Below are 56432 nucleotides of genomic sequence, written 5' to 3'. Positions count from 1 at the left end.
TCCAGGTCGCCAGCAATTCCAATATCGAATTCGGCAATACGACGACCGGCATCGACTATGCGCATGCATATTATCCGAAGACCGGCAGCGCCTGGTTCAATCCCGGCTATAGCGACCTCGCCAATCCGACGATCGGAGACTATGGCTTTACCGCCATCATGCATGAGCTGGGCCATACGCTCGGCCTCAATCACATGGGCGATTATAACGGCAACGACAATTCCGGACCGTCAAGCTATCAGGACAGCACGGTGTACTCGATCATGTCCTATTATGGCCCCGACCACTATGCTGGGCAGGGACAGGTCATGTGGGCCGATTGGCAGGTCGGTGGCATCGTCTATTCGCCGGACACGCCGATGCTCAATGACGTCATGGCCATCCAAGCGATCTATGGCGCCGACACCACGACGCGAACCGGCGACACCATCTACGGCTTCAACAGCAATATCACCGGCGAAGAAGCCCAGATTTATGACTTCTCGATCAACAAAGACCCGATCCTGACGATCTATGATGCCGGTGGCAATGACACGCTCGATCTCAGCGGCTATGCGACGGATAGCACTATTTCGCTCGTCGCCGGCAGTTTCACCCATTGCAACGCCATGACCTACAATATCTCGATCGCCTATACCGCAACGATCGAAAATGCGGTCGGCGGCGCGGGCAACGACAGCATTACCGGCAATCAAGTCGCCAACCGGCTGACCGGCAATGACGGCACGGACACGCTGACGGGCGCGGGAGGCTCTGATGTCCTCGTGGGCGGCAAAGGCAATGACACGCTCGATGGCGGTGAAGCTGTCGACACTGCCGTCTTCTCAGGCGCCTTCGCCAACTACACGATCCACCACAATGATGACGGTTCCTACACCGTGACCGACAATGTCGGCACGGACGGCCAGGACACGTTGCACAATGTCGAGCGCCTGCAGTTCAGCGACGGACTCTACACGCTGGGTAACAGCGCGCCCACGCTCGACCATGCGATCGCCGACCGCAATGCGACGGCCAACCAAGCCTTCGGCTTCGACTTCTCGGCCAACACTTTCAGCGATCCGGACGGAGATGCCCTCACCTATTCCGCCAGCCTGGCCGATGGCTCGGATCTTCCGGATTGGTTGCAATTCAATCCCGCGACGCGCAGGTTTACCGGCACACCGGGCACAGACGATGTCGGCACGGTTTCGATCAAGGTCCTCGCGAGCGATGGCACCCATACGGTGTCTGATGTCTTCGACCTCAGTATCGCCAGCGGCGACACCACGAACCAGTCACCCATTGCAGTCGCCGACTCTGCCGAAACGTCCGAAAGCAAGAGCGTGCTGGTGGATGCACTTGCCAATGATTCTGATCCGGATGGCGATAGTCTCACCCTGATCCAAGTCTCTGTCGCCAATGGCGACGGCACTGCCACGATCGAGGACGGCAAGGTCCGTTTCGCCTATACCGGCGTGCATCTCGCTGCCGGAGAAAGCCGGGAGATCACGCTGGATTATCTGGTGAGCGACGGCACGGCGCAAAGCACCGGCCACATCCAGGTTACCGTCAACGGTGAAGCCAACACCGTGCAGGGCACCGCGGCTGCCGACAACCTGGTGGGCACCGCCGCCGCTGACCTGATCGACGGCGAGGCTGGTCGTGACTCGATCCGTGGCCGGGCTGGAGCCGATACGATCGACGGCGGCACGGGTCGCGATCACCTCTGGGGCCAGGCCGGCGCCGACGTTTTCAGCTTCGGAACGGGCAATGGGCGCGACGACATCATGGACTTTTCTCTGCGCCAGGGAGACCGTATCGATTTGTCGCAGGTCAGCGGCATCACCGGGTTCCAGGATCTCGTGCAGCATCATCTCTACGACTCCAACGGCAGCGCCTATATCGTCATTGATGGCAAGGACGACATCCTGATCCGCAATGTCGATCCCAACCACCTGACCGAGGCCAATTTTATTTTCTGAGGTCGTTTGATCTCAATCTCGGTTCTCGCACGGTCGCAGCCTTGCGCGGTTTTTTCTCGCGCGAGAAACTTAGCTATTGATCTAAGTGTTTTCTCACTCTATAGTTAGCCATATGGATAACTATGGTGCCAATCTCGATTCCGTCTTTCACGCGCTTGCCGACCCGACACGCCGGGCCGTCATTCAGCGGCTCGGCGCGGGTGCGGCGACGGTGAGCGAACTGGCGGAACCTTTCGACATGGCTTTGCCGTCGTTCATGAAACATATCGGGGTGCTCGAAACATCCGGATTGATCCTGTCCAAAAAGATCGGCCGCGTCCGGACCTGCACGCTCGAACAGAAGCGGCTGGCAGCGGCCGAACGCTGGTTCAACGAACAGCACGCGCTCTGGAAGAGCCGATATCAGAATCTCGACAACCTCCTCGAAACATTGACTGGAACAGATAATGAAAGCTGATCTGCAATTCGACTTTCTCCCGAACCCGGAAACGAGCGTCCTCACCGTAAAGCGTGAATTTGCCGGAAAACGGCAGCTCGTCTGGGATTGCCATACGAAGAGCGAATTGCTCGACCGGTGGTTCGCGCCGAAGCCGTTGACGACGAAAACCAAGCACATGGATTTCCGCGAGGGCGGATATTGGCTCTATGCGATGGTCGAGCCGGGTGGGCAGGAATATTGGGGACGGTTGGATTACCAGGCGATCCGCCCTATCGATAATTACCAGGCGCTCGACGGATTTTCCGACGAGACGGGTGCATTGAACCCCAATCTGCCGAGGGCGCGTTGGGATGTGACCTTCACGGATGCACCGGTCGGCACGCTGGTCACCACGATCGTTGCCTATAATTCGCCAGAGGACCTGCAGAAGGTGATCGACATGGGCATGAAGGAAGGCCTGACCTCCACCCTCGAACGCCTGGATGAATTGCTGCTGGTGCTTAACCCGCAGGCCTGATTGGTGCTCATCCCGCGACTTCGAGGCCGGCACTGTCCGGCCTCATCGACATCATCAATGTCAATGCAAGCCGGTTTGAATGCGGCTGCCTACCACCCCTCCTCCAGCACCTTCGCCAGCATGTCGGCGAAGAAATCGGCGCTTTCGCGTGTCAGACACATGGGCGGCTTGATCTTCAGTACGTTGAGGTGATCGCCGGTCGGCTGCATGATCACACCGAGGTCGAGCAGGCGGTTACAGATCGCCTCGGTTTCCTGCGTCGCCGGCTCCAGCGTGGTCCGATCGCGGACGAATTCAAGGCCGAGATAGAGGCCCATGCCGTGCACCGCGCCGACCAGCGAAAAACGCTGGCCGAGCGCTTCGAGGCGGCCTTTGAGATAGTCGCCGACTTTGCGGGCATTTTCCTGCAGGCCTTCTTCCATGATGGCGTCGAGCACGGTCAGGCCGACGACACAGCTCACCGGGCTACCGCCGGCAGAGGAGAAGAAATAGCCTTCTCGCTCCAGCGAGTCGGCGATGGCGCGGCTGGTGATGACAGCGCCGAGCGGGTGACCGTTGCCCATGCCCTTGGCGATGGTGATGATGTCGGGCACCACGCCCTGCTCGTCGAAACCCCAGAAATAATGGCCGAGCCGGCCATAACCGACCTGCACCTCGTCAGCGATGGCTACACCGCCGCGGTCGCGTACCAGGCGGTAAACTTCCTTGAGATAGCCTTTCGGCAACGGGATGCCGCCGGAATTGCCATAAACACTTTCCGCTATGAAGCCGGCTAACTTCTCGCCTTTCGCGTCAATCTTGTTCAGCGCCGCCTCGACGTCGGCGATATAAGCGGCGGCCGAATCCGGTCCGCGATGCGGGCCGCGATAGGTATTGGGCGACGTGACCGGATGAACCCAAGCCGGCCGCGTGGTCCGCGCCTGCGGGTTATCGGCGATCGAGGTCGAAACCGCGTCGCTTGCCACGGTCCAGCCGTGATAGGCCTCGAGCAGGCTGACGGTATTGCGGGCGCCCGAATGCGCCCAGGCGAGGCGAAGCGCCAAATCATTGGCTTCGGAGCCGGAATTGACCAGGAAGACGGTGTTCAGCCCTTGCGGCGCCAAGTCCGCAAGGCGCTTGGAGAATTCGGCGATGCCGGCATAGTGGAAGCGCGAATTGGTGTTGAGCAGACTCCATTGCCGGCCGACTGCCGCCGCGAGCTTTTCGTGACCATGGCCGAGGATCGCGACATTATTGACCATGTCGAGATAGGTACGGCCGTTCATGGCATACATTTGCTGGCGCCAGCCGCGCTCGATCTGCGGTGGATTCTTGTAATAGTTCTTCTGCGGCCGGGCGAAATACGCCTGGCGGGTTTCGAGCAGCGTGTCGCTGTCGAGCGGTAGCGCATCGAAATCGGCGCCGAAAAGCGCTGATGGCGAAGGGCAGATCGCCGACCAGGCGCGCGCATGGTGCGGAGCGGCGAAGCGCGGCGGCGTCAGGCTCTTGTTGCGGCAGAATTGCACCTTGAGCACGCCACCGACCGCCACCGTGCCGATATCGGCGCCGGCATCGAGCATGTGGCCATCGTCGCCGGCTATGTCGATGCCGTCGATTACAAGCGAAAGCTCCCTGCCATCGATCCTGAGCCGATTGCCCTCGCCCTGCGCCACGCCGGCGAAGGGCGCGAACAGCATCACGCCTTCGGGCAGGCGCGCCTCGATATGCAATGCATAGCTGGTCGGCGCCGTCGCCGAATGATGCAAGGTGCGTGACAGGCGATATTCGCCATAGCGGGTGATGGCGCAGCCGGTGCGCCGGGCCGCTTCCTGCAGGAGCGTGGCATCGATGTCCGGCTCCAGCCAGTTGCCGCTCTGGAAATGCGGACCGAGCGGATCGAGGCGCACGATCTCGAACAGCGTGGGGACGATCTCCGGGATCAGCCGCTGCATTGCCGGCAGCGGCTTGTTTTCCGCCATGCCGAGCGCATCGAGTATGGCGGCCTGCATGACGACCATCGGCAAGGAAGTCGCGACGTCGAAGATCATCCGCTCATGGGCGATGTTGCCCGCGGCATAGTCATTGTCCGGTTCCAGGGCGACCTGATATTCGCCCGAACCCACCAGCACGCCGGCGCGCTCGACGATCAGCGGCCACAGCGCCTTTGCCTCGGCAATGGTCAGCGGATGAACGGCATGGAAAGCGCGAACCGCCGGCAGGATATAGAAAGCGTCGCCATCGGAATGATGCAGCAAGGCGGCGCAGCAGACCGCGAGATCGGCCACCAGCCAGCCTTGCATCAGATCGCCGAAATCGATGACGCCGACGGGGATCGGATTGCCCTTGGCATCCGCCAGAGCCACGACATTGTCGTCGGTAATGTCCTGATGGATCGGCTGCAGCCGCAACTCGTCGCGCAGCGGCGCCACAATCCGCTCCGCTTCTTCCATTGCCGCCATGACCCGAGCGGCCACCATCCCATCCGGAACGGCGGCAAGGAGCTTGTCGGCAATTGGCAGCGCCTGCCGCAAATCCCACTGGATCTGGCGGTCGAGGCCCGGATGGCTGAAGCCATGCAATCCCCGCGCCATGCGGCCGCAGATATCGCCGAGCGCTGCCACCGTGACTTCGGGCAGGAATTTTCGCTTCGTCAGCGGCTCGCCATCGAGATAGTCGAGAAGCCTGACCTGGCAAGGCTGGCCGGCAATGTCGAGGCTGAGGATTTCAGTACCTGTCTTTGCTGCACGGACTTGCGGCACCAGCGGAGCACCCTTGGTGCCGGCGAGATGCTGCATTGCGGCGTTCTGCGCATCCAATTCCGTTCGGTCGTAGGCGGCGTGGCAGATCTTCAGCACATAGCAGCGTTCGCCTGTATCGATGCGGAAATTGCGGTCCTGGTTGCTGCCGAGCTCGAGGATCGTGCCGCTCAAGCCGTATTGGTCGCGAAGAATGGTCTCGGCATCGGCGATTGTCGCTTCCGGTCTCGGCAAATCTGCGCGGCCCACAGCGCTCGTTTCCAGCATGACACGATTTCCCCATGTTTCCCCGGTGAAATTCATAGTCCGTGGCGGTGTGGAGAGCAACCTCTCTGCTGCGGGTGCGAAGGCCGGCTTGCAAGCCGGGCGCACTGGCAATAAATTTACGAAATGCGCGGTAGTTTCGCGCTTGGGCAGCCCAGTCAGAAAGTTCATGGAAGCAAAGCCTCGGCGCAGACTTGGTATCCTGATCTTCTGCTTCGTCTTTCTGGCGGTTGCGGGCGCTATCGGCGCGACCGTATTGCTGGCCAACAATGGCCGCCACCTGCATACGCTGATGCGCTCCCTGGGCATCAAAATCGTGCAGCCGCAGCCGGATTCAATCCCGGAGCCGCCGCGCGTCGTCGACAAATTCCGCGGTCATCGGCTGAAGGACATTCCCGTTGAGCTCGACGCCTATCTCTTCCAGCATGTCGTGAACGGCCGTGAGAGTACGCTGCTGCGCAACATGCGGCGCAATGGCGAGACACTTTGCGGGCTCTTCGACCGGCTGGGTTTCAAAATGTCGAGTTGGCAACCGGGCAGCTTCGCCAAGACCCTCAACGAATGCTATAGTGAAGTCGACATGCCGAACAGTGCCGACCCGAACAGCCCGTCCTCCTTCTTCCTGATGATCAAGGGCGAGCAGGACGGGACACTGGTGTCGGCGCGGGTGAAATTCATCTTCAACGATGCAGCAAGCCGCACCAAACTGACCGAAATGACCGCGCGGGTGCTCGAGGAATTCGCCAAGGCGACGGCCTGGGGCGAGATCGAGGCGGAGAAGAACAAGCTGATCGCACTGAAGCCCTTCACCAGCGATTTCAATGGCGTCAACATCCGCTTCTCGCCGGAATTCGGTGGCGTCGGCCGTTACAATCTGATCTTCAGCCGCGCGGGCAAGCTCACGCCGGCCGAAAAGCGCACACAGAACTATTTCGACCGGTCGTCCTTCTTTCCGCTGACGCCGGAATTTGGCGGCCCGGCGATCAAGGACGAGCCGAAGCCGGTTCCGGCCGCCGCAGACACGGATGCGGATACCGAGCAGAAACCCAATTGAGCCTGGGCATCATCCGTGCATCCTGGCGCCCTTGCTGACCTTGTCGGCAATTTTCTTCGGCGCACGGAAGGCGATGCCGACGAGCCTGGCGTCCTCGGGCGCGAACTGGCCGAAGACCTCGCGATTGGCCGCGTCGTGGCCGGTGGCGAACATTTCTTCGACATAGGCCGAAGCGGTGATCTCCTGCTCCAGGCAGCGGCGCTGGGCATTGGCGAGCACCGATTGATCGCCGGTCAGAACCACGACCGGCTGGATGCTCATCGGATTGTAGAGATGGCCGGCGCGGTCGCGATAGGGCTCGCCGATCAATCGCGGGTTCTCAGCGATAATGCCGCTCATCAGGAAAGCGGTTACGTTCAGCTCTTGCCAGGCCTGCAGGTTGTCCCGCAAAATGACGACGATCTTGGTATCGAACACAAATGCACCTATTTCAAATCGATGAACGATCCCAGAACTAGACAAGAGGGCGAGACCGGTCTTGAACGTTTGTGCAAGGCGTCGGAACGCGAGCACATCGTGCATGACGCGTCGCTGCCCGGTTTCGAGCGGATGGAGGCGGAATTCGAAGGTGCTGCCTTCGCACCGCACCGGCACGACACCTATGCGTTGGGGATCACGCTCAAGGGTGTGCAGACGTTTCAGTACCGCGGCGAACGGCGCGTCAGCCTGCCGGGCAATGCCATCATCCTGCATCCCGACGAAGTGCATGACGGCGGCGCCGGCAATGAGGAAGGGCTGAAATACCGCATGCTCTATCTGGAACCCTCGCTGCTGGCACCGGCGCTGATGCAATCCGGCCAGCCCCTGCCCTTCATCGGCAATCCTGTCGTGGATCATCCGCCCCTGACCCGGTTGCTGCTGTCGGTGCTGTCGAGCATGGGCGACCGGCTCGACGCGATGGAGATGGATGGTTTTCTGGCGCTCGCGGCCCCGATCCTGTCGGAACTTTCGACCGGAATGACGAAGCCTGCGGGCACGCTGCCGATCCGGGAGATGCAGCGCGTGCGGGATTTCCTTGCCGCGCATTGGGACGAGAACATTTCCTCAGTGCGCCTCGAAAACATTGCCGGTCTGGATCGCTTCGCACTTGCCCGGCATTTCCGTTCGCTTTACGGCACCACGCCGCACAGGTTCCTGGTAATGCGGCGGCTGGCGGCGGCACGCGAGAAGATTTCGGCCGGGTCGACGCTTGCCGATGTTGCGGCCGATACCGGCTTCGCCGACCAGGCGCATTTCAGCCGCCATTTCAAGAAGGCGTTCGGCCTGACACCGGGGCGCTGGGCGGAACTGGCGCGGGCCAGGCAATAGCGCGGGCGCCGTTGCAATCTCCCCTTCCCTTTCCGGCGAAAACCGCATAAGAACCCGCTGCATGACACATTCGCGGCTTTGGATCATATCCCGAATTATCAGCCCGGCCTTTGCTGCCTGATCGGCTCAGAGCAAAGGTCCGGGCCTTCTGGCGTTTTTCGCCATACGAAGCCGAAAATCCCGATTTCCAAAAATCATTGCGTGTCGTCTGAACACGCTTCATCCACGGTATGACCATGAACGACGCTGCCGAGAAGAACGACTATTCCTCAACCCTCTACCTGCCGCAAACCGATTTCCCCATGCGTGCCGGCCTGCCGCAGAAGGAGCYGGAGCTGGTTCAGCGCTGGCAGAAAATGGACCTCTACAAGAAGCTGCGCGCCTCGGCCGCCGGCCGCGAGAAATTCGTGCTGCATGACGGCCCGCCCTACGCCAACGGCAATATCCATATCGGCCACGCGCTTAACAAGGTGCTGAAGGATGTCATCACCCGCTCCTTCCAGATGCGCGGCTATGATAGCAACTATGTGCCCGGCTGGGACTGTCACGGCCTGCCGATCGAATGGAAGATCGAGGAAGCCTACCGCGCCAAGGGCAAAAACAAGGACGAGGTGCCGGTCAACGAGTTCCGCCAGGAATGCCGCGAATTCGCGCAGAACTGGATCAATACCCAGTCCGCGGAATTCCGCCGGCTCGGTGTCGAAGGCGATTTCGAGCGTCCCTATACGACGATGAATTTCCACGCGGAAGCGCGGATCGCCGGCGAACTCCTGAAGATCGCCATGATGGGCCAGCTCTATCGCGGCTCCAAGCCGATCATGTGGTCGGTGGTGGAGCGTACGGCGCTCGCCGAAGCCGAGGTCGAATACCAGGAATATGAGAGCGACACGATCTGGGTGAAATTCCCGGTTATGGCCGGGCCGGACGGCTTTCTCGGCACGGCTATCGTCATCTGGACGACGACCCCCTGGACGATCCCCGGCAACCGGGCGGTCTCCTATTCGTCGCGTGTCGAATATGGCCTTTATGAAGTGACCGCCGCCGAGAATGAATTCGGGCCGCGGCCGGGTGAAAAGCTCATCTTCGCCAAGCGGCTGGCGGAAGATTGCGCAGCCAAGGCCAAGCTGACGTTGTCGCTGATCCGCGACGTCAGCGCGGCTGAGCTTGCGGCGATGACTTGTGCACATCCGTTCAGTGGCCTTGGCGGCGGCTATGAATTTGCCGTGCCGATGCTCGATGGCGACCATGTCACCGACGACGCCGGCACSGGTTTCGTGCACACTGCGCCAAGCCATGGCCGTGACGACTTCGAGATCTGGATGCATCATGCCCGTGAGCTGGACGCCCGTGGCATCCCGTCGAAAATCCCCTTCCCGGTCGGCGACGACGGTTTCTACACCGAGGATGCGCCCGGTTTCGGCCCCGATGCCGAAGGCGGGGCGGCACGCGTCATCGATGACAACGGCAAGAAGGGCGATGCCAACAAGCGGGTCATCGAGCAGCTGATCGCCCACAACGCCCTCTTCGCCCGCGGCCGCCTGAAGCATGAATATCCGCATTCCTGGCGCTCCAAAAAGCCGGTGATCTTTCGCAACACGCCGCAATGGTTTGTCTACATGGACAAGGATTTCGGCGACGGCACGACATTGCGTTCGCGCGCGCTCAAAGCCATCGACGACACCCGTTTCGTGCCTGCTGCCGGCCAGAACCGCCTGCGCGCCATGATCGAGCAGCGCCCGGACTGGGTGCTGTCGCGCCAGCGCGCCTGGGGCGTGCCGATCTGCGTCTTCGCCGACAAGGAAGGCAATGTGCTCAGGGATCCGGAGGTCAATGCCCGTATTCTTGAAGCTTTCGAGAAGGAAGGCGCCGACGCCTGGTTTGCCGAGGGCGCCAAGAGCCGCTTCCTCGGCAATGCGCATGACCACGAAAAGTGGATGATGGTGCGCGACATCCTCGATGTCTGGTTCGACTCGGGCTCGACGCATACGTTTACGCTCGAGGACCGTCCGGACCTGAAATGGCCGGCCGATGTCTATCTCGAAGGCTCCGACCAGCATCGCGGCTGGTTCCATTCGTCACTGCTCGAAAGCTGCGCCACGCGCGGCCGTGCGCCCTACAACGCCGTCATCACCCATGGCTTCACCATGGACGAGCATGGCCGCAAGATGTCGAAATCGCTCGGCAATACGGTCGTGCCGCAAGACGTGATGGCCCAGTCGGGCGCCGATATCCTTCGGCTATGGGTAATGAACACCGACTATTGGGAAGACCAGCGGCTCGGCAAGACGATCCTGCAGACCAATATCGACAACTACCGCAAGATCCGCAACACGATCCGCTGGATGCTCGGCACGCTCGCCCATGACGGCGGCGACGAGATCGCTTATAGTGAGTTGCCGGAACTCGAAAAGCTGATGCTGCATCGGCTGGCCGAACTCGACCAGGTGGTTCGCGAAGGCTATGACGAGTTCGACTTCAAGAAGATCGCCCGTGCATTGACCGATTTCGCCAATGTCGAACTGTCGGCCTTCTATTTCGATATCCGCAAGGATTCGCTCTATTGCGACGCGCCGTCGAGCCTGCGCCGCCGTTCGGCGCTTTACGTGGTGCGCAAGCTATTCGATTGCCTGGTGCTGTGGTTCGCACCGATGATGCCGTTCACCATGGAAGAGGCCTGGCTGTCGCGCGATCCCAAGGCGGAATCGGTGCATCTCGAACAGTTCCCGACAATTCCGGCGAACTGGAAGAACGAAGCTGTTGCCGAGAAGTGGCGGAAGATCAAGGCGATCCGTCGTGCGGTCACCGGCGCGCTCGAAATCGAACGTGCCGCCAAGCGCATCGGCTCGTCGCTCGAAGCAGCCCCCGTCGTCCACATCACCGACGCCACTTTGTTCGAGGCGCTGGAGGATGTGGATTTCGCCGAAATCTGCATCACCTCCGACATCACGGTGATGCTGGGCGAGGGTCCATCCGAGGCCTTCCGCGCCGACGACGTCGCCCATGTGGCCGTGGTGCCGGTGCTCGCAGAGGGCAAAAAGTGCGCCCGCTCCTGGCGGATCACCAGCGATGTCGGCTCCGATCCGGACCATCCCGACGTGTCGGCCCGTGATGCCGCGGCACTGCGGGAACTGGCGAAACTCGCAGCCGCGTGAGCAGAATCTGGGAATAACCGCTGTCCAGAGCCATAAATCGGGCCTGAAAACGGCCCGATTGTTACGCCTCATAGGATTTATGATCCGCGGCGAATTGCGTTTTTTCCCCATCTCGGGTAAAAGGCTGCCTGAAAATGGCCGGATTTCTGCGGCAACCGCAGGATTGGGACATTAACTATTTCACGATTTGCCGGAAGGGCTTTGGCGGAATGAGCGAAAAGTATCGCGTGGCAGGCACAGTGATCGTGCTTTCGGCTCTGGCTCTGAGCGCGTCAAGCTGCATGGGCCCGAGATACGGTACGGACAAGACCGCCACGGCGCAGCTGGTGGACGACATTGGCGATGCCGCATCGCTCTCGCCGACGAAGAAGCCGGTGGCGCTCGCCTACCAGCCGCGCGGCGCGCTGGTGAAGCCGTCGGACGACACGCTGGTCGTGCCGGAAAAGAACATGGCGAGCAAGGACAATCCGCAATGGGTGGAGAGTCCCGAGGAAACCCGGACACGACTGAAAGCGGAAGCCGACGAGAATGCCAGCAACGGCAATTATCGCTCGCCGCTCTCGACCTCGGTGACTGAGGGCAAGGTGCTGTCACCCGAACAGCAGCGGACCGCCTTTCGCGAAGCGCGTAAGATTCAGCAGGGCCGTTATTCGGACCGCCGCCTGTTCATGAGCGACCCGCCGCTTGACTACCGCCAGGTCGAGCCGGACAAGCTGACCGACCTGGGCAGACCGGAGGCCGAGAAGGAAAAGGAGCGGCAGAAGCAGGCCGCAATTGCAGGCACCGGCGTCCATTGGTGGGAAGTCTGGAAGTGATGTTGCGCGGCCGCCGCAAGCTCGCGGCCGCATCCATCGCTTTCCTGTTGCCTGTCTATATCGGCGCGGCTCGCGCCGAGCCGCTTTCTCCGCGAAAATATATCATTCAGATGTCGAGCAGTCAGGTCGACAGCGGCTATGCGTATTATCTCGTGCCGCCGCTCGCCAAGGTCTTCGACGATGCCGGCTTCACCGCAATGCGCGGGCCGGGTGCCGACGTCGCGGTCAATATCCTCACCAATTCAGATGTCGGCCAGTGGATGAGCACCGCCAAGGGGCGGGAATGGCTCTATACCGTGAAGATTACTGTCGGCATCAGCCCCGAAAACTATGACATTCCCTATGAGGGCACGCCGCAATTCGGTGCGGAAATTTCGCTGATCACGCCGAACGGCGACCGCGAAGACGAGCTTGCCTGTCTGATCACTCTTGCCGCCAGGACCGCGATCGCCCAGTACCAGCCGAAAGGCCTCTACAAGAGGTCCGGGCAGGAATGCCTGCGCAAGCAATGACGACGCAGGCCACCGATATATTTGATGATTTTCTACTTTGGTGATGACCTGTTAACGGACTGTGCCTAGCGTGCGGCCATGTTCGGAATTAGCAAGAAAACGGCGATCAAGGCGAGCGTTGCCGCATTCGTGTCGATGGCGATTTCGCTTTCGGCGGCGCTGATTCTCGTGCCCATTCTTGGCGGTCATCCGGATGGTCCCGGCTTCTGGATGAGCGTCGTCTGTCCGCTGGCGATCGCCTGGCCGGCCAGTGCCTACCAATTCCATCAGAATGAAAACATGCGTGCCGCGCGCGATGCCATCGCCGTCATGCATGCGGAACTCGAGCGCCTGCACCTGGAACTGACCGCCGCGCATGAAGAACTCAGGCAAAAATCGCGCATCGATGCGCTCACCGGCGGGCTCAACCGCGAAACTTTCCTGGCGGAGTTGGAAAAACGCAGCGCGTCAGCCCAATCCTCGGCGCTGCTGATCGCCGACGCCGATCATTTCAAACGCATCAACGACACGTTCGGCCATCAATGCGGCGATGCCGCGTTGCGCGGTATCGGCAGCGCCATCGCCGCGACACTGCGTCCGAGGGATTTTTGGGGCCGCATCGGCGGCGAGGAATTCGCCATATTCCTGAGCGGCACCGACGCCGAAACGGCGCTGGCGATCGCCGATATGATCCGGCTCGCCACACTCGCCGTCGACCTCCAGGCGGATGGTGAAAAAGTACCGCTGAGCATCAGCATCGGCGGTGCCTTTGCCGCCTCCGGCTTCGAAAGCCGCACGCTGATCGCCAGCGCCGACCGCCGCCTCTATCGCGCCAAGCGCGCCGGACGCAACCGCATCGCCTTCGAAGACGATACCGAGGAAGAGGCGGCCTGACCGGGTTCAGTCGCGCCGGGTGCGGAAGAAATCCTTGAGGATTTCGCCTGCCTCGATCTCGGAAAAGCCGGAATAGACCTCAGGGGCATGATGGCAGGTCGGCGAAGCATAGAATTGGACGCCGCTTTCGACGGCGCCGCCCTTGGGATCGGAAGCGCCGTAATAGAGCCGGCGAATGCGGGCAAAGGAAATCGCCGCCGCGCACATGGTGCAAGGTTCGAGCGTCACGTAGAGATCGCAGTCCACAAGCCTTTCGCTGCCCAGCATCTTGGAGGCTTCGCGGATCACCTCGATCTCGGCATGCGCCGTGGTGTCGTTGGCTTGCCGGGTGCGATTTCCAGCGCGAGCGAGCACGGTTCCGTCACACACCACAACTGCGCCGACCGGCACTTCGCCGCGCTCGGCCGCGGCCCGCGCCTCGGCTATTGCGATCTTCATGAACTGATTTGGGACCTGATTTGGCGGTGCCAAGCCGTATTTCCTCTTAACCCGGTGTCAATCACCTGATAGGAGACGAATAAATAAGAGGCAATAGAAATGAAAGACACCAGGAAACAGGGCGATCGCGAACGTAAGTCCGCAAGGACGGACGGCAAGCCCGCGAGGTCTGGCAAGCCGATCAAGAAGAGGATGCTTGCCGGCAAGCCACGCGAGAAGGACCCTGCCCACCAGACGGTCGTTGGCGAAGGCGAGCGCATCTCCAAGATCATGGCGCGGGCCGGCGTCGCGTCACGGCGCGACTGCGAGCGGATGGTTCTCGCCGGACGCGTTTCGCTCAACGGCACGGTGCTGACCACGCCGGCCATCAACTGCACGGTCGCAGACAAGATCGAGGTCGACGGCAAGCCGATCAGCGCCATCGAGCGCACGCGGCTATGGATCTATTATAAGCCCGCCGGCCTGGTGACCACCAACCATGATCCCGAGGGCCGCCCCACCGTGTTCGACAACCTGCCCGCGGACCTGCCGCGGGTGATCTCCGTCGGGCGCCTTGATATCAATACCGAAGGCCTGCTGCTGCTGACCAATGACGGCGGCCTTGCCCGCATGCTGGAACTGCCGACCACCGGCTGGCTCCGGCGTTACCGTGTGCGTGCACATGGCGCCATCGATCAGGAAAAGCTCGACAGTCTCAAGGAAGGCATTGCCGTCGACGGCATCTTCTATGGCTCGATCGAGGCGACGCTGGACCGTGAAAAGGGCCACAATGTCTGGATCACCATGGGGCTGCGCGAAGGCAAGAACCGTGAAATCAAAAACGTGCTCGGCGCGCTCGGGCTGGATGTCAACCGGCTGATCCGTATCTCCTATGGGCCGTTCCAGCTCGGCGAACTCGAAGACGGTCAGGTCGTCGAGGTCAAGAGCCGGACGCTGCGCGAACAGCTCGGGCCGCGGCTGATCGAAGAGGCGAACGCCAATTTCGAGGCGCCGATCAACAACCAGCAGAAGCCCAAGGACGAAGAAGAGCCGGAGGCCGGGGAACGGCCTAAGCGCGAAAACCGTGACGACCGGCCGAAACGCGAAGGGCGCGAAGAGCGTCCCCGGCGGGAAAGCCGCGAAGAGCGGCGCGAACGCGATCTGGCCCGCATCGACACCAAGCGGCCGGTGCAGAAGGCGCGGCAGGACGGCGACCGCCGCCATGCGCATGACGATGACGACCGCAAGCCGAAGCGGCCACCACTCGGCACGAGCCGCACCGCCAATGTCTGGATGGCACCCGGCGCTCGCCCTGTCGCGCAGAAGAAGGCCAAAGAGGAGACCGCCGCTGCCGAGCCCAAACGCCGTATCCTGCGGCTGAAGAAGGATGCGACATCGGAAGCCGCACCCGCCGGCGAGTCGAAACCGAAACGCGCCCAGCGCGCGTCCGGCCCGAAACAGGCCGAGCGCAGCGGACGGCCTGAACGCAAGGAGCGCAGCGCCAAGTGGGAAGGGACTAAGCCCGAGGGAAACAGGCCCGCGAAACCGAAGTCGGCGGCGGCAACACGTTCTGCCGAAGGCGAAGGCGGCCGTTTCCGCGGCAAGCCATCATCCGAAGGCAAGCCCAATCGAGGCAAGGCATCAGCCGAGGGCAGGCCGGAGCGCGGCAGGCCGCCACGCCCTGGCAAGCCGGAAGGCGCCAAGCCGCCGAGAACAAAGCCGGCAAGGCCGCGGCCGGAAAACACCGGTTCCGACCGAGGCTCCAGCGGTGACCGAAAGGATGGCGGTGCGAATCGTCGGCGGTGAATTCAGGGGCCGGTCGCTTGCCACGCCGAAGAGCCAAGACATCCGCCCGACGACCGACCGCACGCGCGAGAGCCTGTTCAACATAGTGAGCCATGCCTATCCGGACGTGCTCGACGGTAGTCGCGTGCTCGATTGCTTCGCCGGTACGGGCGCGGTGGGCCTGGAAGCCCTGTCTCGCGGCGCCGCGGCGGCCGTGTTCGTCGAGACCTCGGTGGAGGGCCGCAACCTGCTGCAGGCCAATATAGAGGCGCTCGGTCTGCGAGGCCGCGCCCGCATATTGCGCCGTGATGCCACCCAGCTCGGTGCAATCGGCACGATGAGCCCGTTCCAACTCGTCTTCGCCGATCCGCCCTATGGGCATGGACTGGGCGAGAAAATGTTCGCCTCCGCCCAGGCCGGCGGCTGGCTCGCCGATGGCGCCTTGGCGATCCTCGAAGAGCGTGCCAATGTCGAGCCCGAGGTTGGCAGCGCCTTCAGGCCCATCGATACACGCGAATTCGGCGACACACGGATGCATTTCTATCGCTATTCGGCAAAGAGCTGAGAGGTTTCCGATGGACCAAAGCCATGCCCCCTCTTCCCCGACGATCGCGATCGCCTTTGGCGGTGGCGGCGCGCGGGGCATCGCGCATATCCATGTCATCGAGGCGCTGGACGAACTCGGCATCACGCCGGTGATGATCGCCGGCTCGTCGATCGGCGCGATCATGGGCGCCGGCATGGCGGCGGGCATGGCCGGTGCCGAAATCCGCGAATTCGTGCTGGCTACCGTCGGCAATCGCCGCGAAGTGATGAACCGGCTCTGGTCACTCAGGCCATCGAGCATCCAGGAAGTGATGTCGAACGGCTTCCGCGTCGGCCACTATAACCTCGAACGCATCCTCAAGGCCTTCCTGCCGGAGGCCGTGCCCGAAACCTTCGACGGCTTGAAGATTCCGCTCAGCGTCACCGCCACAGACTATTATGGCCAGCGCGAGGTCAGCATTCATAGCGGCGACCTGTTCAAGGCGCTTGCTGCGTCGGCGGCGATTCCTGCCGTGTTCATGCCGGTGAAGCTCGAAGGCCGGGTGATGATCGATGGCGGCATCTTCAACCCGGTGCCCTTCGACCATCTTGTCGGCAAGGCCGACATCGTCGTCGGCGTCGATGTGGTCGGCGGCCCGGAGGGCGACGAACAGCAGATCCCCAACCGCATCGACAGCCTGTTCGGCGCCAGCCAGCTGATGATGCAGTCCATCAACGCGGAAAAGCTCCACCGCCATTCGCCCGACATCTTCCTGAAGCCGGCGATCGGCAAGTTCAAGGTGCTCGATTTCCTGCGCGCGGCCGAGGTGCTGGAAAGCTCGGCTGCGATCAAGGACGAATTCAAGCGGGCGCTCGAGGCGCAGATCGAGCTGCGCACCCGGACGCCGATACGCTGATCAGGGCCGGTTGCGCAGCGCGTCGCGGATTTCTGTGAGCAGAACGACTTCGTCGGAGGGGCCTTTGGGGGCTTCTTCCTTCTTTGGCATCAGACGGTTGACCGCCTTGACGAGCAGGAAGATGACCCAGGCGACAATCAGGAAGTTGACGACCTGATTGATGAAACTGCCATAGGCGAACACTGCGCCCTGCTTGCGCGCTTCAACAAGCGAGTCGGCCGTCACCTTGGCGGACAGTGGGATGAAATGGTTGGAGAAATCGATCCCGCCCGTCAGCCTCCCGAGAATTGGATTGATCAAATCGGTGGTCAGCGAGTTGACGATTGCCGTGAAAGCGGCGCCGATGACAACGGCGACTGCGAGATCGAGAACATTGCCACGCGCGATGAATGCCTTGAATTCCTGAATCATGGTCCACTCTCCTGCCTTGTTTCGTCCGCATCCGTCCCGGACAAATGCAACCCTACCAAAGCTTTCGCCGTATGCCAGCCGGTATTTCACCGTTTCCGGGTATAAAGCTTCCCTGCGCGCTATCTGCCTCGAAGCCTCTGCCCACGACTGCCTTCCCGAGACGTGGTCCCTTGACCGCGCTATTCGCCTAAAGCATCGCTTTGCGCACAGCCGAATTCCGCCTATTGTGATCCATGTCGCAACTGCGGCCAGGGAGGCTTCATGCTGCCAAGCTGGGTCATTTTCGGCTCGGCGATCGCCTATCTCGTGCTCCTGTTCGCTGTTGCCTCGATCGGCGACCGGCGGGCAGGTGGCGGTGCGGGCCGCGGCCGGCCCGTGGTCTATGCCCTGTCGCTCGCCATCTACTGCACCTCCTGGACCTATTTCGGCGGCGTCGGCCTGGCTGCAACACGCGGGCTTGAGTTCCTGGCGATCTATACCGGCCCCATCCTGGTTTTCACGCTGGGCCTGCCGGTCCTGAAACGCATCAGCAGCATCGCCAAGGCCGAGAAGCTGACCTCCGTCGCCGATTTCATTGCCGCCCGCTATGGCAAGAATCCGGTCGTGGCGATGATCGTGGCAATCATCGCGCTTGCCGGCGCAGTGCCCTATATCGCGTTGCAGCTCAAGGCCATTTCCAGTTCGGTGGCAGCACTGGTCGACACGACGCATTATGCCATCGGCATCGACAATCACCAGTTCGTCGACCTGCCACTCATCGTGTCGATGACACTTGCCTTCTTCGCCGTGGTCTTCGGTACAAGACATGCTGATGCAACGGAACACCAGAACGGGCTGATTCTTGCCATTGCGACGGAATCGGTGGTCAAGCTGCTGGCTATCCTGACCGTCGGCATAACCGTCCTTTACGTATTGCATAACGGGCCGAGCCATCTCCTCGAGCGCGTCTGGAGCCATGGTGCCGCCGCCAATGCGCTTGCCTACCACACGTCGACCATGCGTTGGATCGTCGTGACCATGCTGTCGGCCGCTGCCATCATCATGCTACCGCGCCAGTTCCACGTCACCATGGTGGAGAACCGCAGCCCAGGCGAGCTCCGGATGGCGGGCCTGTTCTTCCCGCTCTATCTGGTCGCAATCAACCTGTTCGTGCTGCCGATCGCGCTTGCCGGCGTGCTTCTCTTCAACGGCGCATCCGGGGCTGATCTCTTCGTGCTAACGGTGCCGCTGCATGCCGGACTGCCGGTCGTGACGCTCATTGCCTTTATCGGCGGCTTTTCGGCGGCCACCGCCATGGTCATCGTCGAATCCCTGGCGCTGGCGATCATGGTTTCCAACGATATCGTCATGCCGATCCTCTTGCGCCGCAATCTGGTCGGCGCCATCGGCCCGGCAAGCGAGGATCTCGGCCGCCTGGTGCTGGCCGTCCGGCGTGGTTCGATCTTCGCCGTGCTGCTCCTCGGCTATGGCTACTATCGCTCGACCAGTTCCGAAAGCGGGCTCGCCTCGATCGGGCTGATCGCCTTTGCGGCGATCTCACAGATGGCGCCGGCGCTGCTCGGCGGGCTCGTCTGGCGCCGAGCCAATGCGCGCGGCGCCATCGCCGGTCTGGTGTCCGGCTTTACCGTCTGGATCTGGATGCTGTTCATCCCGAGCCTGGGCGGCACCGATACGTCCAAGGATGCCGGCGCGATCCTGGATGCCATCCTGCCGACCACCGATTTCTTCTCCGGTCCGAACAGCGATCCCTTCGTCAATTCAGCGCTGCTCAGCCTGATGGTCAATGTCGCCTTCTTCATCGCTGGCTCGTTGACGCGCAACGCCAATCTGATCGAGCGCCAGCAATCGGCTGTGTTCGTCCCCGTGAGCGGCACGTCGCGGCCGCTGATGCGCAGCTGGCGTACCAATCTCACCGTCGGCGAACTCAAGGCCACCATCGGCCGCTATCTCGGCGAGGAGCGGATGCAGCGCTCCTTTGCAAGCTACGCATATTCCGGCGGCAAGAATCTCGACGACCATCGCTTTGCCGACACCGACCTTCTGAAATTTGCCGAGCAATTGCTGGGCTCGGCGATCGGCTCGTCATCGGCGCGGCTGGTTCTGTCGCTCAGCGTGCGGCGTCTCGACGAATATCCCGCCGAGACGGCGCTGTTGCTCGACCAGGCGAGCGAGGCGCTGCAATATAACCAGGGTGTGCTGCAGACGGCGCTATCGCAGATGGACCAGGGCATTGCCGTGTTCGACGGCGAGAACCGGCTGGCGATCTGGAACCGGCGTTTCCGGACATTGCTCGACCTGCCGGAAGCCGCCGGCCAGGTGGGCTATCCGCTGTCGGCCATCATCAGCCTGCTCGCCGAGCGCAGCGACATTACCGCCGATGGCGAGACCGAGACGATGGAGAAGATCCTGACGCCGGACACGCCCTTCCTGCTGATGCTGGACGGCGGAGCGCGGATCCTCGAACTGCGCTCCAACCCGATGCCGGACCGCGGCATCGTCACCACTTGCACCGATATCACCGAACGGGTGCAAGCAAGCAAGGCGCTGGAGGAAGCCAACGAGACGCTGGAACAGCGAGTCGTGGCGCGCACGCGCGAACTCACCCATGTCAACACCGCGCTTGCCGAGGCACGTGCGACGGCCGATGAGGCCAATCTCGGCAAGACGCGTTTCTTTGCCGCGGCGGGCCACGATATCCTGCAACCGCTCAATGCCGCACGGCTCTATTCCTCGGCGCTGGTCGAGCGGCTCGGCCATTCGGCCAACAGCGACCTCGTGCTCAATATCGATTCGGCACTGGAATCGGTCGAGACGATCCTCGGCGCGGTGCTCGACATTTCCCGGCTCGACACCGGCGCGATGAAGCCCAGTATCACGACCTTTGCGCTCGACGAATTCCTCAGGCGGATCGAAACGGACTATCAGCCGCTTGCCGCAGCGCGCGGGTTGAAACTCACCGTGCTGCCGAGCCGTCTGAAGGTCAAATCCGATCCGATGCTGCTTCGCCGGCTGGTGCAGAATCTCGTTTCCAATGCGATCAAATATACCGTCACCGGCAGGATCGTCGTCGGTGTGCGGCCACGCGGCGGCGAGGCCTGGATCGAGGTCCATGATACCGGCATCGGCATTCCCGCCTCGAAGTTCAAGACCGTGTTCAAGGAGTTTTCGCGGCTCGACGAGGGCGCGAAGACGGCGGCAGGCCTGGGGCTCGGGCTCTCGATCGTCGACCGCATTGCCCGTGTGCTCTCCCACAAGGTCGAGCTGCAGTCGACGCCTGGCAAGGGCACGCTGTTGCGGGTGCGGCTCACGCGCGACCTCTCCGGCACCGTGCCGGTGGCGTTGGAAACACGGGCGGCCGCAAGCGGCATCGACCGCCGGCTGGATGGGCTCCATGTGCTCTGCATCGACAATGACGAGACGATCCTGGACGGCATGAAGACGCTGCTCGAGGGCTGGAGGTGCCGGATCACTCTGGCAAAGGACTTGGGCGACATCGCCGAAATCGCCCGACCGGATATCGTCATCGCCGACTATCATCTCGACACCGGCACCGGCATTGACGCCGTCGGTGGGTTGCGCGGTCGCTTCGGCCCTATTCCGGCCGTGTTGATCACTGCGGACCGCACGGCCGAGGTCCGTGCCAGCGCCGAACGCGAAGGCATGGTGCTGCTCAACAAACCGGTCAAGCCGGCAGCACTCCGGGCCGCGCTCAACCGATTGTCAACAGCTGGAAAGGCGGCGGCCGAATAGCGGGCTTTTCAAGCGGCAGAGAATCCGCGAAAATAGCGCCATGCAAATCAAGCTGCTTTCCGAAACCCTGGTCAATCAGATCGCCGCCGGCGAGGTCATCGAACGGCCGGCGAGTGCGGCCAAGGAATTGATCGAGAATGCCATCGACGCCGGCGCCAGCCGCATCGAGATCGCCACTGCCGGTGGCGGCAAGGCGCTGCTCAGGGTGGTCGACAATGGGTCGGGCATGGCGCCCGACGATCTCGATATGGCCGTGCGCCGGCACTGCACCTCCAAGCTCGACAAAGGGCTCGATGAAATCCGCACGCTCGGCTTCCGCGGCGAGGCGCTGCCCTCGATCGGGTCGGTGGCCAAGCTCTCGATCACCAGCAGGCTTAGAGACGCATCGGAAGGCGCGGAGATCGAGGTGATCGGCGGCCGCGCCTCGGGTGTCCGGCCGCGGGCGGCCAATGCCGGCACGATTGTCGAAGTGCGGGACCTGTTCTTCGCCACACCGGCGCGGCTGAAATTTTTGAAGACCGAAAAGGCGGAAGCCGGCGCAATCACCGAAATTGTGCGGCGCATGGCGATTGCCTTCCCGCATGTCCGCTTCACGCTGTCGGGCAGCGATCGGGCGACGCTGGACTTCGCCGCCACCGGCGACGATCGCCTCGCCCGCATCGCCCAGGTGATCGGCAAGGATTTCGAAGACAATGCGATAGCACTCGATGCCGAGCGTGAGGACGTGCGGCTCACCGGCTTTGCCGGCATTCCCGTCTTCAATCGTGGCAATGCGGCGCACCAGTTCGCCTTCGTCAATGGCCGTCCGGTGAGCGACAAGCTGATCGTCTCGGCAATCCGCGGCGCCTATGCCGAGACGGTGCCCAGCGGGCGCTATCCGGTGGCGGTGCTCGACATCGCGCTCGACCCGGCACTGGTCGATGTCAACGTGCATCCGGCCAAGTCCGACGTGCGCTTCCGCGATCCCGGCCTGGTGCGCGGCCTGATCGTCGGCGCCATCCGCGAGGCGCTGACGCGCGACGGCGACCGTTCGTCGACGACGGCGGCGCGGGCGATGACGGCAGCTTTCCGTCCCGGTTTCCGGCCGCAGCCGGCGCAGAACTGGACGCCATCCGCTTCGCCCTTCCGGCCGCTTACATCCGCACCGCAAACCGGCTTGGGCGAACCGCCGCAGGCAAGCTTCGACGTGATCGCCACGCCGTCGGCCCGTGCGGACGCGGCCCCGGCGCCCGCGCCGGAAGTCCGCATCGCCGAGGTCTTCACCCATCCGCTGGGTGCTGCACGCGCGCAGGTGCATGAGAACTACATCATCGCCCAGACCGAGGACGGCATGGTGATCGTCGACCAGCATGCCGCGCACGAGCGGCTGGTGTTCGAAGACATGCGCAAGGCCCTGGCCGCCGAGGAGGTGCCGTCGCAGGCGCTGCTTATCCCGGAAGTCGTCGACCTGCCCGAGGAGGATTGCGACCGGCTGATGGAGCATGGCGAAGCCCTCGCCCGGCTCGGCCTGCACTACGAGCGCTTCGGTCCCGGCGCCATCCTGGTGCGCGAGACGCCGGCTATGCTGGGCGAGGTCGATGCGCCGGCACTGATCAAGGAGCTCGCCGACGAGATCGGTGAATGGGACACATCGGCCAGCCTGCACGCACGGCTCGAACATGTCGCGGCCACCATGGCCTGCCATGGCTCGGTACGCTCCGGCCGGCGGTTGAGAGTCGAGGAGATGAACGCGCTGCTCCGGCAGATGGAGGCGACGCCAGGCTCCGGCCAGTGCAATCACGGCCGCCCGACCTTTATCAAGCTGAAGCTTTCGGACATCGAGCGGCTGTTCGGGCGAAGCTAGAGCCAGAAATGCCTTGGAAACCACAAGCGTGCGCTGATTTGCAATCTCAACATCACGGCTGTATATCGCGTTGAACGTATTAGAGGATCTTTGGAATGATGAACCGGTTTGAAGGCAGCGGCAGCCGCGAAGCGAAAATCCGCTATCTTGACGGTGATTTCCAGATTCTGCTCCCCGGCGGCTATGTGATTTGCGCCATAACCGGCAAGCAGATTCCGATCGACGAGCTCAAATATTGGAGTGTCGACCGGCAGGAACCCTACGCAGATTGTGGCGCCTCGCTGGAGGCGGACAAGAGGGCCGGCGTGCTGCCGACGCAGAAGTAAGATTCAGCCGGCGTCCTCGGTCATAGGTTTGAAATGAATGCGCAGCTTGTGGCCGGTCGCTTGTGCATAGCGTTCAAGTGTGCGGGTCGAGGGCTTTGTCCGACCGCTTTCGAGACGCGAAACCGCGCTTTCCGTTGTACCCATCCGACTGGCGATTTCGGCCTGTGACAGGTGAGACCGCGCGCGAGCTTTGATCATTTCCTTGATCAAGGCAAATTCATCTTCGAGCGCATCGTAAGCCGCCCGGTATTCAGGGTCCTCTGCCATATGCTTGGCATGCAGGTCTTCGGCGCGGATCGTTTTCATTCGATTTCCTTCGGCGGCGTCTTCTGCGTCTTCTTGATAAAAATCCGAACGATCACGATGCGCTGTCCTTTGACAGCAATATAGATTGCCCTGGCAATTCCGTCTTTGCCCGTGATCCGCAGTTCCCACAGCTTGTCGCCAAGCGGCTTCACCCAATCGCGCGGCAAGCCGAACAGACCGTCTTCCCGGATCACATCTGCCATCCGTCCAAGCCTGCATGTCGGCCGGCAACTTGGCTTCTTCTTCAACGGCGCTGGGAAGATATTGAACGATCCACATACAAACCTTAGCAAAAATGTTAAGTTTCGTCGAGCGTTTTCGTATTGGGGACGCTAGCTGCCCTTCCGCGCCCCTCGCTTCCGCGCCGCCGCGATCGCCTGATCGATGATCAGCCCGGGCGTTGCGCGCGAGTCGAAGGCCATCTCCACCTCGATCACCTTCGCCTTATCGAGGAGCTCGGCGGCGTGGCCATGATGGCCGATCAGGCGGACCGCGTCCTTGGCGGTGGTGACGATGTCGAGGCTTTCGCGCTCGGCTGTGGCGAGTATGTCGGCGATCTCGTCCTCGCTCAGATGCTGGTGGTCGCCGAAAGGGCGGCTTATGGCGATGATGCCGCCAAGCTCTTCCACCGTACGGAAGAATTTTTGCGGATCGGCGATACCGGCGAAGGCCAATACCTTGCGATCCCGAATTTCCGGTGCGCCGACGGGGCGGATCGCGGCCTCGAGCACCGGCTTGCCGGAGCGGGCGGCGAGGCGGATGAAGGGATCGGCGGCATTGCCCCGGCCAACCTTGAGCAGGGCGGTGGCGAATTTGAGCTGCAATGCCGTGGGGGCGCGCACCGGTCCAGCGGGGACGATATGGCCGTTGCCGATGCCGCGCATGGTGTCGATCACCATCAGCGCATAATCGAAATGCAGCCTGGCGCTCTGGAAGCCATCATCCATGATGATCAGGTCACAGCTCTCGTTGACCAAGCGCTGCGCGCCTTCGACGCGTTTGCGGGAGATGACGGTGAGCGCCTCACGAGCGATCAATAGCGGCTCGTCGCCGACATCCATGGCGCGATGATGCGAGGGGTCGACAATGATGGTGCGATCCATGCTGCCGCCATAGCCGCGGCTCAGCACGCCGGCCTTCAGGCCCTTGGACTTGGCGGCCTTCGCCAGCGCGATGACGGTCGGCGTCTTGCCGGCGCCGCCGACGGTGAAATTGCCGACGCAGATCACCGGAACCGGCATTTGCAGCCGCTTTGCCCGTTTCATGTTGCGGCTGGCAACCGCGGCATAGATCCATGACACCGGCGTCAGGAACCAGGCCTGCAAACCTGCTTTTTCCCACCAGAAGGGTGGTGCTTCCGAAACCATCCGCCGCGCCTCGCCGCCTCGCGAAGTCCCTTGACCAACTTTTAACGATATTGCGGGGGCACAGAACGCGAAAAGCTTAGACAAAGCAAGTGCTTTGGCAATCTATGCTTTATTCCGCAGCCTTTGCCGCCAGTCGATCGAGCAGGGCTTCGAGATCATCTATGCTGCCGAGCACATAATCGGCGTCCGGCGCCAGCGCTTCTTCGCCGCTGGTGCCGGTCAGCACGCCGATGGCAAGCCCCGCTTTGGCATTGCGCGCCATGTGCAGGTCGTGGGTGTTGTCGCCGACCATGGCGATCTCGGCGAGATCGATGCCCTGGCTCGCGGCGAAACCATCGATCATGCCCGGATTGGGCTTGACGCCGTGGCCGCTGTCATAGCCGGCGATATAGTCGAGATAGGGCATGATGCCGACGCGGTCGGCGATGGCGCGGATCGAGGCCTCGTTGTCGGAGGAGGCTATGCCGAGGCGCAGGCCTCGTCCTTTCAGCCGCTCGAAAAGCACCGGCAAATCGGTAACGGGCACGGCATTGGCCGCACCCTCGACATAGAGGCGGTCGAGATGCGTGGTCAGTTCCTCGGGCTCGAAAGGCGCACCGGCATTGGACATGGCCAGCGCGATTTCGCTCGGCGCGGCAGCGGCGAACAGGCTGCCGGAAGACACCTTGCCGGTGAGCGGATCCATGCCGCAGATAATCATCAGCCGGTCGGCCAGGAATTCGTCGCCAGCAGCGGCGAACAGCGAGGCGCGGCGGTTGACCGGCTCCCAGCTCTTGTCGAAATCGAGAAGCGTGCCGTCCTTATCAAACAGGATGCCGGTGATCTTCATGGAGCTCCTACGCGCCGTTGGTGCCGTTGCGCGGCATCAGCCGCGCTTTCATGGTGAGGGGATTGATATAGGGTTCGAGGCCACGCACCGTCGCGGTCAATGCGCCGCGCATCTGGTGGACGGTCTGCAGGCCAGCATCGATCATCTGGTAACGGGCCGGCTCGTTGGTGAGCAGGAAGTAGACGCCCTTGGCCAGCATTTCGGCATCGCGGACCATGCGGGCCGAGCCGTTGCGGGCGAGCATCTGGTAGCTCTCGCGGAAATTGCCGACATGGCCGCCGGAGAGGATGGCGCAACCCATCATCGCCGGCTCCAGCGGGTTCTGTCCACCCTCGGCGGTCAGCGAACGTCCGACGAAGGCGACCTCGGTGAGCGTGAGGTAAAGGCTCATCTCGCCGATCGTGTCGCCGAGATAGACGTCCGTATCGGCAGCGATGGAATCGTTGCGGCTGCGGCGGGCAACCTTCAACCCGTCTTCGACGAGCATTTCCTCGATCTCGCCGGCGCGTTCCGGATGGCGCGGCACGATGATCGACAAGAGATCGAGCCGGCCCTTGAGCGCCTTCTGCACTTGTGCGGCGGCCTTCTCCTCACCGTCGAAAGTCGAGATCGCCGCCCAGGTCAGGCGGTCGCCGATCTGCTGCTTGAGGCGATTGAGGGCGAAGGGATCGGGATCTGCCATGCCGCTGTCGGCTTTGAGATTGCCCGAGACCAGCACCGGCAGGGCGCCGAGTTCCTGGAAGCGGGCGGAATCGAGTTCCGATTGCGCGATCACCAGCGCCAGGTTCTCGAACAGCGCCGAGGCGATATTGCTTGCCATCGACCAGCGGCGGAACGAGCGGTCCGACATGCGCGCATTGACGAGCACTTGCGGGATATGCCGGTGGCCGAGTTCCACAATGGTGGTCGGCCAGATCTCGGATTCGGCAAACAAAGCCAGGTCCGGCTGCCAGTATTCGAGGAACCGGCGCACGACCGGCCGGAGGTCGAGCGGCACATATTGGTGGATGACCTCTCCTTCGAGACGGGAATGGGCGACGGCGGCAGAGGTCACGGTGCCGGTGGTCAGCAGCACGGTGATGCCACGGCGCGACACTTCCTTAATCAGCGGCACCATGGCATTAGTTTCGCCGACGCTTGCCGCATGCACCCAGACGAGCGGCCCCTCGGGGCGGGCGGCGCTGGGATAGCCATAGCGTTCGGATTTGCGCGCCCTGTCCTCCTTGCCGCGCGCCGTGCGCCAGGCAACGAACGTGCTGATCACCGGATAGGCGACGACACCGCCCCAGCGATAGAGGGAGAGCGCCAGGCGCGCGCGCCAGTTACTCATGACCCCTGCTCCTTGATCCGTGTCGCGTACGGCACGGCGATCACGCCAACGCCGTCACGTCGGGTTCGAGCAGCTTGTGCATATGGACGATGAAATAGCGCATATGGGCATTATCGACCGTCTGCTGCGCCTTGCTCTTCCAGGCGGTGAGCGCTGCGGCATAGCTCGGATAGATGCCAACAATGTCGAGCTTTTCGAGATCACGGAATTCGGTGCCGCCGAGCTTGACGAGCTCGCCGCCGAAGACGAGATGCAGGAGCTGCCTGGGTGCTGTGTTCTCAGTCATTGTTCTTGCCTTCAATATAGCTATCGGCGCCGTTATGGGCATGGAATTGCGGCAATCTCGCGCAAAGGTCAATGGGTTGGGCGAGCTCAAGGCCGAGAAGTGGGGGAAAAGTGAGGGTTTGAACCGGACGGGCCGATCCTCCGCGATGCAATCGGCTCGCTCCACGCAATCCAGACGGGTCGGCGCGTCGGCGGAGACGGTCAAGGACCACTTCGCCGATGGGCGGTTTCGCCGGTGAATTACAGAAAAGAGCGCCCGTCGGCCTCGCGGGACGGAGGCAGCTGTTCCCAGTGCGGGCCGAAATTTGGTATATTAATTCTATAAAAAATATGTATTTATGAAATCCTCTTTGTCATTCGTCGCCACAACGGCCGACGCTTGAACTCAGGGGAGTGAAACCATGCGCTTTAAGGCAATTCTCGGAGCTTTCGGACTGATCGCCTCCGTCCTGACCGCCGCCCATGCAGATGACACCAAGAAAGTTGTCATCGCCTATCAGACCGGCGCCGTGCCCTATCTGGTCGGTATCGCCAATGGTGAACTGGCCAAGAAGACGGGCTGGGACATTGAATTTCGCCGCTTCAATTCCGGCGCCGATATCTTTGCCGCGATCGCGTCGGGCGACGTGCAGCTCGGCGACGTCGGGTCGAGCCCCTATGCGGCTTCAGTGAGCCGCGATCTCGATGTCAAGGGCATCTACGTCACTGCCGGCGCTGGCGACAGCGAAGGACTGGTCGTGCGCAAGGAGATCAATTCGGCTGCCGATCTGAAGGGCAAGAAGTTCTCCGCAGCACCCGTCTCCACCGATCACTACCAGCTGCTCGCCTATCTCAAGCAGCAGGGCCTGACGGAAAAAGACGCCCAGGTGATCGCCATGCCGCAGCCGCAGATCGTCGCGGCCTGGAAGCGCGGCGACATCGATGGCGCCTTCGTCTGGGATCCGGCGCTGTCTGAACTGAAGAAAGATGGCAAGGTGCTGATCACCTCCGGCGAAGTGTCGAAGCGCGGCGCACCGGTGTTCAGCGCGCTGGTCGTCACCGGTGACTTCGCCAAGAAGAACCCCGAATTCCTCACCAAATATGTCAGCCTGATCGACAGCTACTATGTCGATTTCAGCAAGAACCCCAACAATTGGGGTCCGAGCTCGGACAATATCAAGCTGATCGCCAAGCTGCAGGGCGGCACGCCCGAGGAAAACTACGGCTGGCTGAAGACCACTGTCGTCATCCCTCTTCAAGACCAGGTCACTGACGCCTGGCTCGGTGGCGGCGATAACGGCAACGTCGCCAAGACGCTGAAGGCCACGGCGCATTTCCTCAAGGATCAGCACAAGATCACCGCGGTCAAGGACAGCTACGCCGCATTCGTCGATCCCCAATTCGCCAAGGCGGCGCTCGCTTCCAACTAAGACCTGAACGATGACAGCGGCGGCTCCACGACAGGGGCCGCCGCGCATTCAAAAGGACAAGGCCTATGCTTTCGATACGCAACGCCACCATGACATTCGACGCTGCCGACAGCTCGACCGTTCACGCGCTGGACAATGTTTCCTTCGACATTCCGCCGGATTCGATCGTCGTCGCTCTCGGGGCCTCGGGCTGCGGAAAGTCGACGCTGCTCAATGCCATTGCCGGCTTCCAGCCTTTGACCGAAGGCCAGATCCTGATCGATGGCGTTCCCGTGGACCGGCCGGGTGGCGACCGCGGCGTCGTGTTCCAGAAAGACACGCTGCTGCCATGGGCCAACGTCATCGATAATGTCGCGCTGGGCTTGAAATATCGGGGTATTCCCAAGAGCGAGCGGCATCGCCAGGCGCGCGAATTGCTGAATCTCGTCGGGCTCGCCGATTTCGAGAACAAGCCTCCCTACGAACTCTCCGGCGGCATGCGCCAGCGGGTCGGCATTGCCCGCGCGCTCGCCACCGATCCGAAGATTCTGCTGATGGACGAACCCTTCGGGGCGCTCGACAGCCTGACCCGTGAAACCATGCAGCAGCTGCTCGCCTCGATCTGGGCGCAGACGAAGAAGCAGGTGTTTTTCATCACCCATTCGATCGARGAAGCGCTGACGCTCGGCACCCATATCCTGGTCATGTCGCCGCGGCCGGGCCGGATCGTCGCCCGCTATGAAGCAGATTTCGTCCGTCAATTTGCCACGAGCGGCGATATCGGTCCAATCCAGGCCGATCCGCGTTTCGTCGCGCTTCGCGAAGAAATCCGATCGCTGATCCACAGAACCGACAGCCGGCACGTGCTGCAAGCGGCCGCCTGACCCATTCTCATCGCCACTTACGAGGATATCGAAATGAGCGCAGTGATCGACTCCGCAGTGCCCATCACCGAAAAGAAATCGGAGCGGGTACGGACGCCACGTGCGGCCGGCAAGATTGGCGGCACATTCACCATCAGTTCCGCGACGCTGCTCGGACTGATCGGGCTCTGGCTGGTGGCGACGCATTTCCGCCTCGCATCGCCGCTCTTCCTGCCGTCGCCCGCGGAGGTGGCCACGCAGTTCGTCGCCGTTGCCAATGACGGCTACGCCAATGGGACGCTTCTCGAACATATCCTCGCCAGCCTCGGCCGGGTCGGCGTTTCGCTCGCTTTCGGCATCGGCTTCGGTATTCCGCTGGGCCTGCTGATGGGCATCAACCGCTGGGCCAAGGGTATCCTGAGCGTCCCGATCGATATCTACTGGGGCCTGCCGCCGCTTGCCTACCTGCCTTTGCTGATCATCTGGCTCGGCATTGGTGAGGCATCGAAGATCTTGCTTCTCAGCCTCTCGGCCTTCGCGCCGATCTGTTTTGCCGCGCAGGCGGGCGTGCGCTCGGTGCCGCAGGAGAGGATCAACGCCGCTCGCTCGCTCGGCGCCAATACGATGCAGATTTTCACCTCGATCGTCCTGCCCTCGGCATTGCCGGAAATCCTGACCGGCGTCCGCATCGCCATCGGCGCGACGCTGTCGACGCTGGTCGCCGCCGAACTGATCGCCGCGCAGTCCGGCGTCGGCTACATGATCATGTCCGCCGCCAACTTCCTCGCCACCGACGTCGTCTTCGTCGGCCTGATCATCATCGCAGTCTTCGCCTTCGCCTTTACCGCAGGAATGCGCTGGCTGGAGCACCGGCTGGTGCCCTGGAAGGGCAAGCTTTAATCGGATGGGAGGTTAATCATGAGCGCTTCGCACAAACCCCTGGACATGTACTGGTATCTGCCGACGCATGGCGACGGACCGTATATCGGCAGCGAGGAGCGTTATCGTGCGCCGAGTTTCGGCTATATGCGCGACATCGCGCAGGCCTGCGACCGCCTCGGCTTCAAGGGCGTGCTGCTGCCGACGGGCAGCTCGTGCGAGGATGCCTGGGTTACGGCCTCGGCGCTCATTCCGCTCACCGAACGTCTGCGTTTCCTGGTGGCTCTGCGTCCCGGAAGCGCCACGCCCGCCATGTTTGCCCGCCATGCCGCGGCCATGGATCGGATATCCAACGGACGGGCGCTGTTCAATGTCGTCACCGGCGCCGATCCCACCGATCTTGCCGGAGACGGCAACAAGCTCGGACACAGCGAGCGCTATGAGCAGACCGACGAGTTCCTGACGATCTGGCGACGCATCCTGTCGGGCGAGGACCCGGATTTCGAGGGCAAGTACCTGTCGTCGCACGGCAAGGGGCTTTCCTTCCCGCCGGTGCAAGGCCCCTACCCGCCGATCTGGTTCGGCGGATCGTCCGATGCGGGCATTGACGTAGCCGCCAAGCATGCCGACGTTTATCTAAGCTGGGGAGAGCCGGTCGACCAGCTCGGCGAAAAGCTCAACCGCGTCCGCGAGCGCGCGCTTGCGTATGGCCGCAGGATCAGGTTCGGCCTGCGCATCCACATCATCGTGCGCGAAACGGAAGAAAAAGCCTGGGCTGCCGCCGACGATCTCATCAGCCGGGTGACGGACGAGCAGATTGCCGCGGCGCAGAACCAGTTCCAGAACGTGTCGCAATCCGTTGGCCAGAAGCGCATGTCGGCGCTGCACCAGGGGCGGCGTGATCAGCTGGTCATCGCGCCGAACCTATGGGCAGGTCTTGGCCTCGTTCGCGGCGGCGCCGGAACCGCTCTGGTGGGCAGCCCCGAAAACGTCGCCGCGCGGCTCCGAGAATATCAGGCGATCGGCATCGAGACGATCATCACCTCCGGATATCCACATTTGGAAGGGGCGTTCAGCGTGGCGGAATTGCTCTTCCCGGTGTTAGGAATTGCCGGCGAGGAGAYGCACAGCCTCAGGGCGGAGAACCAAACCTTGGAAAGCGGTCTGAAACCACGGCGCATCGCGTGAAGGGAGCGGCGCGTAGGGCGCTGATTTCTCGATCCACGACGAAGTTTCATGATGCCCATGCGGGTTTAGTCGCCATGCGAGTGTTTGGCGAGCCTTGTCTGTGGTGGCACATTCATCGGCTTCAAACAGCGCAAACGTCCGCCGGCGAATCGCGTGTATTGCGCCCTACACTCCCACCCCAGCCAACGCTCCCGACACTCGCGCATGCACTGCATCGCTCGCAGCGATCAGCACATCGTGCGTTGGAGATTTCGCATTGTATCTCGGCGCCCGACCTGTCGTGTCGGTCAATTTTCCGCCGGCGTTCCGGAGAATCAGATCCGCTGCCGCCAAGTCCCAATCGTGGGAATTCGGCATCACCAGCGTCGCGTCCATCCGTCCATCGGCGATCATTGCCAGCCGATAGGCCAATGACGGGATGCGGCTGAGGCGATCGATGGCATCGCGGGTTTCAGGCGCCAGCCGGTTGATCATCTGGTCGGCGGCGCTGAGGCGGAAGCGGCCGGTCGGAGCGGGGTCGGCAACGCGGATAGGCATGCTGTTCTTCTTCACCATGCCGTCGGCGGTGGCGATGTAGAGTTCGTCGAGCGAAGGGGCATAGAGGACGCCGGCGATGGGGGCGCCGTCTTCGGTCACGGCGGCGCTGACGCACCACGTGTCCTTGCCGGCCATGAAAGCGCGGGTGCCGTCGATCGGGTCGATGATGAAGACGCGGGTATGCGTCAGGCGTGCTGGGTCGTCCTCGTTTTCCTCCGACAGCCAGCCGTAGTCCGGATAGGCGTTGAGCAGGCGCTCGCGCAGAATATCGTTGGCGGCGTGGTCGGCGGCGGTGACCGGCGAGGTGCCGCCGTTTTTCCAGAACACTTCGACATCGTTGCGGAAGAAGCGCATCGCCTCACGACCAGCCATAAGCGACGCCTCGACGAGGACGTCGAGCACCGCGGCATGGTCATCGGATGCGGTCGTCATAGATGTCACTTGCCCGCCAGCGTCATATTCTCGATCAGGATCGTCGGCGCTGCGGTTCCATATTTACGGTCGATGTCGTTGGCCGGCACCATCGATAGGAACATGTCCTTGAGATTGGAGGCAATCGTTACTTCCGAGACCGGATAGGTCAGCTCGCCATTCTCGATCCAGAAGCCGGTGGCGCCACGCGAATATTCGCCGGTGATCATGTTGACACCATGGCCGATCATCTCGGTGACGTAAAAGCCGTTCTTCACCGACTTGATCAGATCCTCGGGTGCGATGTCGCCCGGCTCCAGCGCCAGATTGGTGGAGGTCGGCGACACGGCGGTGCCGCCGCGGGCGCCGCGGCCATTGGTCTTGAGGCCGAGTTCGCGGGCGGCGGAGGTGGCAAGGAACCAGTGCTTCAGTACGCCATCCTCGACCATCAGCAGGCGCTCACCCTTGACACCCTCGCCGTCGAAGGGGCGCGAGGCGGGGCCGTTGACGATGAGCGGATCGTCGCTGATCGTCAGGCCGGCGCGCAGGATCTGCTTGCCCATCATCTCCTGCAGGAAGGAGGTCTTGCGGGCGATGGCCGCACCGTTGATAGCGCCGGCGATGTGCGAAACCAGACCGCGGGCGACGCGCGGATCATAGATGACGGTGAGGCCGGAACCGGTGTCGGCCTTGCGCGGATTGAGGCGCTTGACGACGCGCTCACCGGCGCGGCGGCCGATCACATCGGCGGGTTCGAGTTCGGCGAAATGCAGGCGGGAATCGCCGTCATAGTCGCGCTCCATCTTCGTGCCTTCGCCGGCGATGACGCTGACGCCGTGGCCAAACCTGGTCGCCATGTAGCTGCCGGAAAAGCCGTCCGAGGTGACCAGGACAAGACCGCCTATGGAGGCGGAGGCGCCGGCACCGGAGGAATTGGTAACGCCGCTGACGGCCAAAGCCGCAGCTTCGGCTGCGAGCGCGGCATCTGTCAATTCGGCGGAGGAAACATCGGTCGGGTCGAAAAGATCGAGATCTGGATGATCATGCGAAAGATCGGCTGGATCGGCGAGGCAGGCGAAAGGGTCTTCCGGCGAGGCCTTGGCCATGGCGACGGCGCGTTCGGCGAGCGTCTTCATGTCGAAGCCGGGATTGGCCGAGACGCTGGCGACTTTCTTGCCGATGAAGACACGCAGCGAGAAATCGTCGCTTTCCGAGGACTCAGTCCCCTCGACCTTGCCCAACCTGATGGAGACGGAGCGCGAATGCGAACGCACGACCACCGCGTCCGCCGCGGTGGCGCCGGCTTTGACGGCGAGATCGACCAGTTCGGAGGCGCGGGAGAGAAGTGACGAGGAATCAATGGGCTCGGACATGGGAGACCTTTCTGCTGGACTTCATTTATTGTGCGCTTGCAAAATCATCAAGGGTCGCACTAACTAAGTTTGAATTTCGATCAGCCTCAGGAAAAGCATGTCGCAGCCTCACGCCCTGTTCAGCGAAGCCATTCTGCTCCTGGGCGGAGCAGTCGTTTCTGCGCCTTTGTTCAAGCGGCTCGGATTGGGCACGGTGCTGGGATATCTCGCCGCCGGCGTGGTGATCGGGCCTATCGCCAAACTGATCACCGGTGGCGGCGAGATCCTGTCGGTTGCCGAACTCGGCGTTGTCTTCCTGCTGTTCATCATCGGCCTGGAGCTGAAGCCGGCGAGACTCTGGCAGATGCGGCGGGATATTTTCGTGCTCGGGGCGGCGCAGGTGGTTGTGTCCGGCGGCGTGCTGTCGCTGATCGCCTGGCTTTCCGGCATGATCACCTGGCAGGGCGCGATCGTCGCCGGCTATGGACTATCGCTGTCATCAACGGCGTTTGCACTGCCGATCATGGAAGAGCGCGGCGTGCTCAACACACCGGGCGGCCAGCGGGCTTTCGCCATCCTGCTGTTCCAGGACCTGGCGATCGTGCCGCTGCTCGCGGTCGTCGCCTTCCTCGGTCCGGATGGCGAGCAGGGCGGTGGTTTCAGCTTCCAGGGCGCGGGCATCGCCATCGCCGCCATTGCCGCCTTGATCCTCGCCGGCAAATATCTGCTGACGCCCCTGTTCGCCATCATTGGTCGCACCGGCGCCCGCGAAGCGATGATCGCCGCCGCCCTATTCGTCGTGCTGGGTGCCGCGACACTGATGGAGCTTGCCGGGTTGTCGATGGCGATGGGCGCCTTCATCGCCGGCCTGATGCTGGCCGAATCCTCGTTCCGGCATGAGCTGGAAGCGGATATCGAGCCGTTCCGCGGCGTGCTGCTCGGCCTGTTCTTCATGGCAGTCGGGCTGTCGCTGCAACTGGATGTCATCCTCAAGAATTGGCCGATCATCGTCATCGCCGTGCCGCTGGTCATGGCGGCCAAAGCGCTGGTCATCTACGGTCTGACGCGGCTTGCGGGGTCGCCGCACAACAGCGCCCTGAAGATCGGTTTTCTCCTGGCGCAGGGCGGCGAATTCGGCTTCGTGCTGTTCACCACCGCGGCCAGCGCCATGGTCTTTTCCACGACCACATCCTCGCTGTTGATTGCCATCGTCACGGTGACGATGGCTCTGACGCCGCTGGTCGCCAACATTCCCAAGCTGTTCATCGTGCCGGAAAAGGCCGAGCAGCTGGACGAAGATTTCGATGGCGCCGGCGCCGACGTGTTCATGATCGGCTTTTCACGCTTCGGCCAGATCGCCGCGCAGATCCTGCTTGCCGGCGGCCGCAGCGTCACCATCATCGATCACACGGCCGACCGTATCCGCCAGGCCTCGACCTTCGGTTTCCGCATCTATTTCGGCGACGGCACACGCAAGGATGTGCTGGAGGCTGCCGGCATAAGGCAGGCCAAGATTGTCGCCGTCTGCACGCATACGCGCGAAACCACGGATCGCATTGTCGAACTCATCCAGTCCGAATATCCCAATGTCCGGATTTTCGCTCGCGCCTACGACCGCATCCATTCGCTGGAACTCAGAGCCAAGGGCGTCGAGTTTGAACTGCGCGAAACGCTGGAATCGGGGCTGCTGTTCGGGCAGAAAACGATCGAAGCACTCGGTGTTCCACCCGAAGACGCGATCGCCATCCGCGACGACATTCGTGAACGCGATGAAGCGCGGCTGCAATTGCAACAGGTGCAAGGCATCACCGCGGGCCGTGAATTCCTGCTCAACCAACCGGTCGTGCCGGAACCGTTGCTCAAACCTCGGCAGGAAGCGGCGGAATAGCCGGCTCAACCGCCGGTTTTTTGTCTTTCTGCAAGCAAATCATGCCAGATTAAATCAGAGTTAAGTTTCTGCTGCAATAAATCATACATCTTGAAATGATTGCGGAAACCGGCATTCGGTCTTCCTGCAGGCTCGAGTCGCAGGCTGGCGCGGCTCTGACGGGCCCGCCGGGTTTCGCTTCAGGCCGATGCCAGCATGCATCCAAGAGAATCGTGCCTGTGAAGGCAGGGAGCCGTAATGGGCGACGCAGCCTCCTTCGACGCCATCATGCAGTACAGTCTTCTGGAGGTCTTCTGCGAAGCCCTTGGCGCCGCCGTCTTCGTCACCGACAAGCTGGACGAAGTGAGCTTTGCCAGCGTCCGGCTCATGCATCATTTCCCGATCCGGGAAGCCCAATTCGCGCCCGGCACACGCGCCCGCGATCTCTATGGTGCGCTTTACGATGCCGGCTGCCGCTTCGGCTATTCCGGCGGCTTCAAGGACAAGAAACGCGAGGACTGGATCGCCGAGCGCGTCGCGTCGGCTTGGAGGGAGCGGGTGGATGCCATCGAGCCCTCCGGCCCGGATCGCTGGTTCCGCGTGATTAGCCGCCGCTTTTCGTCCGGTCTCGGCTTCACCATCATCCAGGATGTCACCGAGCACAAAAAGAAGGAACAGCAGTGGCGGACCGATCACGAGCGTGTGCGCATGACCGAGGAAATCCTCGACGCGCTGCCCGTCGCCATCGCCGTCAAGGACCGTAACCTCAACTTTGCCGCGGTCAACCGGCAATTCTGCAGGAATTTGAACGCAGCGCCGGATGCGATCCTGGGCTCGAGCGTCTGGGACATATTCGAACCGACCCTTGCCGGCTCGCTGGAGGAAGCCGACTGGCATCTGCTCGCCACCGGCGAGGACAGGGAATCGATCATCAAGCTTGATCGGCCCGAGGGGCAGTCGCAGACCGTCCTGCACCGCGCCCGCCGGATCGGCAAGGCAGGCAGCCACTACATCGCCATGAGTTTCGACGAGTTGCCGTTCGAAAAATTCGCCGGCTCGGGGAGTGCTGCGAACCCCGATCTCGTGCTTGCCTTCGGCGGCGAGGAAGGCATCGTCGCGACACAGGGCGACGGGCGCAATCTCATCGGTGATGCGGCACGACTGGAGAAGAGCCACAAGGTCGTTTATGTAAGTGCCGGCGCGGAGGAAGCCGACACCGTCCGGCGAGCGGCAGCGCACAATATCGAACTCTGTGTCATCCGCACCGAAACGGAATTCAGCGCCTTTCTCGCGGCCATCGTCGAAGCCGGCATCAAGATCGACCTGGTCGTGATCGAGCCGGGCAATGATTTCGCCTTTGCCGCGCTCGCAGCCAGATATGGCGTTCGCCACCGCACGCTGCCGCCCGGCACGGACGCCATGGAAAACATCATCGACGCCTTCGATCGCAAATCGCGGCCGGCCTCGGCGACCGTGCGCCAGTCGGCGCCGGTCGAACCCCGCGTCGAACCGCAAACCATCGAAGTGCTTGCGGTCGAGGACAATCCCGTTAACCGGCTCGTTATCGAACAGATATTGGAAAATCTCGGACTGGACTTTCTGGTGGTGAGTGAGGGCGAGAAGGCGATCGAGAAGATCGCCGAATTCAAGCCCAATATCGTGCTGGTCGACGTGACGCTGCCAGACATGGAGGTTTCCGAGTTCATCCCGAAGCTCAAGCTGCTGACAAAAGAAGCTTATGTCAAAATGCCGGTGATCGGCATGATATCGAGAGACAGCGCCGAACAGCGGCAGGCCTGCAAGCAGGCTGGGATGGCGGATGTCATCTCCAAACCCCTGAGCTCGGAGGCCGTGGATCGGATGCTCCGCAAACATTTGCTTCAGGATGTTGAGAGATCCGGCCAGATAGCGATGCCAGCAGCATAATCCTGATTTTTTCACGGGGACGTGCATTTTTTGACATGTGTCAGGGAAAACTCGTTGCCGGAAGAAAGGCAATTTTTAAGACTTTCGCGGCACTCTTTGGGATTGAGGGAAAAGCCAAACAGGGAATGCGGATATGACGCTAGCTGACGGGGGCACAACGGCAGCAAGTCAGAGCGAATTGCACGCCTTGGCGTTCACCGACCCGCTGACCGGGCTCGGCAACCGCCACCGGCTGAGGGATAAGGTTCGGCAGCTCATTGCGGACCGCTCCGCCGATCCCGCGCCTTTCACCATCGGTTTTGCCAATCTCGATGGATTCAAGCCGATCAACGACCTGTTCGGGCCGTCCTCGGGTGACCAGATTCTTTGCCAGGTGGCGCATCGGCTCAAGGCCTGCATACCCGACGGGGCTACCGTGGTCCGCTACGAAGGCGACGAATTCGCCTTCCTTTTGCCGCTCGTCTTCGAGCGCCGCAGCGCTGAAAAGATTGGCGCGATGCTCAAGGAAGTGCTGTCGGCGCCTTACGATCTGGGCGATCGCAATGTGCGCCTTTCCGCCTCGTTCGGCTTTGCCATCCATCCATTTGCCGGCGACGAATTCGAGGACCTGCTCAAGAGCGCCGAGACCGCGCTCTATCGTTCCAAGCGCCGCGGTCGCGGCCAGATCACCGTCTATTCGACTGAGATCGCCGAGCAGATGAAACGCTCCACGCAGCTCGAACAGGCCTTGCGCAACGCCATCATCGCCAATGACGTCGATGTGCATTTCCAGCCGATCGTCGACCTGCAGAATGATCGCGTCGTCGGTTTCGAGGCGCTGGCGCGCTGGATCGACAAGGATCTGGGTTTCGTCTCCCCGGCCGTGTTCGTGCCGCTGGCCGAAGAGCGCGGCTTTATCGACGCGCTGTCGGAGGCGCTGCTGCGCAAGGCGGCGGATGCCGCACTGTCCTGGCCGAAGGAACTGTTCCTGTCGTTCAACCTGTCCTCGGCGCAGCTGATGGACCCGTCGACGGCGTTCAACATTCTCGCCATCATCAACCGCACCGGGCTCGATCTCCGGCGGCTGGAACTCGAAATCACCGAGACGGCGATGATGACCGATCCGGACACGGCGCAGAAGATCGTCTCGGAGCTGCGTGCGGCGGGTGTCAGGATCGCTCTCGACGATTTCGGCACCGGCCAGTCGAGCTTGAGCCGCCTGCGCGACTTCAGCTTCGACAAGGTCAAGATCGACCGTTCCTTCGTCTGCCGTATCACCACCGATTCGGCCTCCGATCACATCGTCAAGGCGATCATCACCATGTGTCGCGGCCTCGAACTCGAAGTCGTCGCCGAGGGCATCGAGGATTTCACCGAGGCGCTGAGACTGAAGGCGCTGGGCTGCGGCATGGGCCAGGGCTATTTCTATGGCCGGCCGGTGGATGCCGAGGCAACACTCGATTATATCGCGCGGAAGTATATCGACGCCGACACGGCCGGCGAAATGAAGACTGCCTGATCGACAACCGCGATCAATCGCTGCGGGTTTCGAAATCCAACGTCGAGTGGCCGTGGCTGACATGACCTGAGGTCGAGCTGACGCCCATGTCGTAGCGGAGCTGGCCTTTTATCCGCGCGCAAGTGTGCGTGCCCGGAAGCTGGAAGAAACCGCTGCCATAGGCATCGCAGGCACTGACATTCTGCTCGCCGCCCAACTGGTTCGGGTCAGCGACGATCGCGTCCGTGGCGCGGGCGCCGGGCGCGATTGTCAGGGCGATCACTGCACCCAAAAGAACACGCTTGATGACCATATGACTCTCCGGGACCGGTCGACACTCGCATCTACATGCCGAAATGCGGCGAACTGACGGCAATTTCAAGGCGCTTGACGCCGACTATATCGGATGCGGCAAAATGCAGCGAGGGCACTGTTGACGCCGGTCCCTGCGATGCGCAAGTTTGCCGTGACAGAGGGATCGGCACATGTCTTCTTCCACCCATGCCGCCAGCAATGGCGGACATTCATCTCCCGTTGCGGCGCAACCGGCCGACATCCGACGTCTTTCCCTCGCAAGGCGGCGCCTCGGCGTGGTCCGCTTCGGCAGCCTGTTCGGCGCGGCAGTCACGGGCTTTTATTTCTTCTACAATCTGGCCTTGGCCGGGACGGATCCGATCTATCGGCTGCCGCTCCTGTTTGCGATCGAGATCGTCTTCTTCCTGCTTTTTCTCGCGGCAGCACTGATGGCGCGACGTTTGCGCAGGGTGAGCTCCTATTTCCTGTTGATCACCATCTGCCTGATCTGTGTGATCATGGCGGCGCTGTTCGGGCGATCGGGCGGAAGCCCGCTCTTCTTGCTGCTCCTCGGACCATTGTCAGCGCTAGTATTCGTGGTGAAGCGCCCCTACGGCATGTTGGCATGGTCGCTGTTGGCCACCGTATTGCACCTTGCATTGCAATTTCTCATCCCGGCCCAACCTCTGCCCCATAGCTTCGCCTTCGAGCAGATGCTCAATCCGTTTGCCGGCGACTTCGTCCTGACGCAGCCCGATATCAACTACATCATCAATATCTTAGCGATCGAGTTCGGGCTCGGGTGGTTTACTTATCTTGCAATGCATTGGGCGGGAGCTGCGGAAGAGGCATTGCTGCGTGAATATGCGCGTTCCGAACTCTTGCTGAAGAATCTGTTGCCCACGAGCATCGCCAACCGGCTGAAAGAAAATCCAGGCACCGTGATTGCGGAACAATTCGATTCGATCAGCATCCTCTTCGCCGATGTCGTCAACTTCACTCCGGCCTCCGCGCTGCGCAGGCCGGAGGAGATCGTCGGCTTTCTGGGCCGCCTGTTCGGACAATTCGACATACTCGCCGAAAAGCACGGACTGGAAAAGATCAAGACGATCGGTGATTGCTATATGGTGGCCGGCGGCATGCCGGAAAGGTCGGACGGCCATGCACAATCGATGGCCGATATGGCGCTGGAGATGATCGAGGTTTCCGAGCAGCTGATGGCCGATTTCGACGAGCAATTGTCGATCCGCATCGGTCTGCATGTCGGCCCGGCCACGGCCGGCGTCATCGGCCATAACAAGCCTTATTACGACGTCTGGGGTGACACGATCAACATCGGGTCCCGGATGGAAAGTTTTGGCGTGCCGGGGCGAATCCAGATCACGCCGGAGGTGCGCGACATTCTGGGGGCGAATTACAATTTCGAACATCGCGGCGAGGTCGAGATCAAGGGCAAGGGGCCGATGAACCTTTACTTCCTGGTGGGCAAATCACAGGCCGCCGAGTAGCCGGTCGCTGTAGAACAGTTCATCGCGGCCGGCGCCTTGCACCAGAAGCCAATCTCTCACTTTGCGGGCGGGGCCGCTCAATTCCCGCGATTTGGGCCAAACGACGTAAAAGGCCGCACCCGTCTTCAGCACGTGGTTGCCGACCGGAACCAGTGTGCCGGATTTGACCTGCGCGTCGATCAGGTGCTGCCAGCCGAGCGCAATCCCCTCCCCCGACAGCACGGCCTGGATCACCAGCACATAGTCATTGATGATCAACGGCCGGTATGGTTGCCGAAAGGGTATGCCGGCGCTTTCGAACCATTCCTTCCAGTCGCAGGCCTCGCGCACCGGCTCCTCCAGGTGAATGAGCCTGAGATCGGTCATCTGCAAAAGCGACGGAGGCCCGCCAAGCGCCTCGACAAAGGCGGGGCTCGCCACCGCATTGACCACTTCCGGCGCCAACAAAGCCGCGTGATATTGCGGCCATTCGGATGGATCGCCGCCACGAATGCCGAGCGGGATCGCCTCTTCCTCAAGGTCGAGATCACGGACCGACGTTTGGATGCGAAGATCGATATCGGGCAGGTCTTCGCGCAATTGGGTGATGCGCGGCAGCATCCACATCGAGGCGAAGGCGGTCGAGGCGGCGAGCGTCACATTGGTTTCACGGCCCTTGGCGCGGATCGCTTCCGCCGATTTCTGGATACGCGCCAGTCCGGCGGAGACGTCGGCATGGAAGCGGGCACCGGCCTCCGTCAGTTCGACATTGCGGTGGCTGCGATGAAAAAGCGGAACGCCGAGTTGGTCCTCCATCGCCCGGACAGCATAGGAAACGGCAGCCTGCGTCATGCCGAGTTCCTCGGCGGCGCGGGTGAAATTCTCGTGTCGGCCGGCGGCTTCGAAGACGACCAGAGACGAGGCGGAGGGCAGCAGGCGTTTCAGGCTTAGCATAAGCTCACCTTATAGCTTCCCTCAAAAAATATGAAGGATACATTTGCAAATTTCGTCGCTAGTCTTCCTCCAGCAACAAGGGAGTTTATGCCATGTCCGTCGCCGCCGAAGAATCCGTCCAGGAACCCAAAACCCGGCGTGAACGCGGCAAGCGCCGCGACCCCGCAGCCAAGCCGCTCGGCGTGCCCTATATCGTCAGAGGCATTCCCACCTATGACATCCTTGGCGAGGAAGCGTTGCAGCGGATCGAGCGAACCGGCGAGCGCATCCTGGCGGAAATCGGCATCGAATTTCGCGACGATCCGGCAGCGCTCGACCTCTGGAAGAAGGCTGGCGCCAATGTGCAGGGCGTGCTGGTCACGTTCGAGCCCGGCATGCTCAGGGAAATCCTGAAATCGGCGCCGTCGTCGTTTACGCAACATGCGCGCAATCCGGCCAACAATGTCGTGATCGGCGGCAAGTCGGTCGTCTTCACGCCCGCCTATGGTTCGCCCTTCGTCATGGATCTCGACAAGGGCCGGCGCTATGGCACGATCGAGGATTTCCGCAACTTCATCAAGCTGGCGCAATCGAGCCCCTGGCTGCATCATTCCGGCGGCACGATCTGCGAGCCGGTCGATCTGCCGGTCAACAAGCGGCATCTCGACATGGTCTACAGCCATGTCAAATATTCCGATCGCTGCTTCATGGGCTCGGTGACCGCCGAGAGCCGCGCTGAAGATTCGATCGAGATGGCACGCGTCGTCTTCGGCCGCGATTTCGTCGACAAGAACTGCGTCATCCTCGGCAATGTCAATGTCAACTCGCCGCTCGTCTGGGACGGCACCATGACAAAGGTGGCCCGCGCCTATGCCCGCGCCAACCAAGCCGCCGTGATCGTGCCTTTCATCCTTGGCGGCGCCATGGGCCCGGTAACCAATGCCGGCGCGATTGCCCAGAGCTATGCCGAGACCATGGCCGGCTGTGCGTTGACCCAGCTCGAACGCAAGGGCGCGCCGGTGATCTTCGGCAATTTCCTGTCTTCCATGTCGCTGCGGTCGGGTTCGCCGACCTTCGGCACGCCGGAGCCGGCGATCGGCTCGATGGTGATCGGTCAGCTGGCACGTCGTTTGAACCTGCCGCTGCGCTGCGCCGGCAATTTCTCCAATTCGAAGCTGCCGGATGCACAGGCGATGCAGGAAGGCGTGATGTCGATGATGTCGGCCGTCCACTGCGGCGCCAATTTCATCCTGCATTCGGCGGGCTTCCTCGACGGGCTGCTGGCCATGTCCTACGAAAAATTCGTCATGGACACGGATTTCTGCGGCGCCCTGCATGCCTATCTCAAAGGTGTGGAATTCGACGACAATGCGCTCGCCTATGATGCCTTCGAGGAGGTCGGTCCGGGCAGCCATTTCCTCGGCTCGCAACACACGCTGAGGAACTACCAGACAGCATTCTGGGACAGCGAGCTCTCCGACAACGAGCCGTTCGAAAAATGGAGCGAAGAAGGCGGCTCGACCGACATGGCGACGCGTGCGAACCGGAAGTGGAAGCGGGTACTGGAGAATTACGAGGCGCCGGCGCTGGATGAAGGCTTGGACGAGGCGTTGCGCGCCTTCATGGACACGCGCAAGAGCGAGATGGCGGATGCATGGCATTGAGCCTCTCGATATGAGGGTATAGCCTCTTCTATCTGCCGGGCGTATCACTCCCGGGAGATAGGCCGCGCTCGGAGCATTGTCGCTGCTCTGAGCGCATTCATGGAGCTAACAGGAGCTTCAACATTTCTTATGGGATTTCGCGCGGAATTCAGGCTATCAGGAGGGCACGCACCTGGAGCCTGCAATGACCTTTCTCGACAGCCTCAATCCCCATGCTCGTCTCGCGCCCGATAGCGGCATCGTCGAAATCATCACCTATGCACGCGGACGCGACAATCTGATCCCGCTCTGGGCCGGCGAAGGCGATGCGCCGACGCCGCAGTTCATTTGTGATGCGGCGATCGCGTCGATGCGGGCCGGGCACACCTTCTACACCTATCAGCGCGGCATTCCGGAACTCAGGCAGGCGATTTCCAACTATTATGCCCGCAATTTCGACCGGCACGTGCCGACAGACCATTGCTATGTCGTCGGCTCCGGCATGCAGGCAATCAAGCTCTCCATCGAGGCGACCCTGAAGGCCGGCGACGAGGCGATCTTCCTGACGCCGGCCTGGCCGAATTTCGACGGCGCGCTGGGCGTGTCGGGCGGCAAGCCCGTGCCGGTGAAGCTCGCCTTCGCCAATGGCCGATGGTCGCTCGACGTGGATGCGCTGGCCGCGGCGGTCACGCCAAAGACCAAGGTGCTGTTCATCAACACGCCGTCCAACCCGACCGGCTGGACGGCCACGCATGACGACCTCAAGGCCATCCTGGCGCTCGCCCGCAAGCACGGTCTCTGGATCATCGCCGACGAGATCTATGCGATGTATCATTTTCCCGGCGGCCGGGCGCCCTCCTTCCTCGACATCAGGGAGGAAGGCGACAGGATCCTGTTCGTCAATTCCTTCTCCAAGAACTGGCTGATGACCGGCTGGCGCGTCGGCTGGATTATCGCGCCGCCGGAACTCGGCCAGATCATCGAGAACCTCGTGCAATATTCGACTTCAGGCGTCGCCGAATTCATGCAGCGCGGCGGCGTGGTGGCGCTCGAACAGGGTGATGATCTCGTGCGTGCCAATGTCGAGAAGGCGCGGACCTCGCGCGACATCCTCTGCGATGCGCTGATCGCCACCAACCGTGTCGAAACGCGCAAGCCGGATGGCGCCATCTACGCTTTCCTGAAGATCGACGGTGTGACCGATTCCAGGGTCACAACGCTCGATATCGTCGACAAGACCGGTGTCTGCATGGCGCCCGGCACAGCTTTTGGCCCGGGTGGCGAGCAGTTCATCCGCGCCTGCTTTCTGCGCGATCCGGCGCAGGTGCAGGCGGCAGCCGAGCGGCTGGTGGAGTATGTGAAGCGGCTGTGAGACTAAACGTCGTCATCCGTCACTGAAGATGCAGCCATTGCTTCGCTGAGCAGCGTATTCCAATCATCCGGAGGATTGCCGCTGTCCAGCATCTTGCCGAAGACCTTATACACGTCCGTCTTGCTGTCATAGGCGCGCTTGGTGTTTTCGTCATTCACCCAAGCAAGAACTATGACCCGGTCTTTTTCGCTATATCTGAAAAACAACCGATATTGCTGCAGAAACTTGCCCCGTCGCCAATGCGCATATCCATCCCCCAAAGTGCCGCCTTGGCGAAATTTGGGATCGGCCGGATTGGAAGGAATGTCCTCGAACGCCATCCTCCGCATAGCGGCCAGAAGCTTGGCGGGTCGAGAAGACGTATAGTTTGCAGGATTTGTCAAACGCGCCTTTTTGGCGTCATTTATGACCTTGAGATATTGCGCCCTGAAACTCGGATGGGGAAATATCTTCCAACCATTGACGATCCAATCACTCATCTTCGAGCGGTGCGTCCATATCGACTTCCACACCGGCGACGAGTTCATCGACTTCGTCCATCAAAGCCTTGTCGAAAGGAACAAGGTTCTGCGGGTTATTGACGATATCCTTCTCCAGAAATGCAAGGAAGGCCGCGATCGCAGGGTCCTCCTCGCTCTCCTCCTGTTTCGGCTCAATCAGCACAGTGCCATCCGCCAATGCCTTAAAGACGACGGCTCCCTTGTGAATGCCAAGCATCTTCCGGATCGCGGCAGGCACTGTGGTCTGGCCGCGCTCGGTGATGGTCGCTTCGATTTCCAGTATCGGACGGACATTCATGACGGCACTCCTGCGCTAGACTGCAAATGTAATGCAAATGCATTGTCCGAGCAAGATCGAGATTCGCTTGATCAGCGGCGATAAATTCCTATTCAATTGCCAATAGAAAATGACCGGGCGAAGTCTCCGTTTCTCACCGCATCAGGAACTCCCTCGTCAACTGCCTAGCGCGATGCAGCCGCGCCTTGACCGCCTCGCGCGTTAGGCCCAGCGCCATTGCGATTTCCTCGATCGTCAATTCCTTGACGTCGCGCATCAGCGCGACGTCCCGGTAATGCGCCGGAAGTGATTCGAAGGCCGCTGCCAGATCAAGGCGCAAATCCGTGTCGGAGCGGTCCAGCCCGAACACCTGATCGTCATCGGCTATCGGCCGATTGAGACCCGCCTTGCGCGCCAGGCGAATGCATTCGCGCGTGACGACCTTGCCCAGCCAGGCAGGAAAGGCGAGCAATGTGCGGATGGCCCCGACATGCCGGAACAGCAGCCACAAAGCTTCCTGTGCAGCATCTTCGGCATCCGACGCCGTCCGACAGGCGGTGCGGGCGTAGCGGCGGATATCCGGCTGGGCGAGCTGCAACAGGCGCGCAATCGCGTCCCGGTCGCCGAGCTGCGCTGCATAGAAGATGTCCGCCGGGACAGCTGCGCGCGTCACATGCCTTTCCTTCTGTCGATGCCTGCCATGGCGCACATTGGGCAATAGCCGACGATGCCGGTCAGTGCGAGGACCACGCCACTTGCCGCGACCAGGATTGCAAGCCAGCCGAAGAGATAAACGAAGGCGGCCACGGCGGCGACGAGGCCAGCTGCGATCCGGACGACCTGTTCGAGACTGCGAATATTCTTTCTGTAGAACGCCATTGTAACCTCCTGGATATGGCAGAGCAAATCGCTCCGATGCCAAAGAGGCGGGCGTAGCCCAAAAGGATTCGCTGTCATCCGAATTTTCTCATCGCGAGAAGCATATGGTCCCCGCTTATCCCGCAGGCTCGACGTCTCTGGACAGCGGATGTGGTCTGCGCCGAAATCTTTATCTTTGCGTGCGATCGTCACCTCCAGATACCGGAGCAACGACTGCGTGATGCGGCTTATTTCGAAATGCAAGTTTACGATTCTTTATACGCTACTGATATTCGCTTTGGCCGGCGTAAGGCTGGTATGGGACTCATATACATGGAATGACTTTGGTAGGGGCGCCAGCCACGTCCTTCCACAGATGTCGAACGACAGTTTGTTCACTTGGCTGATCGGCCTTGTTTTCGCACTGTTCATCGTACCTTTGACCATGCTTGCTTATTGGGCCTTGTTGGCGATGCTGCTGGTATCCCCATTCTTGCTGCCTATGGCAATCGCCGGCGACATTCTTGCCAACCGCGCATCGAAGCTATGGTTGCTGCTGCCTGTGCTCTTTTTTGCAATGATCCTTGCCGTATCGAAAATCTATGGATTGTTCTGGCTCTCGCTGGCCAGCGCCCACACATGACTTCTGCTCATCTCGGACTCTAGGTCCGCGAAAGCTTCGCCCGCCAAGATCGTCAAATCTGATCCCGCCTGACCGGCGGGGCACGATTCGACGTCTGTGGAGAAGTGATGAAGGCGGTGATCCTGGCAGGCGGACTCGGCTCGCGATTGGCCGAGGAGACGCAGACGCGGCCCAAGCCGATGGTCGAGATCGGCGGCCGGCCGATCCTTTGGCATATCATGAAGATCTACTACGCCCATGGCATCCGCGATTTCGTGATCTGCTGCGGCTTCAAGGGCTACATGATCAAGGAATATTTCGCCAATTACGGACTGCATATGTCCGACATCACCTTCGACCTCTCCGCCAACCGGCTGCAGTTCCATCGGCAGAACGCCGAAGCCTGGCGGGTGACGCTGGTCGATACCGGCGAGAATTCGATGACCGGCGGGCGCCTGAAGCGGGTCGCCGCCTATCTCGATCCGGACGAGGATTTCTGCTTCACCTATGGCGACGGCCTCTCCAACACCAATATCGCCGAGACCATCGCCTTCCATAAGAAGCACCGCAAGCTCGCAACGGTGACGGCTGTCCGGCCGCCGGCCAGGTTCGGTGCGCTGCGCTTCGAAGGCGACGACGTGACCGGTTTCGTCGAGAAGCCGGAAGGCGAAGGCGGCTTCATCAATGGCGGCTTCTTTGTGCTCAAGCCGCGTGTCATCGACAAGATCGACGGCGATCATACCAGTTTCGAGGCGGAGCCGCTCGGCGAGCTCGCCCGCAACGGCCAATTGAAGGCCTGGTTTCACGAAGGGTTCTGGCAGCCGATGGATACGCTGCGCGACAAAATCCAGCTCGAAAATCTCTGGGCGTCTGGCAACCCGCCCTGGAAAGTGTGGTGAACATGCAGAGTTTCTGGCGCGACAAACGAGTGCTCGTCACCGGTCATACCGGCTTCAAGGGGGCATGGCTGACGCTCTGGCTCAACCGGTTGGGGGCTGAGGTGCACGGCCTGTCATTGGCACCGAAAGATGACAGGCCATCGCTGCATCGCATGCTTGTCTATTCCGACAACAAGCCCGGCGAGATCGTCGATATCCGCGATCGGCTGGCGGTGCAGAACCGGGTGCTGAAGGTCAAGCCGGAGGTGGTCTTCCATCTTGCGGCGCAGCCCCTGGTGCGCGTCGGCTATCGTGAGCCGGTGGAGACCTTCGAGACCAATGTGCAGGGCACGATCAATCTGCTCGATGCCTTGCGGATCGCACCCGACCTGCGCTCGATCGTCGTCGTCACCACCGACAAGGTCTACGAGAATGCCGAGCTCGGCAAGCCGTTCCGTGAAGAAGATCCGCTCGGCGGCCACGATCCCTATAGCGCTTCGAAGGCGGCGGCGGATGTCGTCTCGATGAGCTATCGCCGCTCCTTCTTCCTGCCACGCAATATCGGCATTGCGACGGCGCGCGCCGGCAATGTCATCGGCGGCGGTGACTGGGCAGAGGATCGGCTGGTGCCGGACGCGATCCGGGCGCTCGAAACCGGCCGGCCGCTGGAAATCCGCCGGCCCGAATCGGTGCGGCCATGGCAGCATGTACTGGAACCGCTCTGGGGTTATATGCTGCTCGCCGAAGCGTTATGGCACGCGCCGTCGACAGGTTCGGCCTATAATTTCGGTCCCGATCCGTCGAGCACGACCACGGTACGGCAACTCCTGGAACGCTCGTCTTCTCACTTCGATACCTGGGACTTCATCTGGGGCAGCGACGACGAAGGGCCGCACGAAGCCGGCTTCCTGACGCTCGACAGCGGCAAGGCGGCGCGCGAACTCTCTTTCGAGCCGCGCTTCTCGCTCGACGAGACGATCGCCCGCACCTGGGGTTGGTATAAGGGGCTACATGCCGGCTATCTGGCGCGGGAACTCTGCGTCGCCGATATCGAAGCCTTCGAGGCCATGGCGCCGGCGGAAACGAAAAAGGCGGCGAGCGCATGAGCGGCCGTTTCCAATCCACGCGCACGCCGATCGAAGGCCTGATCCTGCTCAAGCGCCAGAAGCTGGCCGATCAGCGCGGGCATTTGAGCCGCCTGTTCGATTCCGAAGGCATGGCGGGGTTTGGTTGGCTGGGCGGTATCGCCCAGGTCAACGAGACAGTGACCTTGCAGAAAGGCACGGTGCGCGGCTTTCACTACCAAAAGCCGCCCTTCGCCGAGGCCAAACTGGTCACCTGCCTGCGCGGCACGGTGTTGGATGTAGCCGTCGACGTCCGCAAGGCATCGCCGACCTTTCTCTGGCACTATGCGGCCGAACTTTCCGCAGACAACATGCATTCGCTGCTGATTCCGGAAGGCTTTGCCCATGGTTTCCAGGCGCTGACCGACGATGTGCAACTGCTCTATGCCCATTCGGCGCCATTCCGGGCCGAGTCCGAGGGCGGGCTCAATCCACTCGACAAGGTGCTCAACATTCCCTGGCCGCTGCCCGTCGCCAATCTCTCGCCGCGCGACCAGAACCATCCGCTGATCGATGCCCGGTTCGAGGGGATTGCCGTATGAAATGCCGCCATTGCGGGGGCGAGGATTTCTGGCCGTTTCTTGACCTCGGCACCGCGCCACCGTCGAATTCCTATGTCGCCGCAGATGCGCTGGCGGCACCGGAACTCTGGTATCCCCTGATCATCCGCACCTGTTCGAATTGCCTGCTCACCCAGACGGAGGATTTCGCTGATCGTGAAACCTTCTTCTCAGAGAGCTATGCCTATTTCAGCTCCTTCTCGACCTCGTGGGTCAACCACGCCAAAACCTATGTCGAGACCGTGGCGGAACGCTATCAACTGGATGCCAAGTCACGCGTGGTCGAGATCGCTGCCAATGACGGCTATCTACTCCAGTTCGTCAAAGCGCGGGGCATTGCTTGCCTTGGCGTCGAGCCGACAGCCAGCACGGCTGCGGCGGCACGCGAAAAAGGCATAGAAATCGTCGAGGAATTCTTCGGCACGGCGCTGGCGAAGGAACTCGTGGCGAAGGGCTGGCAGGCCGACCTCATGGCCGCCAACAACGTGCTCGCGCATGTCCCTGACATCAACGACTTCGTCGCCGGCTTCGCGATCCTGCTGAAGCCCGAAGGTGTGGCAACCTTCGAATTTCCGCATCTCATCAACATGGTGGTCGAGAGTCAGTTCGACACCGCCTATCACGAACACTATTCCTACCTGTCGCTCACCGCGGTCGACCGGGTCTTCGCGGCCAATGGGCTGAAGGTCTTCGACGTGGAGACGACACCCTGGCATGGCGGCAGCCTCCGCGTCTTTGCGTCGCGGGCGGATGCCGCGTTAAGGCATAGGCAAGGATCGGTGGATAGCGTGCTCGATGCCGAGCGGCGAGCCGGAATCGGAGAGCAGGCGTTCCATGCCGGTTTCCAGGCTAGCGCGCGGCGGGTGCGAAATGATTTCGTCGCCTATCTGATCGAATGCGAGCGCAAAGGTCTCAAGGTCGCCGCCTATGGCGCAGCGGCCAAGGGCAACACGCTTCTGAATTTTGCCGGCATCAAGCCGGACCTCATCGCCTTCGTGGTGGACAAGAACCCGGCCAAGCAGGGGTTTTATCTGCCTGGAAGCCGCATTCCGATCGTCGACGAAGCGCGGCTCAAGGCCGACAAACCGGACAGAGTGGTGATCCTGCCATGGAATATTCAAACCGAGATCACGAACCAGCTTTCCTATATCAGAGACTGGGGTGGGAAGTTCGTGACGGCGATACCGGCACTGAGGGAGCACTGACGCCCGAGACGACCGACACCGGCGCGAAGACGCCGATCAAGGTTGCGGACGTCAGCCGGGCGACGACGCGTCCGGCGGCCGATGACTGACAGACCCCAGCTCTCCATCTGCGTTCCCTCGCGCAACCGGCAGGAGACGTTCCGGCAGACGATCCTTGATCTGATCGCCAATCCGCGCCCGGACGTCGAATTCGTGTTTGCCGACAATTCCGACGAGCCGTCGATCATGAACGGCTTCATGGCCGGCATTGCCGATCCGCGCGTCCGCTATCTGCCGTCCGAACCCGAAACGCTGCCGATGCAGGACAATTGGGAGCGGACGATTGTCGCGGCATCCGGCGACTGGATTTGCTTCATCGGCGACGATGACTATGTCGATCCAGATATCGCCGATATCATTGCCGGCATCATTCGCCATGCGCCGGGAACCGAGGCGGTCGCCTGGAACAAGCCGGGCTTCAAGTGGCCGAGCTATCGCCCATTCCCTGGCAATCTCTCCATTTCGCTCGGCAATGACGTCAGGCACGTCAATCGGTCGGCTTTGGTGAAACGCATGTTCCGCTGGGAGGGGGCAAGCTTTGTCCCCGCCATGCCCTTCACCATCTACCATGGCGCAGTCTCGCGGCAGACGATCGAGCTGGTCCGGCGGTTTAGTGGCGGACGCACATTCGAGCATCCGACGGTCGACTATGATTTCGGCAACAAGCTGTTGTTCGCCGCCAGGAATTTTGTCTTCGTCAGCCGGCCGCTCTCCATCCAAGGTGCCACCGAGAAGAGCAATTCCTCTGCCATCGGCCGTTTTGCCAAGGCGATGGAGAATTACGAAACCTTTGTCCGCGAAAAGGGCAACCGCTTCGAGAGCGGCGCGGCAATGGAGGGTTTTCCGTTCAAATCCAATCTCGGCGTCGCCGCCTCGATCATGTCGGGACAGCACTGGTTCAAGACGACCTACAAGATTGCCGTGGACGGCTGGGAAGAGAATTTCATCCGTGCCCTGGCGCGCGAATGCAGCCGCGCCATCGAGCCGAAAGAATTCGAAATGCATGCGGAGCTCTGCCGCCGCGCAATCGCGCGACTGGAAGGTGGGCGCTATCTTCCGGTTTTCGAGCCGCGGTTCCTTGGCCAGCAGGCCGGCATGTTCACCGGGCTCAGGGATGACAACCTCTACATCAACGAGAGCATCGCTGACTGCAGCACGCCGGCCGAACTGTACCACGTGCTGCAGTCTCTGCTGGAGCCAATAGCCGGTCTTCGCTACGCACTCGACCAGGCGTCGCAGGCCGAGGCGGCATGAGGTCACCGGACAGGTTCACAAAAGCCTTTGCCGCTACGGTTCCGTCAACGGAGCCCGATCATGCTGTCTGACGTCCCAATCCTGTCCATCTGCGTGCCGTCGCGCAACCGGCAATCCTATTTCCAGCAGACGATCGTAGCACTCACCGCATCGCTCAGGGCCGATGTCGAATTCATATTCGTCGACAATTCCGACGATCCGTCGATCATGGACGCCTTCATAAAACCCTATCTCGCCGATCCGCGGGTCCGCTACGTCCCCTCCGGCGACATCGCGCGCTCGATGCTGGACAACTGGCAGACGGCGATGGAAGCGACGACGGGGCGCTGGGTGACCTTCATCGGCGACGACGACTATGCCGATCCGGAAATCGCCGGCATGATCGCCCGCATCGAGGCCGCGCGGCCGGGCGTCGAGGCAATCGACTGGAGCAAGCTGTTCTATACCTGGCCGGATGGCGACACGCCGCCCTCGGGCCATTTCATCATCCTCGACGATAAGATCCGCGACGTGCCGCGTGAACTGCTGGCAGACCGCGCCTTCCGCTGGAAGGATGCGAAGCAAATCCTGATGTGCGGCTTCTCGATCTATCACGGCGCTGCCTCACGGGTGCTGATCGATCGGATCACGGCGCGTTATGGCGGCCGGTTCTTCGAATTTCCCGTCGTTGACTATGAGAGCGTGTTCAAGATCATCATGAACGGCAAGCGCTTCGTGCAGATCAGCCGGCCGCTGTCTGTGCTCGGCGTCAGTCCGCTGTCCAATTCGGCGGCGCTGAAGGACCTGAAAGAGCAGGAGCGCAAGCAGGAACTGTTCGACAAGGAGCTCGACAAGCCGGTCGACCAGATGGCCTGCTTTGCCGATTTTCCGTTCAAGAGCCGCTTCGGCATCGCCGCCAGCATCGGCATGGTGCATCACTGGTTCGCCAAGCGGCACGGGACGCAGTTTTCCGGCTTCGAGGAGAATTTCGCCCATTCCTGCGAGGGGCAATGCTGTGGGATCACCAACCGCGAGGACTATGACATCGTCGTCGCGCGCTATCGCGGCGCCTTCGGCAAATGGCGCGGCGGACGCTATCTCAAGCATTTCCGGCCGAGTTTCTCGCCGGAGAAGAAAGTGATCCCGTTCTCCGGCGTCGATGACGGCAAGCTCTACGTCGCGGCCGATTCTGAATTTGCGCCGACCTGCCTGGCTTACTACCAGCTCGTCTCGTCGGCGCTGGCCAACCTAGCCGATCTTGTGATCGACGCCGATGCGTCCGCCCTGCCGGAGCGGAAACGCGCATAATGAAACATTCATCTAAAAGGTTTGTTGGCAAAGTGGGTCTAGGCTTGATGACCGACATGCTGACTGATTCGAAATCGAGGTAGCCGGACCATGCTGACCTTCCAGCAAGCCAAAGACCCGAACTATATGGCGATCCGGGCGAAAAACCTGACGGCCTCGCTGCAGGCACGGAAAATCCTCACGCTCGTTGTCGAAGCAGCCTCGTCCTGCAATCTCAAATGCACATTCTGCGACGCCCATTCCGGCCGCGCACCGAAATTCCGCGAGCATGCCGGCCTGATGCGTGACGAGACCTGGCAAAAGCTGGTCGATGACCTCAAGATCTATACCGCCGCGCGCGGGCCGCTTTCGATGATCCAGTTTCATGGCAATGGCGAACCGCTGCTCAACAAGAAGCTGCCGGCGATGATCGCCCGTATCAAGCGCGAAGGCTTTGCCAAGACGACGCGCATCATCACCAACGGTATCCTGCTCGACGCCAAGAAGGCCAATGAGCTGATGGATGCCGGGCTGGACGAGATCCATATCAGCGTCGATACGCTCGACCGCGAGAAATACAATACCGTCAAAGTCGGCGACTATGCCGAGCGCGTGCTCGCCAATCTGCTGGCTGTCATCCCGATCATCGAGGAGCGGCGTCAGACCAGCCTCTACATCAAATATTTCCAGGCCGAGGAAGACAATTCCTATGGCATTTCGCAGGCGGATTCGGATTCGGTGTTCAACACCTTTGCCGAAGCCGCGCGGAACTCAGACTTCGTCCATCTGAAGCAGCAGCCGCTGGTCGATGTCGGCAAGGGCATGCTGGATGGCAAGGACGGCATGGCCGCGCCTTGTGAAATCCCCTTCTACCTGCTCTATGTCATGCATAGCGGCAAGGTATCGGCCTGCTGCTCGGATGTGTTCAGCGGTCTGACGGTCGGTCATCTCACCGAGGAATTGCCGCCGACGAAGAGCCATATGGGCAATTCGCTGCTGGAAGTCGTCGATTCCGTGGCGCTTTATGAAATCCGTCGCAAGCACCTCAACGGCCGCTGCGGCGACATAAAACTCTGCGCCGGCTGCGGCAACCGCACCGCGGTAGACCTTTCGCAGCTGCCGGGGGATACGATCGACGTGCTCAACCGCGCGATCCTGCCGCCGGCGCCGCTGGTGGCGGCGGAGTAGGCACAGTCAGGGGCGGCGTCGCGKACCGCCCCTCATCTGCCTGCCGGCATCTTCTCCCCGTAAAACGGGGAGAAGGGATACGCGGCGCCGCTTTCGTTCCCTCTCAGACGTTGGTGGGCATTTCGGGTGCGGCATGCTGGGAGTGGATTCCCTCGCCCCGTTTACGGGGAGAGGGTTAGGGTGAGGGGCAAATCCCGCTCGCGAAGCCACGCCATCACGCCGCAGCCCGGAACTCGACCTCACAGTCGTTCATGAAGCACGTCTTGTTGAATAGCGTCAAATCCAACGGGTTTGGAAGCCGAACATTGCTGAGGTCAGGGCAAGGTTTCGCGATCGGGTCATAAGAACGGTCGATCTGCGCGACGAAGACGATAATCAGCCTCCTCTCGCGCGCGAAAACCTGAAGCGTGCGCACCTGCTCCATCAGAGCGGGATTTTCGCGTCGCTGGTCGAGGAGTTGCAGGTAATCGACGACAACGAGGGTGCCGCGTTCTGCCGAAGCCAGCCGACGAATGATGTAGCTCGCACTGATGGCATCCGAACTGTCGAATTCGAACTGATCCTGAAATGACACTCTATCGGCACCGATAGCTTGGAACCGGCCGGTAATATCCCGCTCGGTATATTCCAGCGAGAAGAAATAGCTGCGGTTTCCGGCCTTCATCGCCTCGACCGCGAGTCCAAGGCTCAGCAAGGTCTTGCCGTGGCCCGGCCGCGCGCCGACCAGCAGAAGATCGCCCGGCGCGAGGCCGGCATAAACCCGCTCGGCGATCGTGCGGCGCGACAGCTTGTTTGCCAGCAGGCTCCAATTGGCGAACCCCTCTTCCGCAGCGACAGCATCGAGCGCCTGATGCAGCGGAATTTTCTCCTGACGGGACGCAAGCTTCGCCTTGCGTTTCAATCTATGGACGGGTTGGGAAAGTTTCATCGTGACCTCCTATTGCGAGCCATGACCGCAACCCCTCCTTATGCCGGATGCCCGAACAGTAGGTTCGATGATCAAAAGACCCCGCATGATCGATACTTTCCCGATGGAGGGGGGAGGCTTGGGTCGAGCCGGAAACGATGATAGCCGAGTCGCTTGGAGCAGAAAACAGCAGCGCCCGCCGGTATCCGACGGGCGCGACGAATTTTCGGTACGATTGTCGGCTCAAAGTCGCCTGAGGAAACCGTCCGGCGAGGCCGTGATGGTGATCTTGTGCTCGATCTTATGGTCGATTTCGTAGATCAGCTTTTCGCCATCGCGACCAGTGCGGCCCTCGTTGGACAGGCGCTTCATATATTCCCAGACGGCCGTCTTCGGATTGTCGCCCTTGCCCC

Annotated in this window: 53 protein-coding genes (2 of these 53 running past the window's edge); 33 read left to right on the top strand and 20 right to left on the bottom strand. The window is 61.5% G+C overall.

The window, feature by feature from the left end; genetic code table 11:
- The 3 genes from AC1D06_RS14425 to AC1D06_RS14415 form a co-directional block, all read left to right on the top strand.
- A protein-coding gene (locus AC1D06_RS14425) for a M10 family metallopeptidase C-terminal domain-containing protein (protein WP_477986724.1) crosses the window boundary here: on the top strand, positions 1-1964 show its 3' portion. 220 nt of this gene lie to the left of the window's left edge; 1964 of the gene's 2184 nt are visible here — the last part of the coding sequence; the start codon falls outside the window, past its left edge; the stop codon is at positions 1962-1964.
- Positions 1965-2076: 112 nt separating this feature from the next.
- Positions 2077-2421: an ArsR/SmtB family transcription factor gene (locus tag AC1D06_RS14420; protein WP_477986723.1), complete on the top strand. Its 345-nt coding sequence runs from the start codon at positions 2077-2079 to the stop codon at positions 2419-2421.
- The gene (locus tag AC1D06_RS14415; protein ID WP_477986722.1) at positions 2411-2920 is read left to right on the top strand and encodes an SRPBCC family protein; all 510 of its coding nucleotides are present in this window, start codon (positions 2411-2413) and stop codon (positions 2918-2920) included. The genes AC1D06_RS14420 and AC1D06_RS14415 overlap by 11 nt, the downstream gene beginning before the upstream one ends.
- An 89-nt stretch (positions 2921-3009) precedes the next feature.
- On the opposite strand, the gene AC1D06_RS14410 is transcribed toward AC1D06_RS14415, so the two are convergent.
- Positions 3010-5922, bottom strand: coding sequence for an aminotransferase (locus AC1D06_RS14410; protein WP_477986721.1), 2913 nt, complete (start codon positions 5920-5922; stop codon positions 3010-3012).
- Positions 5923-6088: 166 nt separating this feature from the next.
- Here AC1D06_RS14410 and AC1D06_RS14405 point away from each other — a divergent pair, with 166 nt between their 5' ends.
- Positions 6089-6973: a DUF6030 family protein gene (locus tag AC1D06_RS14405; protein WP_477881968.1), complete on the top strand. Its 885-nt coding sequence runs from the start codon at positions 6089-6091 to the stop codon at positions 6971-6973.
- A gap of 9 nt (positions 6974-6982) precedes the next feature.
- On the opposite strand, the gene AC1D06_RS14400 is transcribed toward AC1D06_RS14405, so the two are convergent.
- On the bottom strand, positions 6983-7390 hold the full coding sequence (locus AC1D06_RS14400; RefSeq protein WP_477986720.1) for a DUF2000 family protein: 408 nt from the start codon (positions 7388-7390) through the stop codon (positions 6983-6985).
- A 99-nt stretch (positions 7391-7489) separates the two neighbouring features.
- Between AC1D06_RS14400 and AC1D06_RS14395 the strand changes: the two genes are divergently transcribed.
- The 5 genes from AC1D06_RS14395 (at position 7490) to AC1D06_RS14375 (ending at position 13633) form a co-directional block, all read left to right on the top strand.
- A complete protein-coding gene (locus AC1D06_RS14395; RefSeq protein ID WP_477986719.1) occupies positions 7490-8281 on the top strand; it encodes an AraC family transcriptional regulator in 792 nt (263 codons plus the stop codon).
- A 236-nt stretch (positions 8282-8517) separates the two neighbouring features.
- On the top strand, positions 8518-11433 hold the full coding sequence (ileS, locus tag AC1D06_RS14390) for an isoleucine--tRNA ligase (protein WP_477986718.1): 2916 nt from the start codon (positions 8518-8520) through the stop codon (positions 11431-11433).
- A 209-nt stretch (positions 11434-11642) separates the two neighbouring features.
- The gene (locus AC1D06_RS14385; protein WP_477881961.1) at positions 11643-12248 is read left to right on the top strand and encodes a hypothetical protein; all 606 of its coding nucleotides are present in this window, start codon (positions 11643-11645) and stop codon (positions 12246-12248) included.
- Positions 12230-12760, top strand: coding sequence for a hypothetical protein (locus AC1D06_RS14380; RefSeq protein WP_477986717.1), 531 nt, complete (start codon positions 12230-12232; stop codon positions 12758-12760). Before AC1D06_RS14385 ends, AC1D06_RS14380 begins: the two co-directional genes overlap by 19 nt.
- A gap of 78 nt (positions 12761-12838) precedes the next feature.
- Entirely contained in the window at positions 12839-13633 is a 795-nt protein-coding gene (locus tag AC1D06_RS14375) for a GGDEF domain-containing protein (protein WP_477986716.1), read from the top strand.
- A 6-nt stretch (positions 13634-13639) separates the two neighbouring features.
- Here the strand turns inward: AC1D06_RS14375 and AC1D06_RS14370 are convergent, their stop codons facing one another.
- On the bottom strand, positions 13640-14071 hold the full coding sequence (locus AC1D06_RS14370) for a nucleoside deaminase (protein WP_477986715.1): 432 nt from the start codon (positions 14069-14071) through the stop codon (positions 13640-13642).
- A 99-nt stretch (positions 14072-14170) separates the two neighbouring features.
- Between AC1D06_RS14370 and AC1D06_RS14365 the strand changes: the two genes are divergently transcribed.
- The 3 genes from AC1D06_RS14365 to AC1D06_RS14355 are packed head-to-tail and all read left to right on the top strand — an operon-like array spanning position 14171 to position 17277.
- Positions 14171-15856 (top strand): pseudouridine synthase, encoded by a 1686-nt coding sequence (locus AC1D06_RS14365; RefSeq protein WP_477986714.1) that lies wholly within the window; start codon positions 14171-14173, stop codon positions 15854-15856.
- Positions 15837-16400 carry a 16S rRNA (guanine(966)-N(2))-methyltransferase RsmD gene (rsmD, locus tag AC1D06_RS14360; protein WP_477986735.1) on the top strand — a complete coding sequence of 188 codons (564 nt, stop codon included), beginning with the start codon at positions 15837-15839 and terminating at the stop codon, positions 16398-16400. Before AC1D06_RS14365 ends, rsmD begins: the two co-directional genes overlap by 20 nt.
- Before the next feature lie 10 nt (positions 16401-16410).
- Positions 16411-17277, top strand: coding sequence for a patatin-like phospholipase family protein (locus tag AC1D06_RS14355; RefSeq protein ID WP_477881954.1), 867 nt, complete (start codon positions 16411-16413; stop codon positions 17275-17277).
- On the opposite strand, the gene mscL is transcribed toward AC1D06_RS14355, so the two are convergent.
- Positions 17278-17688 carry a large conductance mechanosensitive channel protein MscL gene (gene mscL, locus AC1D06_RS14350; protein ID WP_477986712.1) on the bottom strand — a complete coding sequence of 137 codons (411 nt, stop codon included), beginning with the start codon at positions 17686-17688 and terminating at the stop codon, positions 17278-17280. It lies immediately after the preceding gene.
- Positions 17689-17949: 261 nt separating this feature from the next.
- Here mscL and AC1D06_RS14345 point away from each other — a divergent pair, with 261 nt between their 5' ends.
- The 3 genes from AC1D06_RS14345 to AC1D06_RS14335 all read left to right on the top strand — a co-directional run bounded on the left by AC1D06_RS14345 (position 17950) and on the right by AC1D06_RS14335 (position 23607).
- Positions 17950-21438, top strand: a complete 3489-nt coding sequence (locus AC1D06_RS14345) for a PAS domain-containing hybrid sensor histidine kinase/response regulator (RefSeq protein ID WP_477986711.1) — start codon at positions 17950-17952, stop codon at positions 21436-21438.
- Between the two features lie 40 nt (positions 21439-21478).
- The gene (gene mutL / locus AC1D06_RS14340; RefSeq protein WP_477986709.1) at positions 21479-23281 is read left to right on the top strand and encodes a DNA mismatch repair endonuclease MutL; all 1803 of its coding nucleotides are present in this window, start codon (positions 21479-21481) and stop codon (positions 23279-23281) included.
- 98 nt (positions 23282-23379) lie between these two features.
- Complete coding sequence (locus AC1D06_RS14335; protein WP_477986733.1) at positions 23380-23607, top strand: DUF2093 domain-containing protein; 228 nt, start codon at positions 23380-23382, stop codon at positions 23605-23607.
- A gap of 3 nt (positions 23608-23610) precedes the next feature.
- Here AC1D06_RS14335 and AC1D06_RS14330 read toward each other — a convergent pair whose 3' ends face one another.
- From AC1D06_RS14330 to AC1D06_RS14305, 6 genes are all read right to left on the bottom strand, one after another.
- Positions 23611-23913 (bottom strand): helix-turn-helix domain-containing protein, encoded by a 303-nt coding sequence (locus tag AC1D06_RS14330; RefSeq protein WP_477986708.1) that lies wholly within the window; start codon positions 23911-23913, stop codon positions 23611-23613.
- A complete protein-coding gene (locus tag AC1D06_RS14325; protein WP_477986707.1) occupies positions 23910-24116 on the bottom strand; it encodes a type II toxin-antitoxin system RelE/ParE family toxin in 207 nt (68 codons plus the stop codon). The genes AC1D06_RS14330 and AC1D06_RS14325 overlap by 4 nt, the downstream gene beginning before the upstream one ends.
- 129 nt (positions 24117-24245) lie before the next feature.
- A complete protein-coding gene (lpxK, locus tag AC1D06_RS14320) occupies positions 24246-25280 on the bottom strand; it encodes a tetraacyldisaccharide 4'-kinase (RefSeq protein ID WP_477986706.1) in 1035 nt (344 codons plus the stop codon).
- A gap of 109 nt (positions 25281-25389) precedes the next feature.
- On the bottom strand, positions 25390-26109 hold the full coding sequence (locus AC1D06_RS14315; protein WP_477881942.1) for an HAD family hydrolase: 720 nt from the start codon (positions 26107-26109) through the stop codon (positions 25390-25392).
- Positions 26110-26116: 7 nt separating this feature from the next.
- A complete protein-coding gene (gene waaA, locus AC1D06_RS14310) occupies positions 26117-27439 on the bottom strand; it encodes a lipid IV(A) 3-deoxy-D-manno-octulosonic acid transferase (protein ID WP_477881940.1) in 1323 nt (440 codons plus the stop codon).
- A 40-nt stretch (positions 27440-27479) separates the two neighbouring features.
- A complete protein-coding gene (locus AC1D06_RS14305) occupies positions 27480-27725 on the bottom strand; it encodes a DUF4170 domain-containing protein (RefSeq protein ID WP_477881938.1) in 246 nt (81 codons plus the stop codon).
- 400 nt (positions 27726-28125) lie between these two features.
- On the opposite strand from AC1D06_RS14305, the gene tauA reads away from it, so the two are divergent.
- The 4 genes from tauA (at position 28126) to ssuD (ending at position 32042) form a co-directional block, all read left to right on the top strand.
- Entirely contained in the window at positions 28126-29133 is a 1008-nt protein-coding gene (gene tauA, locus AC1D06_RS14300) for a taurine ABC transporter substrate-binding protein (RefSeq protein WP_477986705.1), read from the top strand.
- 65 nt (positions 29134-29198) lie between these two features.
- A complete protein-coding gene (locus AC1D06_RS14295) occupies positions 29199-29996 on the top strand; it encodes a taurine ABC transporter ATP-binding protein (protein WP_477986704.1) in 798 nt (265 codons plus the stop codon).
- A 33-nt stretch (positions 29997-30029) separates the two neighbouring features.
- Positions 30030-30875, top strand: coding sequence for an ABC transporter permease subunit (locus AC1D06_RS14290; protein ID WP_477986703.1), 846 nt, complete (start codon positions 30030-30032; stop codon positions 30873-30875).
- An 18-nt stretch (positions 30876-30893) separates the two neighbouring features.
- Complete coding sequence (gene ssuD / locus AC1D06_RS14285) at positions 30894-32042, top strand: FMNH2-dependent alkanesulfonate monooxygenase (protein WP_477986702.1); 1149 nt, start codon at positions 30894-30896, stop codon at positions 32040-32042.
- A gap of 165 nt (positions 32043-32207) precedes the next feature.
- Here the strand turns inward: ssuD and AC1D06_RS14280 are convergent, their stop codons facing one another.
- Together AC1D06_RS14280 and AC1D06_RS14275 are read right to left on the bottom strand one after the other, a co-directional pair.
- Entirely contained in the window at positions 32208-33011 is an 804-nt protein-coding gene (locus AC1D06_RS14280) for a 3'(2'),5'-bisphosphate nucleotidase CysQ (RefSeq protein WP_477986701.1), read from the bottom strand.
- Between the two features lie 5 nt (positions 33012-33016).
- Positions 33017-34363 (bottom strand): TldD/PmbA family protein, encoded by a 1347-nt coding sequence (locus AC1D06_RS14275; protein WP_477986700.1) that lies wholly within the window; start codon positions 34361-34363, stop codon positions 33017-33019.
- A gap of 97 nt (positions 34364-34460) precedes the next feature.
- Between AC1D06_RS14275 and AC1D06_RS14270 the strand changes: the two genes are divergently transcribed.
- The 3 genes from AC1D06_RS14270 to AC1D06_RS14260 all read left to right on the top strand — a co-directional run bounded on the left by AC1D06_RS14270 (position 34461) and on the right by AC1D06_RS14260 (position 39633).
- Positions 34461-36230, top strand: a complete 1770-nt coding sequence (locus AC1D06_RS14270) for a monovalent cation:proton antiporter-2 (CPA2) family protein (RefSeq protein WP_477881926.1) — start codon at positions 34461-34463, stop codon at positions 36228-36230.
- 237 nt (positions 36231-36467) lie between these two features.
- Positions 36468-38135, top strand: a complete 1668-nt coding sequence (locus tag AC1D06_RS14265) for a response regulator (protein WP_477881925.1) — start codon at positions 36468-36470, stop codon at positions 38133-38135.
- 133 nt (positions 38136-38268) lie between these two features.
- Positions 38269-39633: a putative bifunctional diguanylate cyclase/phosphodiesterase gene (locus tag AC1D06_RS14260; RefSeq protein WP_477881924.1), complete on the top strand. Its 1365-nt coding sequence runs from the start codon at positions 38269-38271 to the stop codon at positions 39631-39633.
- A 13-nt stretch (positions 39634-39646) separates the two neighbouring features.
- Here AC1D06_RS14260 and AC1D06_RS14255 read toward each other — a convergent pair whose 3' ends face one another.
- Positions 39647-39925: a porin gene (locus AC1D06_RS14255; RefSeq protein WP_477986699.1), complete on the bottom strand. Its 279-nt coding sequence runs from the start codon at positions 39923-39925 to the stop codon at positions 39647-39649.
- Positions 39926-40097: 172 nt separating this feature from the next.
- Between AC1D06_RS14255 and AC1D06_RS14250 the strand changes: the two genes are divergently transcribed.
- On the top strand, positions 40098-41414 hold the full coding sequence (locus AC1D06_RS14250) for an adenylate/guanylate cyclase domain-containing protein (RefSeq protein WP_477986698.1): 1317 nt from the start codon (positions 40098-40100) through the stop codon (positions 41412-41414).
- On the opposite strand, the gene AC1D06_RS14245 is transcribed toward AC1D06_RS14250, so the two are convergent.
- Positions 41397-42347, bottom strand: a complete 951-nt coding sequence (locus AC1D06_RS14245; RefSeq protein WP_477881920.1) for a LysR substrate-binding domain-containing protein — start codon at positions 42345-42347, stop codon at positions 41397-41399. The genes AC1D06_RS14250 and AC1D06_RS14245 overlap by 18 nt on opposite strands.
- 92 nt (positions 42348-42439) lie before the next feature.
- Between AC1D06_RS14245 and AC1D06_RS14240 the strand changes: the two genes are divergently transcribed.
- Positions 42440-43990: a trimethylamine methyltransferase family protein gene (locus AC1D06_RS14240; protein WP_477881919.1), complete on the top strand. Its 1551-nt coding sequence runs from the start codon at positions 42440-42442 to the stop codon at positions 43988-43990.
- Between the two features lie 184 nt (positions 43991-44174).
- Positions 44175-45341, top strand: a complete 1167-nt coding sequence (locus AC1D06_RS14235) for a pyridoxal phosphate-dependent aminotransferase (protein ID WP_477881918.1) — start codon at positions 44175-44177, stop codon at positions 45339-45341.
- A gap of 2 nt (positions 45342-45343) precedes the next feature.
- Here the strand turns inward: AC1D06_RS14235 and AC1D06_RS14230 are convergent, their stop codons facing one another.
- The 4 genes from AC1D06_RS14230 to AC1D06_RS14215 form a co-directional block, all read right to left on the bottom strand.
- Positions 45344-45820: a type II toxin-antitoxin system YhaV family toxin gene (locus tag AC1D06_RS14230; protein ID WP_477881917.1), complete on the bottom strand. Its 477-nt coding sequence runs from the start codon at positions 45818-45820 to the stop codon at positions 45344-45346.
- Entirely contained in the window at positions 45813-46139 is a 327-nt protein-coding gene (locus AC1D06_RS14225; RefSeq protein WP_477881915.1) for a type II toxin-antitoxin system PrlF family antitoxin, read from the bottom strand. The genes AC1D06_RS14230 and AC1D06_RS14225 overlap by 8 nt, the downstream gene beginning before the upstream one ends.
- 133 nt (positions 46140-46272) lie before the next feature.
- Positions 46273-46791 carry an RNA polymerase sigma factor gene (locus AC1D06_RS14220; protein WP_477881913.1) on the bottom strand — a complete coding sequence of 173 codons (519 nt, stop codon included), beginning with the start codon at positions 46789-46791 and terminating at the stop codon, positions 46273-46275.
- Entirely contained in the window at positions 46788-46997 is a 210-nt protein-coding gene (locus AC1D06_RS14215) for a YgaP family membrane protein (protein ID WP_477881911.1), read from the bottom strand. Before AC1D06_RS14215 ends, AC1D06_RS14220 begins: the two co-directional genes overlap by 4 nt.
- A 148-nt stretch (positions 46998-47145) precedes the next feature.
- Between AC1D06_RS14215 and AC1D06_RS14210 the strand changes: the two genes are divergently transcribed.
- The 8 genes from AC1D06_RS14210 (at position 47146) to AC1D06_RS14175 (ending at position 55112) form a co-directional block, all read left to right on the top strand.
- Positions 47146-47619, top strand: coding sequence for a hypothetical protein (locus AC1D06_RS14210; RefSeq protein ID WP_477881909.1), 474 nt, complete (start codon positions 47146-47148; stop codon positions 47617-47619).
- Between the two features lie 107 nt (positions 47620-47726).
- A complete protein-coding gene (gene rfbF / locus AC1D06_RS14205; protein ID WP_477881908.1) occupies positions 47727-48497 on the top strand; it encodes a glucose-1-phosphate cytidylyltransferase in 771 nt (256 codons plus the stop codon).
- A 2-nt stretch (positions 48498-48499) separates the two neighbouring features.
- A complete protein-coding gene (gene rfbG / locus AC1D06_RS14200; RefSeq protein WP_477881978.1) occupies positions 48500-49582 on the top strand; it encodes a CDP-glucose 4,6-dehydratase in 1083 nt (360 codons plus the stop codon).
- The gene (locus AC1D06_RS14195; protein ID WP_477986697.1) at positions 49579-50142 is read left to right on the top strand and encodes a dTDP-4-dehydrorhamnose 3,5-epimerase family protein; all 564 of its coding nucleotides are present in this window, start codon (positions 49579-49581) and stop codon (positions 50140-50142) included. Before rfbG ends, AC1D06_RS14195 begins: the two co-directional genes overlap by 4 nt.
- Positions 50139-51365 carry a methyltransferase domain-containing protein gene (locus tag AC1D06_RS14190; RefSeq protein WP_477881905.1) on the top strand — a complete coding sequence of 409 codons (1227 nt, stop codon included), beginning with the start codon at positions 50139-50141 and terminating at the stop codon, positions 51363-51365. The genes AC1D06_RS14195 and AC1D06_RS14190 overlap by 4 nt, the downstream gene beginning before the upstream one ends.
- Positions 51366-51446: 81 nt before the next feature.
- Positions 51447-52658, top strand: coding sequence for a glycosyltransferase family 2 protein (locus AC1D06_RS14185; RefSeq protein WP_477881904.1), 1212 nt, complete (start codon positions 51447-51449; stop codon positions 52656-52658).
- 60 nt (positions 52659-52718) lie between these two features.
- On the top strand, positions 52719-53945 hold the full coding sequence (locus AC1D06_RS14180) for a glycosyltransferase family 2 protein (protein WP_477986696.1): 1227 nt from the start codon (positions 52719-52721) through the stop codon (positions 53943-53945).
- A 90-nt stretch (positions 53946-54035) separates the two neighbouring features.
- Positions 54036-55112, top strand: a complete 1077-nt coding sequence (locus tag AC1D06_RS14175) for a radical SAM protein (RefSeq protein ID WP_477881900.1) — start codon at positions 54036-54038, stop codon at positions 55110-55112.
- Positions 55113-55326: 214 nt separating this feature from the next.
- Here AC1D06_RS14175 and AC1D06_RS14170 read toward each other — a convergent pair whose 3' ends face one another.
- On the bottom strand, positions 55327-56040 hold the full coding sequence (locus AC1D06_RS14170; RefSeq protein WP_477881230.1) for a DNA helicase: 714 nt from the start codon (positions 56038-56040) through the stop codon (positions 55327-55329).
- A 222-nt stretch (positions 56041-56262) separates the two neighbouring features.
- A protein-coding gene (locus AC1D06_RS14165; protein ID WP_477881232.1) for a cephalosporin hydroxylase family protein crosses the window boundary here: on the bottom strand, positions 56263-56432 show its end. The gene runs 643 nt beyond the window's last position; 170 of the gene's 813 nt are visible here — the last part of the coding sequence; its start codon lies beyond the right edge, outside the window — the gene reads right to left on this strand; its stop codon occupies positions 56263-56265.

This window comes from Rhizobium sp. P2_G2 (assembly GCF_056403555.1).
This window is presented reverse-complemented; position numbering and strand designations above follow the sequence as displayed.

What these genes read in the sequence shown, in the direction of transcription:
- AC1D06_RS14215 (WP_477881911.1), bottom strand. Translation starts at nt 46,997, where the DNA reads ATGGCGTTCTACAGAAAGAATATTCGCAGTCTCGAACAGGTCGTCCGG.
- AC1D06_RS14170 (WP_477881230.1), bottom strand. Translation starts at nt 56,040, where the DNA reads ATGAAACTTTCCCAACCCGTCCATAGATTGAAACGCAAGGCGAAGCTT.
- AC1D06_RS14270 (WP_477881926.1), top strand. Translation starts at nt 34,461, where the DNA reads ATGTCGCAGCCTCACGCCCTGTTCAGCGAAGCCATTCTGCTCCTGGGC.
- AC1D06_RS14260 (WP_477881924.1), top strand. Translation starts at nt 38,269, where the DNA reads ATGACGCTAGCTGACGGGGGCACAACGGCAGCAAGTCAGAGCGAATTG.
- AC1D06_RS14355 (WP_477881954.1), top strand. Translation starts at nt 16,411, where the DNA reads ATGGACCAAAGCCATGCCCCCTCTTCCCCGACGATCGCGATCGCCTTT.
- AC1D06_RS14195 (WP_477986697.1), top strand. Translation starts at nt 49,579, where the DNA reads ATGAGCGGCCGTTTCCAATCCACGCGCACGCCGATCGAAGGCCTGATC.
- tauA (WP_477986705.1), top strand. Translation starts at nt 28,126, where the DNA reads ATGCGCTTTAAGGCAATTCTCGGAGCTTTCGGACTGATCGCCTCCGTC.
- AC1D06_RS14365 (WP_477986714.1), top strand. Translation starts at nt 14,171, where the DNA reads ATGAAAGACACCAGGAAACAGGGCGATCGCGAACGTAAGTCCGCAAGG.
- AC1D06_RS14210 (WP_477881909.1), top strand. Translation starts at nt 47,146, where the DNA reads ATGTGGTCTGCGCCGAAATCTTTATCTTTGCGTGCGATCGTCACCTCC.
- AC1D06_RS14230 (WP_477881917.1), bottom strand. Translation starts at nt 45,820, where the DNA reads ATGAGTGATTGGATCGTCAATGGTTGGAAGATATTTCCCCATCCGAGT.
- AC1D06_RS14245 (WP_477881920.1), bottom strand. Translation starts at nt 42,347, where the DNA reads ATGCTAAGCCTGAAACGCCTGCTGCCCTCCGCCTCGTCTCTGGTCGTC.
- AC1D06_RS14280 (WP_477986701.1), bottom strand. Translation starts at nt 33,011, where the DNA reads ATGACGACCGCATCCGATGACCATGCCGCGGTGCTCGACGTCCTCGTC.
- AC1D06_RS14375 (WP_477986716.1), top strand. Translation starts at nt 12,839, where the DNA reads ATGTTCGGAATTAGCAAGAAAACGGCGATCAAGGCGAGCGTTGCCGCA.
- AC1D06_RS14385 (WP_477881961.1), top strand. Translation starts at nt 11,643, where the DNA reads ATGAGCGAAAAGTATCGCGTGGCAGGCACAGTGATCGTGCTTTCGGCT.
- AC1D06_RS14265 (WP_477881925.1), top strand. Translation starts at nt 36,468, where the DNA reads ATGGGCGACGCAGCCTCCTTCGACGCCATCATGCAGTACAGTCTTCTG.
- AC1D06_RS14315 (WP_477881942.1), bottom strand. Translation starts at nt 26,109, where the DNA reads ATGAAGATCACCGGCATCCTGTTTGATAAGGACGGCACGCTTCTCGAT.
- waaA (WP_477881940.1), bottom strand. Translation starts at nt 27,439, where the DNA reads ATGAGTAACTGGCGCGCGCGCCTGGCGCTCTCCCTCTATCGCTGGGGC.
- AC1D06_RS14330 (WP_477986708.1), bottom strand. Translation starts at nt 23,913, where the DNA reads ATGAAAACGATCCGCGCCGAAGACCTGCATGCCAAGCATATGGCAGAG.
- AC1D06_RS14290 (WP_477986703.1), top strand. Translation starts at nt 30,030, where the DNA reads ATGAGCGCAGTGATCGACTCCGCAGTGCCCATCACCGAAAAGAAATCG.
- AC1D06_RS14345 (WP_477986711.1), top strand. Translation starts at nt 17,950, where the DNA reads ATGCTGCCAAGCTGGGTCATTTTCGGCTCGGCGATCGCCTATCTCGTG.
- AC1D06_RS14405 (WP_477881968.1), top strand. Translation starts at nt 6,089, where the DNA reads ATGGAAGCAAAGCCTCGGCGCAGACTTGGTATCCTGATCTTCTGCTTC.
- AC1D06_RS14335 (WP_477986733.1), top strand. Translation starts at nt 23,380, where the DNA reads ATGAACCGGTTTGAAGGCAGCGGCAGCCGCGAAGCGAAAATCCGCTAT.
- AC1D06_RS14240 (WP_477881919.1), top strand. Translation starts at nt 42,440, where the DNA reads ATGTCCGTCGCCGCCGAAGAATCCGTCCAGGAACCCAAAACCCGGCGT.
- AC1D06_RS14180 (WP_477986696.1), top strand. Translation starts at nt 52,719, where the DNA reads ATGCTGTCTGACGTCCCAATCCTGTCCATCTGCGTGCCGTCGCGCAAC.
- mscL (WP_477986712.1), bottom strand. Translation starts at nt 17,688, where the DNA reads ATGATTCAGGAATTCAAGGCATTCATCGCGCGTGGCAATGTTCTCGAT.
- AC1D06_RS14175 (WP_477881900.1), top strand. Translation starts at nt 54,036, where the DNA reads ATGCTGACCTTCCAGCAAGCCAAAGACCCGAACTATATGGCGATCCGG.
- AC1D06_RS14370 (WP_477986715.1), bottom strand. Translation starts at nt 14,071, where the DNA reads ATGAAGATCGCAATAGCCGAGGCGCGGGCCGCGGCCGAGCGCGGCGAA.
- AC1D06_RS14415 (WP_477986722.1), top strand. Translation starts at nt 2,411, where the DNA reads ATGAAAGCTGATCTGCAATTCGACTTTCTCCCGAACCCGGAAACGAGC.
- mutL (WP_477986709.1), top strand. Translation starts at nt 21,479, where the DNA reads ATGCAAATCAAGCTGCTTTCCGAAACCCTGGTCAATCAGATCGCCGCC.
- rfbG (WP_477881978.1), top strand. Translation starts at nt 48,500, where the DNA reads ATGCAGAGTTTCTGGCGCGACAAACGAGTGCTCGTCACCGGTCATACC.
- AC1D06_RS14185 (WP_477881904.1), top strand. Translation starts at nt 51,447, where the DNA reads ATGACTGACAGACCCCAGCTCTCCATCTGCGTTCCCTCGCGCAACCGG.
- AC1D06_RS14235 (WP_477881918.1), top strand. Translation starts at nt 44,175, where the DNA reads ATGACCTTTCTCGACAGCCTCAATCCCCATGCTCGTCTCGCGCCCGAT.
- lpxK (WP_477986706.1), bottom strand. Translation starts at nt 25,280, where the DNA reads ATGGTTTCGGAAGCACCACCCTTCTGGTGGGAAAAAGCAGGTTTGCAG.
- AC1D06_RS14325 (WP_477986707.1), bottom strand. Translation starts at nt 24,116, where the DNA reads ATGGCAGATGTGATCCGGGAAGACGGTCTGTTCGGCTTGCCGCGCGAT.
- AC1D06_RS14255 (WP_477986699.1), bottom strand. Translation starts at nt 39,925, where the DNA reads ATGGTCATCAAGCGTGTTCTTTTGGGTGCAGTGATCGCCCTGACAATC.
- AC1D06_RS14420 (WP_477986723.1), top strand. Translation starts at nt 2,077, where the DNA reads ATGGATAACTATGGTGCCAATCTCGATTCCGTCTTTCACGCGCTTGCC.
- rfbF (WP_477881908.1), top strand. Translation starts at nt 47,727, where the DNA reads ATGAAGGCGGTGATCCTGGCAGGCGGACTCGGCTCGCGATTGGCCGAG.
- AC1D06_RS14250 (WP_477986698.1), top strand. Translation starts at nt 40,098, where the DNA reads ATGTCTTCTTCCACCCATGCCGCCAGCAATGGCGGACATTCATCTCCC.
- AC1D06_RS14410 (WP_477986721.1), bottom strand. Translation starts at nt 5,922, where the DNA reads ATGCTGGAAACGAGCGCTGTGGGCCGCGCAGATTTGCCGAGACCGGAA.
- AC1D06_RS14275 (WP_477986700.1), bottom strand. Translation starts at nt 34,363, where the DNA reads ATGTCCGAGCCCATTGATTCCTCGTCACTTCTCTCCCGCGCCTCCGAA.
- AC1D06_RS14305 (WP_477881938.1), bottom strand. Translation starts at nt 27,725, where the DNA reads ATGACTGAGAACACAGCACCCAGGCAGCTCCTGCATCTCGTCTTCGGC.
- AC1D06_RS14225 (WP_477881915.1), bottom strand. Translation starts at nt 46,139, where the DNA reads ATGAATGTCCGTCCGATACTGGAAATCGAAGCGACCATCACCGAGCGC.
- AC1D06_RS14190 (WP_477881905.1), top strand. Translation starts at nt 50,139, where the DNA reads ATGAAATGCCGCCATTGCGGGGGCGAGGATTTCTGGCCGTTTCTTGAC.